This is a genomic window from Sporofaciens sp. SGI.106 (assembly GCF_050314255.1).
Classification (GTDB): domain Bacteria; phylum Bacillota; class Clostridia; order Lachnospirales; family Lachnospiraceae; genus Claveliimonas.
Window position 1 is genome coordinate 1 of record NZ_JBNPMZ010000015.1, and the last position, 57671, is coordinate 57671.

57 protein-coding genes, 2 pseudogenes, 2 riboswitches and 1 other annotated feature (1 of these 62 running past the window's edge) are annotated in these 57671 nt (G+C 44.3%); of the genes and pseudogenes, 47 read left to right on the forward strand and 12 right to left on the reverse strand.

Going from position 1 to position 57671, the window contains the following annotated elements; genetic code table 11:
* Positions 1–132: 132 nt before the first annotated feature.
* The 10 genes and pseudogenes from ACQRCC_RS10985 (at position 133) to ACQRCC_RS11030 (ending at position 4798) form a co-directional block, all read left to right on the forward strand.
* The gene (locus tag ACQRCC_RS10985) at positions 133–585 is read left to right on the forward strand and encodes a YaiI/YqxD family protein (RefSeq protein ID WP_427850820.1); all 453 of its coding nucleotides are present in this window, start codon (positions 133–135) and stop codon (positions 583–585) included.
* A gap of 130 nt (positions 586–715) precedes the next feature.
* Positions 716–1552 (forward strand): AIM24 family protein, encoded by an 837-nt coding sequence (locus ACQRCC_RS10990; protein WP_427850821.1) that lies wholly within the window; start codon positions 716–718, stop codon positions 1550–1552.
* Positions 1553–1578: 26 nt separating this feature from the next.
* The gene (locus tag ACQRCC_RS10995) at positions 1579–1764 is read left to right on the forward strand and encodes a DUF6440 family protein (protein WP_297872880.1); all 186 of its coding nucleotides are present in this window, start codon (positions 1579–1581) and stop codon (positions 1762–1764) included.
* A 59-nt stretch (positions 1765–1823) separates the two neighbouring features.
* Positions 1824–1979 carry a hypothetical protein gene (locus ACQRCC_RS11000; protein WP_427850822.1) on the forward strand — a complete coding sequence of 52 codons (156 nt, stop codon included), beginning with the start codon at positions 1824–1826 and terminating at the stop codon, positions 1977–1979.
* A 293-nt stretch (positions 1980–2272) separates the two neighbouring features.
* Positions 2273–2464 (forward strand): hypothetical protein, encoded by a 192-nt coding sequence (locus tag ACQRCC_RS11005; RefSeq protein ID WP_427850823.1) that lies wholly within the window; start codon positions 2273–2275, stop codon positions 2462–2464.
* Between the two features lie 356 nt (positions 2465–2820).
* Positions 2821–3236, forward strand: a pseudogene (locus tag ACQRCC_RS11010) (transposase); the annotation flags it as partial.
* Between the two features lie 313 nt (positions 3237–3549).
* Entirely contained in the window at positions 3550–3870 is a 321-nt protein-coding gene (locus ACQRCC_RS11015) for a type II toxin-antitoxin system RelB/DinJ family antitoxin (protein ID WP_427850824.1), read from the forward strand.
* A 55-nt stretch (positions 3871–3925) separates the two neighbouring features.
* Positions 3926–4213, forward strand: coding sequence for a type II toxin-antitoxin system RelE/ParE family toxin (locus ACQRCC_RS11020; RefSeq protein WP_427850884.1), 288 nt, complete (start codon positions 3926–3928; stop codon positions 4211–4213).
* A 9-nt stretch (positions 4214–4222) separates the two neighbouring features.
* A pseudogene (locus ACQRCC_RS11025) lies at positions 4223–4577 on the forward strand (DUF188 domain-containing protein); the annotation flags it as partial.
* Complete coding sequence (locus ACQRCC_RS11030) at positions 4574–4798, forward strand: hypothetical protein (RefSeq protein WP_427850825.1); 225 nt, start codon at positions 4574–4576, stop codon at positions 4796–4798. The pseudogene ACQRCC_RS11025 and the gene ACQRCC_RS11030, both read left to right, overlap by 4 nt.
* Here the strand turns inward: ACQRCC_RS11030 and ACQRCC_RS11035 are convergent.
* Positions 4776–5561 (reverse strand): EAL domain-containing protein, encoded by a 786-nt coding sequence (locus ACQRCC_RS11035; protein ID WP_427850826.1) that lies wholly within the window; start codon positions 5559–5561, stop codon positions 4776–4778. The two genes, ACQRCC_RS11030 and ACQRCC_RS11035, sit on opposite strands and share 23 nt — an antisense overlap.
* 369 nt (positions 5562–5930) lie before the next feature.
* Here ACQRCC_RS11035 and ACQRCC_RS11040 point away from each other — a divergent pair, with 369 nt between their 5' ends.
* Entirely contained in the window at positions 5931–8360 is a 2430-nt protein-coding gene (locus ACQRCC_RS11040; protein WP_427850827.1) for a choice-of-anchor I family protein, read from the forward strand.
* Positions 8361–8417: 57 nt separating this feature from the next.
* On the opposite strand, the gene thiC is transcribed toward ACQRCC_RS11040, so the two are convergent.
* Entirely contained in the window at positions 8418–9728 is a 1311-nt protein-coding gene (thiC, locus tag ACQRCC_RS11045; protein ID WP_427850828.1) for a phosphomethylpyrimidine synthase ThiC, read from the reverse strand.
* Between the two features lie 196 nt (positions 9729–9924).
* Positions 9925–10034: riboswitch (TPP riboswitch) on the reverse strand.
* Between the two features lie 169 nt (positions 10035–10203).
* On the opposite strand from thiC, the gene ACQRCC_RS11050 reads away from it, so the two are divergent.
* Genes ACQRCC_RS11050 through ACQRCC_RS11065 form a run of 4 tightly spaced genes read left to right on the forward strand, consistent with a single transcriptional unit; the run spans position 10204 to position 13210 of the window.
* Complete coding sequence (locus ACQRCC_RS11050) at positions 10204–10776, forward strand: 2-oxoacid:acceptor oxidoreductase family protein (protein ID WP_427850829.1); 573 nt, start codon at positions 10204–10206, stop codon at positions 10774–10776.
* Entirely contained in the window at positions 10776–11078 is a 303-nt protein-coding gene (locus ACQRCC_RS11055; protein WP_427850830.1) for a 4Fe-4S binding protein, read from the forward strand. The genes ACQRCC_RS11050 and ACQRCC_RS11055 overlap by 1 nt, the downstream gene beginning before the upstream one ends.
* 1 nt (position 11079) lies before the next feature.
* Positions 11080–12261, forward strand: a complete 1182-nt coding sequence (porA, locus tag ACQRCC_RS11060) for a pyruvate ferredoxin oxidoreductase (RefSeq protein ID WP_427850831.1) — start codon at positions 11080–11082, stop codon at positions 12259–12261.
* A gap of 16 nt (positions 12262–12277) precedes the next feature.
* On the forward strand, positions 12278–13210 hold the full coding sequence (locus ACQRCC_RS11065; protein WP_427850832.1) for a thiamine pyrophosphate-dependent enzyme: 933 nt from the start codon (positions 12278–12280) through the stop codon (positions 13208–13210).
* Positions 13211–13490: 280 nt separating this feature from the next.
* Here the strand turns inward: ACQRCC_RS11065 and ACQRCC_RS11070 are convergent, their stop codons facing one another.
* Entirely contained in the window at positions 13491–13823 is a 333-nt protein-coding gene (locus ACQRCC_RS11070; protein ID WP_427850833.1) for a sporulation initiation factor Spo0A C-terminal domain-containing protein, read from the reverse strand.
* Positions 13824–14010: 187 nt separating this feature from the next.
* On the opposite strand from ACQRCC_RS11070, the gene ACQRCC_RS11075 reads away from it, so the two are divergent.
* The 5 genes from ACQRCC_RS11075 to ACQRCC_RS11095 all read left to right on the forward strand — a co-directional run bounded on the left by ACQRCC_RS11075 (position 14011) and on the right by ACQRCC_RS11095 (position 21448).
* Entirely contained in the window at positions 14011–14409 is a 399-nt protein-coding gene (locus ACQRCC_RS11075; RefSeq protein WP_427850834.1) for a GH25 family lysozyme, read from the forward strand.
* A 66-nt stretch (positions 14410–14475) separates the two neighbouring features.
* A complete protein-coding gene (locus tag ACQRCC_RS11080; RefSeq protein ID WP_427850835.1) occupies positions 14476–15171 on the forward strand; it encodes a response regulator transcription factor in 696 nt (231 codons plus the stop codon).
* A 12-nt stretch (positions 15172–15183) separates the two neighbouring features.
* The gene (locus tag ACQRCC_RS11085; protein ID WP_427850836.1) at positions 15184–17772 is read left to right on the forward strand and encodes a sensor histidine kinase; all 2589 of its coding nucleotides are present in this window, start codon (positions 15184–15186) and stop codon (positions 17770–17772) included.
* Positions 17773–17860: 88 nt separating this feature from the next.
* Positions 17861–18997 carry a class I SAM-dependent methyltransferase gene (locus ACQRCC_RS11090; RefSeq protein WP_427850837.1) on the forward strand — a complete coding sequence of 379 codons (1137 nt, stop codon included), beginning with the start codon at positions 17861–17863 and terminating at the stop codon, positions 18995–18997.
* Between the two features lie 18 nt (positions 18998–19015).
* Complete coding sequence (locus ACQRCC_RS11095; protein ID WP_427850838.1) at positions 19016–21448, forward strand: hypothetical protein; 2433 nt, start codon at positions 19016–19018, stop codon at positions 21446–21448.
* A 123-nt stretch (positions 21449–21571) separates the two neighbouring features.
* Here ACQRCC_RS11095 and ACQRCC_RS11100 read toward each other — a convergent pair whose 3' ends face one another.
* The 3 genes from ACQRCC_RS11100 to ACQRCC_RS11110 all read right to left on the reverse strand — a co-directional run bounded on the left by ACQRCC_RS11100 (position 21572) and on the right by ACQRCC_RS11110 (position 24321).
* A complete protein-coding gene (locus ACQRCC_RS11100; RefSeq protein WP_427850839.1) occupies positions 21572–22066 on the reverse strand; it encodes a QueT transporter family protein in 495 nt (164 codons plus the stop codon).
* 642 nt (positions 22067–22708) lie between these two features.
* On the reverse strand, positions 22709–23770 hold the full coding sequence (locus tag ACQRCC_RS11105) for a uroporphyrinogen decarboxylase family protein (RefSeq protein ID WP_427850840.1): 1062 nt from the start codon (positions 23768–23770) through the stop codon (positions 22709–22711).
* Between the two features lie 200 nt (positions 23771–23970).
* Positions 23971–24321, reverse strand: coding sequence for a YmaF family protein (locus tag ACQRCC_RS11110; protein WP_427850841.1), 351 nt, complete (start codon positions 24319–24321; stop codon positions 23971–23973).
* A 116-nt stretch (positions 24322–24437) separates the two neighbouring features.
* Between ACQRCC_RS11110 and ACQRCC_RS11115 the strand changes: the two genes are divergently transcribed.
* Positions 24438–24569, forward strand: coding sequence for a hypothetical protein (locus ACQRCC_RS11115; protein ID WP_427850842.1), 132 nt, complete (start codon positions 24438–24440; stop codon positions 24567–24569).
* Positions 24570–24578: 9 nt separating this feature from the next.
* Here the strand turns inward: ACQRCC_RS11115 and ACQRCC_RS11120 are convergent, their stop codons facing one another.
* Positions 24579–25055 (reverse strand): N-acetyltransferase family protein, encoded by a 477-nt coding sequence (locus ACQRCC_RS11120; protein WP_427850843.1) that lies wholly within the window; start codon positions 25053–25055, stop codon positions 24579–24581.
* Positions 25056–25242: 187 nt separating this feature from the next.
* A riboswitch (TPP riboswitch) is annotated at positions 25243–25353 on the forward strand.
* A 173-nt stretch (positions 25354–25526) separates the two neighbouring features.
* Between ACQRCC_RS11120 and thiM the strand changes: the two genes are divergently transcribed.
* From thiM to ACQRCC_RS11165, 9 genes are all read left to right on the forward strand, one after another.
* Positions 25527–26348, forward strand: a complete 822-nt coding sequence (gene thiM / locus ACQRCC_RS11125) for a hydroxyethylthiazole kinase (protein WP_427850844.1) — start codon at positions 25527–25529, stop codon at positions 26346–26348.
* Complete coding sequence (gene thiE, locus ACQRCC_RS11130) at positions 26335–26973, forward strand: thiamine phosphate synthase (RefSeq protein ID WP_427850845.1); 639 nt, start codon at positions 26335–26337, stop codon at positions 26971–26973. The genes thiM and thiE overlap by 14 nt, the downstream gene beginning before the upstream one ends.
* Positions 26973–27632, forward strand: coding sequence for an HAD family hydrolase (locus tag ACQRCC_RS11135; RefSeq protein WP_427850846.1), 660 nt, complete (start codon positions 26973–26975; stop codon positions 27630–27632). Before thiE ends, ACQRCC_RS11135 begins: the two co-directional genes overlap by 1 nt.
* A gap of 41 nt (positions 27633–27673) precedes the next feature.
* Positions 27674–28456, forward strand: coding sequence for a bifunctional hydroxymethylpyrimidine kinase/phosphomethylpyrimidine kinase (gene thiD / locus ACQRCC_RS11140; protein WP_427850847.1), 783 nt, complete (start codon positions 27674–27676; stop codon positions 28454–28456).
* A gap of 107 nt (positions 28457–28563) precedes the next feature.
* On the forward strand, positions 28564–29955 hold the full coding sequence (gene asnS, locus ACQRCC_RS11145) for an asparagine--tRNA ligase (protein ID WP_427850848.1): 1392 nt from the start codon (positions 28564–28566) through the stop codon (positions 29953–29955).
* 220 nt (positions 29956–30175) lie between these two features.
* Entirely contained in the window at positions 30176–30865 is a 690-nt protein-coding gene (gene vanR, locus ACQRCC_RS11150; RefSeq protein ID WP_427850849.1) for a VanR-ABDEGLN family response regulator transcription factor, read from the forward strand.
* Positions 30855–32093 (forward strand): sensor histidine kinase, encoded by a 1239-nt coding sequence (locus ACQRCC_RS11155; protein WP_427850850.1) that lies wholly within the window; start codon positions 30855–30857, stop codon positions 32091–32093. The genes vanR and ACQRCC_RS11155 overlap by 11 nt, the downstream gene beginning before the upstream one ends.
* Entirely contained in the window at positions 31999–33060 is a 1062-nt protein-coding gene (locus tag ACQRCC_RS11160; protein WP_427850851.1) for a metallophosphoesterase family protein, read from the forward strand. Before ACQRCC_RS11155 ends, ACQRCC_RS11160 begins: the two co-directional genes overlap by 95 nt.
* Entirely contained in the window at positions 33057–34616 is a 1560-nt protein-coding gene (locus tag ACQRCC_RS11165) for an ATP-binding protein (protein ID WP_427850852.1), read from the forward strand. The genes ACQRCC_RS11160 and ACQRCC_RS11165 overlap by 4 nt, the downstream gene beginning before the upstream one ends.
* Before the next feature lie 84 nt (positions 34617–34700).
* Here the strand turns inward: ACQRCC_RS11165 and ACQRCC_RS11170 are convergent, their stop codons facing one another.
* The 4 genes from ACQRCC_RS11170 to murC form a co-directional block, all read right to left on the reverse strand.
* Positions 34701–35885: a ribose-phosphate pyrophosphokinase gene (locus ACQRCC_RS11170; RefSeq protein WP_427850853.1), complete on the reverse strand. Its 1185-nt coding sequence runs from the start codon at positions 35883–35885 to the stop codon at positions 34701–34703.
* A 23-nt stretch (positions 35886–35908) separates the two neighbouring features.
* On the reverse strand, positions 35909–36898 hold the full coding sequence (locus ACQRCC_RS11175; RefSeq protein WP_427850854.1) for an ATP-binding protein: 990 nt from the start codon (positions 36896–36898) through the stop codon (positions 35909–35911).
* A 45-nt stretch (positions 36899–36943) separates the two neighbouring features.
* Positions 36944–37996 (reverse strand): DnaD domain protein, encoded by a 1053-nt coding sequence (locus ACQRCC_RS11180; RefSeq protein ID WP_427850885.1) that lies wholly within the window; start codon positions 37994–37996, stop codon positions 36944–36946.
* Between the two features lie 405 nt (positions 37997–38401).
* Positions 38402–39781 (reverse strand): UDP-N-acetylmuramate--L-alanine ligase, encoded by a 1380-nt coding sequence (gene murC, locus ACQRCC_RS11185; protein ID WP_427850855.1) that lies wholly within the window; start codon positions 39779–39781, stop codon positions 38402–38404.
* 219 nt (positions 39782–40000) lie between these two features.
* On the opposite strand from murC, the gene ACQRCC_RS11190 reads away from it, so the two are divergent.
* The 3 genes from ACQRCC_RS11190 to spoVG are packed head-to-tail and all read left to right on the forward strand — an operon-like array spanning position 40001 to position 42708.
* Complete coding sequence (locus tag ACQRCC_RS11190) at positions 40001–41275, forward strand: glucose-1-phosphate adenylyltransferase (protein ID WP_427850856.1); 1275 nt, start codon at positions 40001–40003, stop codon at positions 41273–41275.
* A complete protein-coding gene (gene glgD, locus ACQRCC_RS11195; RefSeq protein WP_427850857.1) occupies positions 41272–42390 on the forward strand; it encodes a glucose-1-phosphate adenylyltransferase subunit GlgD in 1119 nt (372 codons plus the stop codon). The genes ACQRCC_RS11190 and glgD overlap by 4 nt, the downstream gene beginning before the upstream one ends.
* A 30-nt stretch (positions 42391–42420) precedes the next feature.
* Complete coding sequence (gene spoVG, locus ACQRCC_RS11200) at positions 42421–42708, forward strand: septation regulator SpoVG (RefSeq protein WP_427850858.1); 288 nt, start codon at positions 42421–42423, stop codon at positions 42706–42708.
* A gap of 458 nt (positions 42709–43166) precedes the next feature.
* Here the strand turns inward: spoVG and ACQRCC_RS11205 are convergent, their stop codons facing one another.
* Entirely contained in the window at positions 43167–43916 is a 750-nt protein-coding gene (locus ACQRCC_RS11205) for an RluA family pseudouridine synthase (RefSeq protein WP_427850859.1), read from the reverse strand.
* A gap of 319 nt (positions 43917–44235) precedes the next feature.
* Here ACQRCC_RS11205 and ACQRCC_RS11210 point away from each other — a divergent pair, with 319 nt between their 5' ends.
* The 14 genes from ACQRCC_RS11210 to ftsH all read left to right on the forward strand — a co-directional run.
* Positions 44236–45201, forward strand: coding sequence for a calcium/sodium antiporter (locus ACQRCC_RS11210; protein ID WP_427850860.1), 966 nt, complete (start codon positions 44236–44238; stop codon positions 45199–45201).
* 86 nt (positions 45202–45287) lie between these two features.
* Positions 45288–45500, forward strand: a binding site (T-box leader).
* A 130-nt stretch (positions 45501–45630) separates the two neighbouring features.
* Positions 45631–47070, forward strand: coding sequence for a proline--tRNA ligase (gene proS / locus ACQRCC_RS11215; RefSeq protein ID WP_427850861.1), 1440 nt, complete (start codon positions 45631–45633; stop codon positions 47068–47070).
* Positions 47070–48419 carry a CCA tRNA nucleotidyltransferase gene (locus ACQRCC_RS11220; RefSeq protein WP_427850862.1) on the forward strand — a complete coding sequence of 450 codons (1350 nt, stop codon included), beginning with the start codon at positions 47070–47072 and terminating at the stop codon, positions 48417–48419. The genes proS and ACQRCC_RS11220 overlap by 1 nt, the downstream gene beginning before the upstream one ends.
* A gap of 72 nt (positions 48420–48491) precedes the next feature.
* Positions 48492–49478, forward strand: coding sequence for a CotS family spore coat protein (locus ACQRCC_RS11225; protein ID WP_427850863.1), 987 nt, complete (start codon positions 48492–48494; stop codon positions 49476–49478).
* Positions 49479–49560: 82 nt separating this feature from the next.
* Positions 49561–51297, forward strand: a complete 1737-nt coding sequence (locus tag ACQRCC_RS11230; protein ID WP_427850864.1) for a phospho-sugar mutase — start codon at positions 49561–49563, stop codon at positions 51295–51297.
* A 202-nt stretch (positions 51298–51499) separates the two neighbouring features.
* Positions 51500–51775 carry an HU family DNA-binding protein gene (locus ACQRCC_RS11235; RefSeq protein WP_427850865.1) on the forward strand — a complete coding sequence of 92 codons (276 nt, stop codon included), beginning with the start codon at positions 51500–51502 and terminating at the stop codon, positions 51773–51775.
* An 80-nt stretch (positions 51776–51855) separates the two neighbouring features.
* Positions 51856–52095, forward strand: a complete 240-nt coding sequence (locus ACQRCC_RS11240; RefSeq protein ID WP_427850866.1) for an RNA-binding S4 domain-containing protein — start codon at positions 51856–51858, stop codon at positions 52093–52095.
* 60 nt (positions 52096–52155) lie between these two features.
* Entirely contained in the window at positions 52156–52440 is a 285-nt protein-coding gene (gene yabP, locus ACQRCC_RS11245; RefSeq protein WP_427850867.1) for a sporulation protein YabP, read from the forward strand.
* A gap of 4 nt (positions 52441–52444) precedes the next feature.
* Positions 52445–52777, forward strand: coding sequence for a spore cortex biosynthesis protein YabQ (yabQ, locus tag ACQRCC_RS11250; protein ID WP_427850868.1), 333 nt, complete (start codon positions 52445–52447; stop codon positions 52775–52777).
* A 108-nt stretch (positions 52778–52885) separates the two neighbouring features.
* A complete protein-coding gene (locus ACQRCC_RS11255) occupies positions 52886–53209 on the forward strand; it encodes an FtsB family cell division protein (protein WP_427850869.1) in 324 nt (107 codons plus the stop codon).
* A 135-nt stretch (positions 53210–53344) separates the two neighbouring features.
* Complete coding sequence (locus ACQRCC_RS11260) at positions 53345–54697, forward strand: SpoIIE family protein phosphatase (RefSeq protein ID WP_427850886.1); 1353 nt, start codon at positions 53345–53347, stop codon at positions 54695–54697.
* Between the two features lie 100 nt (positions 54698–54797).
* A complete protein-coding gene (gene tilS, locus ACQRCC_RS11265) occupies positions 54798–56186 on the forward strand; it encodes a tRNA lysidine(34) synthetase TilS (RefSeq protein ID WP_427850870.1) in 1389 nt (462 codons plus the stop codon).
* Complete coding sequence (hpt, locus tag ACQRCC_RS11270) at positions 56179–56709, forward strand: hypoxanthine phosphoribosyltransferase (protein WP_427850871.1); 531 nt, start codon at positions 56179–56181, stop codon at positions 56707–56709. Before tilS ends, hpt begins: the two co-directional genes overlap by 8 nt.
* Before the next feature lie 15 nt (positions 56710–56724).
* Positions 56725–57671 carry the 5' portion of an ATP-dependent zinc metalloprotease FtsH gene (gene ftsH, locus ACQRCC_RS11275; protein ID WP_427850872.1) on the forward strand. The gene runs 910 nt beyond the window's last position, so the window shows 947 of its 1857 coding nt (coding positions 1–947); the start codon lies at positions 56725–56727; its stop codon lies beyond the right edge, outside the window.

Genomic DNA, 57671 nt, shown 5'->3' on the forward strand with positions numbered 1-57671 from the left:
AATAATTAAAAATAATCAATGTTTGCGGTGACGTTGTGATATTTTCACTCAATTGGATTCCAAAATAATAAGCAAAAAAACCCATTCAGGCATGATTTGGGAAAGTTATGATCTGATGAAAGGAAAGAAAAAATGAGGATACTGGTAGATGCGGATGCCTGCCCTGTGGTGTCAATCGTAGAAAAAACAGCAAAGAAATATGAGATTCCGGTTGTTCTCTTGTGTGATACAAACCATGTTTTATATTCGGATTACAGCGAGGTGATCACAGTGGGAGCCGGTACTGATGCAGTAGATTTTAAATTGGTCAGTCTATGTCAGAAGGGAGACATTGTTGTGACACAGGATTATGGTGTGGCCGCAATGATCCTGGGAAAAGGTGCCTATGGTATCCATCAGAGCGGTAAATGGTATACAAATGAAAATATCGATCAGATGTTGATGGAACGTCATCTGGCGAAGAAAGCAAGAAACGCAAAGAAAAAGCATCATTTGAAAGGACCGTCAAAACGGACGGAGGAAGATGGTAAACGGTTTGAAGAATCGCTGAAAAAGCTAATAGCTAAATTAATCCCGCAAAATTAGTGAAATACGGGCTCCTATTTCTATATATGGACGGTGTATTTATTTGGGTGTGGAAAATATAATTGTCTTATAGAACAGTATTATTCATTTGTATTATCAGATGGGTGTGAAAAGAGAGGAGAAAACAATTATGAGAATTGTAAATCTTGAAAATGATAACAGAAAATTTATTAAGTCAGTGGATAATTTCCATGTGCTGGAATATGTACAGGATGCCAGTGTATCTCCAATGAATGCAATCGATGAATATTTTATGAGTAAGATGAATGTCAGAAGAAGACAGGTCGTGATTGATATCAGTAAAGATCATTCGGCAGTCATTCAGGTAGGTTCGATGCAATGGATGGGAGGAAGTGTTAAGGCAACATCCGGTGTAAAAGGAATAGGAGATCTTTTTGGTAAAGCATTAAAAGGTGCTGTTACAAAAGAGTCTGCTGTGAAACCGGAATATGTTGGAGAAGGATGCCTGGTATTGGAGCCTACATATAAATATATTATTCTTCAGGATGTGTCGAAATGGGGAGCAGTTGGAATGACCATTGAAGATGGAATGTTCCTTGCCTGTGATGCCCGTGTGAAAAGAAATGTCATTGCCAGGAAAAATGCTTCTTCTGCTGTATTAGGTGGAGAAGGGCTGTTCAATATGAGCCTCCAGGGAACAGGTGTGGTTGCGCTGGAATGTAATGTTCCGGAGAATGAACTGATAGAGGTCGAGCTGGAAAATGACGAGCTGAAAATTGATGGAAATCTGGCAGTATGCTGGTCATCCAACCTTGATTTTACTGTTGAGAGGACGACAAAGACACTGGTAGGATCTGCAGTCAGTGGAGAAGGACTTGTAAATGTGTATCGTGGAACAGGAAGAGTTCTGATGAGTCCTGTTGCGCCGACTTCTTCTCTGTTTGAATCGACAAATACGATCAGTGCAAAGGCCGCAGCGAAAAACAGTAACACATTAGGAAAATAAATCAAGATTTATAGGAGAATTGAAATATGGCAAAAAAAGAAGAAAGATTTGAGGTTGTCTTTGCTGATGGTTCTCAGTTAAAAGATGCGGGTATTCGTCAGATTTTAGTAGACCATGAAACTGGCGTGAACTATTTGATTTGGAAATCAGGATATGCAGGCAGTATTACTCCATTACTTGACTCCGAAGGAAAAGTTGTAATTACCAAATAATTTTCAGATTATAAACCTCATAAACTCAGAATCCAAAAATTTTAGAGGTGGTATATGATTTGGAAAAAGAAAAAAGGGAAGCAATTGATTCTGGTAACAGGGCATTGAAAAGCCTCAGGAATGCACAGGACAACCTGAACAGTGCAAAAAACTGGGGGCTCTGGGATATGTTTGGAGGGAGATTTACTAGATACTCTTCTTTAAATTTCCTTTAGGTGCATTCCCGGAATCCCTTGTATTTCCGCGGCTTTCCGCTTTTTTTCAAAAGGGGGCGGACCTGAACCAATCTGATCAGGAGCCTTACACACTGTAACAAAAGCAACAAAAGCCAAAATTCATGTAGAAAAACTAAACATGGAAATTTCATACCACATATGGTAACATATTTGTGAATATATTTCTAAGCACACAAATCATCCATAATAGTTTTTAAAAATATTATAAATTCAAAATAACAAAAGATTTATCGTTATTTTGGGCATTATAGAGAAGGATTGGAGGACCTATCATGAAAGAAAAGGAAGAAACAAAAAGAATGCTTTCGGATGAAGAATTGACCGGGGTTAGTGGTGGTCAAGAAGAAGTAGGATGGGTTTGCCCACAATGTGGCAAAGAGTATACAATTTACAACCCGTGTGGTACTTTTCCGAGTCAATGGAATTGCCCGAATTGCGGCTATCTTAATGAACCAGCAGGCTAATTTCAGAGGGACCAGGAACACTTGTATTTCGCAAGCAGGGAAATCACAAATTGACTCATCTGTATTAATAGGAATATAATATCAATAGAAAAGGACTACCGATAGACGGTTGACCTAGGAATATGATTAACTAAAAAGTAATCGCAACTTTGGACCGGGCGGTTACTTTTTTGCGTTAATCAATCCTATAATTAATCCAAGATTATTCACGGCACAGCCGTGTGAGTGGCTGAAAGCCACATAGTTACTGTATTTTAACTGAATATTGTAGATACCTTATCATTGGAAAGCAATAGACAGATTAAAATAAATTTTGATGGAGGAGATTTATCCTCCGATGCAGGCTTACTTCTCATCAAAGAATTCGTAAGCAAACCCTGAATGATTATTCGGAAATCCGTATTCTGCTTCGCGGTGACAGCGGTTTTGCTACGTCAGACCTTTATAAACGGTGTGAGGAAAATGGCACAAACTATGTGATTCGACTGAAGGAGAATGGAATCCTCCGTGAAAAAGCATCCCACCTTGTGGATGAGCTTGATGAGATCACCCCAAATAACAAAGTCGATTATGCGGTAGTTTATGGTGAATTCATATACAAAGCAGGTTCATGCTCTTGCATATAACATATTTAAAACTGCTGAAGATTGCTGTAAAAGTAGTTCGTTCAGCAAGATACATCACATTCAAGCTGTGTAGCAGCTGCCCTTATAAGAATGAATTCTATGTGACACTTTCAAATATCAGTAGGCTGAATGTTCAGCTGGAATAGCAACTATTAACGAACCTTGACAGCTTAACAACTGTTCTGAAACTCTGTTATAGGGATTTTATACCCTTTTGACGGGTTAATTGAATGATGTTATGGCTACAAGTATCTATTTTCAAATTCATGATGCAGTTATCAGTTCAGATATTGTTCCGTGAATAATTCAGAATTGTTTATCCCGGCAAACAGCATCTGATCTTCCAATCGCACACTTGGAATATAAGCAATCAAGCATATGATGAAAAACGGATGTAATGACATTGTGTTTACACGACGTGGGCATTGTGTTATGATTAAGAAAAAGGAGGTATGTCTGATGGATACAAAGTTAAATGTTGCAACAGCACCAAAGGATTCGACTTTCCAGGTGAGAATCAATTCAGAAATAAAGAAAACCGTTGAAGATATTTATGCAAAAACCGGAATGACGTTGACAGATGCATTTAATACATTTATTCAGCAATCTCTTAATGTTGAAGGTTTACCTTTTATTGTAACGAAGAACAGTAAAGAAGCACTAAAAGAACAGTCAATTGCAATGCTTATGCTTGATTTAAAACGAGCAGAAGAAAGAGCAGAGATTGAAGGCTGGATAGATGCAGATGATTTGGAAAAAGAATTGGGGGTACTTGATTGAAAAGATAAAATATACTCCTGATGCAGCGGATAAGCTGCGAGAGCTTAAATAGGTAATTACACAGCAATATGGTACAAATAGGGCAAAAGAAATAATCAAAATAATAACAGAAGCTATAAGAGGTCTCTTTGAGAATGAAAAGAAAGGACCGGAAGTATCACAGATGTTTGATGTTGTTACAGATTATAGATACTTATTTGTGTCTAAGAATTATGTGTTTTATCGTATCGAAGATGAATATATTCGAATAATCAATCTTTATCATGAAAGAGAGGATTTTATGTGGCAGTTGTTCGGTATTGATACCACTCCACAAGAAACGATTGATTATTGGGATGAGTAGAACGCTTTTGTTGTTCTCTTGTGTGATACAAACCATGTTTTATATTCGGATTACAGCGAGGTGATCACAGTGGGAGCCGGTACTGATGCAGTAGATTTTAAATTGGTCAGTCTATGTCAGAAGGGAGACATTGTTGTGACACAGGATTATGGTGTGGCCGCAATGATCCTGGGAAAAAGGTGCTTATGGTATCCATCAGAGTGGTAAATGGTATACAAATGAAAATATCGATCAGATGTTGATGGAACGTCATCTGGCGAAGAAAGCAAGAAACGCAAAGAAAAAGCATCATTTGAAAGGACCGTCAAAACGGTCGGAGGAAGATGATAAACGGTTTGAAGAATCGCTGAAAAAGCTAATATGAGAATTGTAAATCTTGAAAATGATAACAGAAAATTTATTAAGTCAGTGGATAATTTCCATGTGCTGGAATATGTACAGGATGCCAGTGTATCTCCAATGAATGCAATCGATGAGTATTTCATGAGTAAGATGAATGTCAGAAGAAGACAGGTCGTGATTGATATCGGTAAAGATCATTCGGCAGTCATTCAGGCAGGTTCTATGCATTATTCTCACGGATAATATCTTTGAGCGATTGCGGAATTTTCTGAAGTGCCTTTGTTGGTTTTCCCAGAAAATATCCCTGCCCGTAATCAACGCCAAGCCTTATGAGGGCAGTAAGTTCTTCTTTCGTTTCAATTCCTTCTGCAATCAGGGAAATATTTTCGCTGTGGCAGAATTTGACAAGCCCCTCCACATAAGAATTTTTCACACAATCCTTGTCTATATCGGTTATGAGCGACATATCGATTTTTACGTATTTCGGATGCAGGAAAAAGATGCGGTTAAAATGTGCGTGTCCTTTTCCGAAATCATCAATTGCAATCTCATAATTCTGCTTTTCATAATGGTTTACCGTCTTTTGAAATAGAGTAATTTCCTTAATATCCGTTCTCTCACATACTTCAAAAACGATATTCTCTGGTGAAATATCATAACGTTTCAGATAATCAAACGTCATTCCCGCCTTAAAACGTTCATCACGAAAAATATTCGGATCAACATTTAAAAACAGCTTTTTCTTTCCTATATCATTCCGTGCCCCTTTTAAAGCCTTTTTTCTGCAAATATATTCCAGATTCCAAAGATATTGAAATTCTTCCGCATAGGTAAACATTTCTTCCACATTAAAAGAACAGTTTTCCAGCGAAATGCGCGAAAGTGCTTCATATCCTAGAAGTTCTCCTGATTTCAAAGATACAATTGGCTGATATACCGGATACACTTTTTTCTTTTCAATGATTTGTTCCATCTGCTTCTTAAGTATAATACAATCTTCTGACATTTCTCTTCTTATCTAAGCTCCCTATAAAGTCTCCCAAAAATCCCGGATATCCCATAAAACCAAATGCCCGGATTTATGCACGTATTATAACAAGTGTATGTAAAGAATGATTGCACCAGTTTGTAAAATTCCTGAAAAAAGTTGGCAATCCTTTGATGTAGCTTTTTTGGTGTATGGGTTTTTCTTACAGATTTTACAGTGATTTTACATGGATGTGATATTAGAATTAACATAGCATTCCTATAATTATTAATGTCTATAGGTATGCATGGAATCGAACTGGCGTCCCTCCAGTTCTGTCTGTGTGACTTTAGTCCATCTCTTTACCGAGAATGTATTACAGAATAAACTTGAATTGGAGGAATGTAAATGAAACGATTAACAAGAGTTATGTTGGCGTTTGTTCTGATGCTTTCAATGGGTTCAACCGTGTTTGCTCAGGAAGGTGAGGCATTTCAGAATGAGAGCGACAGCACAGAGATCGTCTCTGCACAGCCAATCATTGAACAGATTTATGGAGGGGGAGGTAAAGGAGAGACACCTATTGCTAACAGCTTCATTGAACTGTACAATCCTTCTGATGCAGAGGTAGACCTGAAAGAATACACACTGTCAGATGGCACAAATACATTGCCGTTAAGTGGTATAATTTCTGCAAAGGGATCTTATCTTATCATTGGTGCAGCCGAGGAAACAACAGATGATTTCCTTACCTATGACTTGCCGCAGGCAGACTTGACTTGTGACTGGACAATCAATAACAAAAGTTACACCATCAGCCTGTTAAAGGGCAGCGAAGAGGTTGACACTGTGACAGCTGGCAACAGTCCTGAAACAAAGATTTCCAAACAGAAATCACTTAAGAGAACGAATCACGCAGATTTCGGACTTGTTGTATGGGAAAAAACTTCTGTGACAGTCGATGATGCATACGTAATGGCCAATGCGCCGAGAAACAGTAAGGGTGACTATGGCAAGGTTCATACCATTGAAGCTGAACCTGGTGAACCCGGTGAACCTGTTTATACTCCGGTAGTAACTGGCGATACCCGTGTGAAGGGATATTACGATTCTACAGGTTCCCTTCAGCTGGAGCTTGCAGGCCGTCATAACTCCGGGGCAATGAACGAAGATGGCGGCAGCCTTGAAATCGTAACCTACAATCCGGTAAATGGTTATGCCTATGCAGTAAGCGGTGTTAAGGGCAAGCTGATTGCCGTTGACTTGAATGGCAAACTGGACGGTGATGAGGTGGTAAGTCTTGCAGGTACAGAATATGATGTAAAGGCGCTGGTAGACGGATTTGCGTATGGGGATATGACTTCTGTAACAGTTTCTCCTGATGGAAGTAAACTTGCAGCTGCAATCCAGGCAGAGAATTATGCAGACAATGGTGTAGTTGCTCTGTTCGCTTGCAATACTGATGGTTCTCTGGAACTTCTCTCTACTGTTGCTGTGGGCGTGCAGCCGGATATGCTGACATTTACAAGCAATGGCACGATTTTGACGGCAGATGAAGGTGAGCCGAGAGAAGGTACTAATGCTGTGGATCCGAAAGGTTCTGTAACAATTATTACAATTGACAGTGCGAACAACATGAACGCAAAATCAGCATACTTTGACAATTTCGACGCAAAGAGGGAAGAACTTACATCCGCCGGTGTGCTTGTCCAGAAAGATAAGCAGCCTTCTACCGATTTTGAGCCTGAATATATCGCAGTAGCAGGAAATACAGCCTATGTTTCTTTGCAGGAGGCAAATGCTGTAGCAGTACTGGATATCGCTTCCGGAGAATTTACAAACGTATATCCGCTGGGATTCCAGAACTATGGTACGACAAAGGTGGATCTTGAAAAAAATGGCACAATTGAACTGAAAAACTATGAAAATGTCTATGGAATCAAGATGCCTGACGGGATATCAGTTGCTGAAATAGATGGTAAAACATATTTGTTTACAGCTAACGAGGGGGACAGCCGTGCTGACTGGCCAGGTTTTGACAATGAATATGAAAACAAAACCTCACCGACAGGCAACGTTACTTTGGATTCTAAGGTTGTCTGGTTCAACGCAACCATGTGGGACGGGCTGGACAATGAGAAAGCTTATGTATTCGGAGGACGATCATTTTCAATATATGAGGCAACTGCCGGCGGCTTAAACCTTGTGTTTGACAGCGGCAGCGAGTTTGAACAGGTAACTGCTGAGAAATTACCGGATTACTTCAATGCTTCCAACGATAAGATAAGTCTGGACAACCGCTCCGGCAAAAAAGGCCCGGAACCGGAGAGCGTGGTTACCGGCACGGTGGATGGAAAGACATATGCCTTTATTGCTATTGAAAGAATCGGCGGCGTGATGGTATATGACATTACTGACCCTGCAAATGCAAAATTTGCAAATTACATCAATTCCCGTGAATTTGATGAGGCAATCAAGGGTGATGTTTCCCCCGAAGGACTGTGCTTTGTGTCTGCATCAGACAGTAAATCGGGCAATGCACTTCTTCTTACTGCCTGCGAGGTATCCGGTACACTGGCCGTGTATGAATGCAGGTACAATGGGGCGTACACACCATCTGAGGAACCTGGGGATTCGGAGGTTGAAATAGCAAAGCAACAAACAACTGACCCGACTAATCCGCCAAAGTCGAGTAAAAACAATTCGAACACAGGCGCATCGACCAGTCCTCGAACCGGTGACAACAGCAACCTGCTTCTCTGGGCCGCACTGTTGCTTGTGAGCATTTTCGGCGTAGCCGGGGCTACGTTTTACGACAGAAAGAAAAAAATCAGATAAAACTTAACAGGGACAGGTTCCGTGACTCGTTAGAGTCGAGGAACCTGTCCCCGCTGACTACTCATCAAAAATACTTACGATTTCTCCGTCAAGAATACGGTTGGTGTTCTTGACTGCACAGAAGTTACCGCACATACTGCAGGTATCTTCTTTTTCAGGTTTTGCCTCAGCGCGGTAGCGGCGTGCTTTTTCCGGATCCATGCTGAGGTTGAACATTTCTTCCCAGTCCAGACGTTTTCTTGCCTCGCTCATCTTGTAATCCCAGTCGGCAGCCCCCGGAATTCCTTTGGCAATATCAGCTGCGTGTGCTGCAATCTTAGCGGCAACGATTCCTTCCTTCACATCTGCGGCATTTGGGAGACGCAGGTGTTCAGCCGGTGTTACATAACATAAGAATGCTGCGCCGGAAGCTGCGGCGATTGCGCCTCCGATGGCGGATGTAATGTGATCATATCCCGGAGCTACATCGGTTACCAGAGGTCCGAGAACGTAGAATGGTGCGCCATGGCAGAGCGTTTTCTGGATTTCCATATTTGCAGCGATCTGATTCATCGGCATATGTCCCGGCCCTTCGATCATAACCTGAACATCTTTTGCCCAGGCGCGTTTGGTCAGTTCTCCCAGTGTGATCAGCTCTTCAATCTGAGCAGTATCCGTAGCATCTGCGATGCATCCCGGACGACAGGCATCTCCAAGGCTCATGGTAATATCGTATTCACGGCAGATATCAAGAATCTCGTCATAGTGCTCATAGAACGGATTTTCCTCTCCGGTCATCTCCATCCATGCAAACATGATGGAACCACCGCGGGATACAATGTTCATAAGACGTTTATTCTGTTTGAAACGAGCGGCAGTTGCCCGATTCATACCACAGTGAATGGTCATGAAATCCACACCGTCTTCAGCATGCATTCTGACGATATCAAGCCATTCCTGAGCGGTGATCTGACCCAGTGGTTTGTGATAGTAAACAACGGCGTCGTAAATCGGAACGGTACCGATCATTGCCGGACAGTCCTGGGTGAGTTTGCGACGGAAGGTTCTGGTGTCGCCATAGGAACTCAGGTCCATAATGGCCTCTGCGCCCATTTCAACGGCAGAACGTACCTTTTCATATTCCATATCTACATCTTTCCAGTCACGGGAGACTCCTAAGTTGACATTGATCTTGGTTGTTAACTTAGCGCCTACTCCGCTTGGACTTAAAGATGTGTGGTTCTTGTTGCATGGGATGATGATTTCTCCTTTTGCAATCGCTTTGCGCAGTTCTTCTGCGTCCCAGTGTTCTTTTTCCGCAACGATTTTCATCTGCGGTGTGATGATACCCTGGCGGGCAGCATCCATTTGTGTGGTGTAACCAGACATAATCTTTTCCTCCTAAACAAAGTTTCTGAATGCAATGCGGCAGTGATGCCGCCATTCGTTTTATACCGCGGCAGAAGGTGGTGCTCCCAATCTGTCGCCGGGGTGAGTTGCTTTCAAGATTTGATCACCGCCTAAAGAGGCGGGAATCATCTCCCATCTGATATAAAAAGCGGTATGCAAAGGGAGCATACCGCAATCAATACAGACCTTATGTTCCCTACGTTGGCATTACCCAAATCAGGTTAATGGGTTAAAGCGGACTAGCTTACTCTCAGCCTGCTTCGGCAGGCACCCCTTTTACGTTTTTTATTATAACGCTATTTTTCTGATGATACAATATGAAAATCAGGAAATAAATCAGGAAAATAAGAAAGAAAATAAGAAAGAAAATAAATTTCTGCATGGACAATTTTAGCAGATTAAAGTACAATAGTGACTAAATTCACTTACTAATAGGAAGAAAGGAAGAAGAAAGATGAGTAATCTTACAGAAATCAGATGGCATGGACGCGGTGGACAGGGTGCTAAGACAGCTGCTCTTCTGCTGGCAGATGTGGCATTTCAGACCGGTAAATATGTGCAGGGATTTCCGGAGTATGGTCCGGAGCGTATGGGTGCGCCGATTACTGCCTATAACAGAATCAGTGACACACCGATTCGTGCACATTCCAATATTTATGATCCGCAGTATGTAGTAGTTGTAGATGAGTCTCTTCTGGAGGCGGTAGACGTGACCAGCGGATTAAAGAAGGATGGAGCGATTCTGGTGAACACAGAGCGCCCGAAGGAAGAGATTATTCCACATTTAAAAGGATATGAAGGAAAGGTTTATACCATTGATGCCCGTAAGGTGTCCATGGCAACAATCGGAAAATATTTTCCCAATACACCGCTGTTGGCAGCAATTGTAAAAGTGGCGGGAATTATGGATGAAGAGACATTTTTAAAAGAGATGCGTGCATCATTTTCTCATAAATTTGCCAGCAAGCCGGAAGTAATTGATGGTAATATGAAGGCACTTGAGATGGCACTTAAGGAGGTACAGTAATGGCTACAGATATCACAAAATTAGGTGTGAAAGCAGGCTGGAAGGATCTGACAGAAGGTATGGTGATTGCCGGAGCAGGAACTTCTAAAGATTTTAACACCGGTGAATGGTCTACCAATAAGCCGGTATTTATTGAGGATAAATGTAAACAGTGTCTGCTCTGTGTTCCGGTATGTCCGGACAGTTCTATCCCTGTAAAGGATATGAAGAGAGGGGCATTTGACTATGATCACTGCAAGGGATGCGGCATCTGCGTAAAAGCATGTCCGTTCGGAGCAATCACAATGGAAGGGGTGAAGTAAGATGGCAAAGAGAGACAGATTATCAGGAAATGAGGCGGTGGCAATCGCCCTCAGACAGATCAATCCGGATGTATTTCCGGCATTTCCGATTACACCATCCACAGAAATCCCTCAGTATTTTGCTTCTTTCGTGGCAAATGGACAGGTGGATACAGAGTTTATCCCGGTGGAGAGTGAGCACAGTTCTATGAGTGCGGCTATCGGAGCTTCCGCGGCAGGTGCACGAAGCCTGACAGCAACCTCTTCCTGCGGTCTTGCTTATATGTGGGAAGAATTATATATTGCGGCATCTAATCGTCTGCCACTTGCACTTGCACTGGTAAACCGTGCACTGTCCGGGCCGATTAATATAAATTGTGATCATTCCGACAGTATGGGAGCAAGAGATGCCGGATGGATTCAGATGTATGCAGAGAACAATCAGGAAGCATATGACAATATGGTACAGGCTTTCCGGATTTCTGAGCATAAGGATGTAAGACTTCCGATTATGATCTGTCAGGATGGTTTCATTACCAGTCATGCGGTTGAGAATATAGAGCTTCTGGAAGATGAAGATGTGAAGAATTTTGTCGGAGAATATAAGCCGGAAAATTATCTGCTGAATCCGGAGTGTCCAATGGCAGTTGGCCCGTATTCCATTACAGATTATTATATGGAGGCAAAAAGAAATCAGGCAGAAGGCATGAAGAATGTAAGCCGGGTAGTAAAGGAAGTGGCAGACGAATTCGCCGCATTATCCGGAAGACAGTATGGTCTGTTTGAGGAATATTGTCTGGATGACGCTGAGGTGGCAGTGGTAATGATCGGTTCTGCAGCAGGAACTACCAAGGATGCCATCGATAAGATGCGTGCTGACGGAGAGAAGGTTGGTCTTCTGAAGATTCGTCTCTATCGTCCGTTCCCGGCAGAAGAGATTGCAGAAGCGCTGAAAAATGTAAAGGCTGTTGCGATTATGGACAGAGCAGAAGGATATACCAACCACGGCGGTCCTCTGGGAGCCGATGTAATGGCAGCACTGTTCCGTGCTCGTTCACAGGCGCTTGCAGTAAACTATATCTATGGTCTTGGCGGACGTGACGTTCGTGTAGAAGACATGGAAGGCATATTTAATACCCTGAAACAGATGGTTGAGACAGGTGACGCAGGTGAGACTTACCGTTATCTGGGAATTAGAGAATAAGGGGGAGACGAAGAAGATGAGCTATAATTTTAAAGAGACGATGAATAAGCCGGAACGTCTTGCTCCGGGCCATAGAATGTGTGCCGGATGCGGAGGTACCATTGCAGTTAGAAATGTACTTCGCGGACTTCATGAAGGAGATAAGGCGGTAATCGGAAATGCAACCGGATGTCTGGAGGTATCCACCTTTACCTACCCGTATACTTCCTGGGAAGACAGCTATATCCACAATGCATTTGAAAATGCAGGTGCTACCTTAAGTGGTGTGGAAGGTGCATATAAGGCATTGAAAAGAAAAGGCAAACTGGACGAGACCTATAAATTCATTACTTTCGGCGGTGACGGAGGAACCTACGACATCGGATTCCAGTCCCTCTCCGGAGCAATGGAGCGTAATCATGACATGGTCTATGTCTGCTATGATAATGGAGCTTATATGAACACCGGTATCCAGCGTTCTTCCGCAACACCGATGTATGCAGATACAACCACAACACCTGTTGGAACCAAGAGCAACGGAAAACCACAGAACCGTAAGGACCTGGCTGCTATCATTGCGGCACATGATGTTCCGTATGTGGCACAGACTACATTTGTGCAGAATTTTAAAGATTTACATATCAAGGCAGAAAAAGCTATTTATACTCCGGGAGCGGCATTCCTGAATATCATGGCACCATGTCCGCGTGGATGGAGATATAATACTCCGGACATTATGGAAATCTGCAAGCTGGGTGTAGAGACCTGTTACTGGCCGCTGTTCGAAGTGGTAGAAGGAAAATGGATCCTGAACTATGAGCCGAAGAAAAAGCTTCCGATTGAAGACTTCTTAAGACCACAGGGCAGATTCAAACATTTATTTAAGAAAGAAAATGAATATCTTCTGGAAGAGTTCCAGAAGGAAGTAGACAGAAGATGGGAAGAGCTGCAGTTCAGATGTTCAAGATAATGAAAATAATATAGTAGAAAGAAGAACCCCTCGCATTGGCTGGATGCGAGGGGTTCTTGTCTTTATTGTTATCTAAAAGGAATGAGAGTAAAGTGCGACACCGGGGAGTCTGGCTCCCCAGCGTGTGTACTTTAATGAGGGGGGAGATAGTTGAGCTCTATCAACTATCTGATTATAGTATATGAGATAAATGTGTCTAAAATATGTTGAAACTCTAAAAGAAAACGAAAATTTCTTAACCAAAGCTTAAGAAAATAAGAACTTTTTCTTTTGGTGGGTGTTAAACCGAAGATTCCTGGCGCAAATGGTTCACAATAATATCCAGGAATTCGCCGGTAGTAGGCTTGGATAATAGTGGATATAAAGAAATTTCATTTAACAGTGCTCGGTTACCGCGTTCCCAACATACAGTAATTACTGTTCGTAAATCCCGTTCTACACTACTGACACTTGCCTGGCAGATGTGAGCAATTTGGGGATATAGGAGTTTGCTGATTCCCAGGAGGTAATCTTCATCTTCCAGGCACAATTTTACTGCAAGTAGTAAATAGCGGTATCCGCGATAAGTAGCACCGATTCCAAGAGAGCGAATTAGATGTTGTACCTCGTTCATATTATCAGGGCTCCTTTCTTTTGTGATAGAGTACCTATAAATATCATAATCGCAAAGGAGAATAAAAGAAAGTTTTCGATAATATTCGACAAAAAACATCAAAATCAGACATAATCACATTTAGCCCGCACCATCATATATTAATTATAAGAAGTAAAAGTTCTGAATTGAAAAGTGGAGAATGGATATGGCGGTTATTCGTGTGAATGAAGAGTGGGGGAATGTTGACTGGAATAGGATGAAGGAAACTGCTACGGACTATGTCATGTTGAGAGCAGGTTATGGAGGGGGTGTGATAGATGTTCAGTTTCGGAAAAACGCTCAGAGTTGCAATGACATGGGAATTCCATTTGGCGTATACTGGCTTTCTTATGCGCTGACACCGAAAATGGCAGAGGAGGAAGCACGGCATTGCATGGAAACGATTGAAGAGTATAGAGTGTGCGGTCCGGTACAGATGGAATTTGATGAATCTTCTGCCCGGTATGTAAGGTCAAAAGGGGTTGTGGTGACCCCGGAATTCGTAGTATCTCTGAAAAAGTCATTTCAAAGAAAGGTACAGGAGACGGGATTAAAAAAATCTTAAGAAATTCCCTTGATAGACCTTAAAAATTCCCTGCTATTCTTGTATAGTAAGAGGGAGGTGATGAAAATGTCCAGAATACTGGTATGTGATGATGATAAAGAAATCGTAGAGGCAATTGATATTTATCTTACGCAGGAGGGATATGAGGTACTGAAGGCCTATGACGGTCAGGAGGCACTGAAAGTGCTGCGGGATGAGAAGGTAGATTTACTTGTGATTGATGTAATGATGCCGAGGCTGGATGGAATCAGAGCTACCCTTAAGATCAGGGAGGCTAACAATATGCCGATTATCATTTTATCTGCAAAATCAGAGGATGCAGACAAGATCCTCGGATTGAATGTGGGAGCAGATGATTACGTGACCAAACCATTCAATCCGCTGGAGCTTGTGGCCAGAGTGAAATCTCAGCTGCGCAGGTACACACAGCTTGGAAGTACGGTAGACCATGGAGGACAGGCTGTGTACGAGACAGGAGGACTGGCAATCAATGATGATCTGAAAGAGGTTACGGTAGATGGTGAGACCGTGAAGCTGACCCCGATCGAATATAATATTTTATTACTTTTAGTGAAGAATCAGGGAAAAGTATTCTCTATCGACCAGATTTATGAAAATATCTGGAATGAAGAGGCTATCGGAGCAGATAATACGGTGGCGGTACATATTCGCCATATCAGGGAGAAGATTGAGATCAATCCCAAAGAGCCCCGGTATCTCAAGGTCGTCTGGGGAGTCGGCTATAAGGTGGAGAAACTTTAGAAGGGAGTTTCTATGAAGAAGTGGTATCAATCCGGAATTACCAAAACAGTTTTGATTGCACTGGCACATGTAACGGCGATCATCATGGCCATCAGCCTGTTGTGGATTTCTGCTTATCCGGCGCTGGCGCGGAATGCATTATCCTCCGCTTCGGTAAAAAATTATGCAGATTCCGGAGAATTTACAAAAGAGGTTTATGATGAAAGTGCTCAGATTCTCACCAATGTCCGGGCAAAGAGCCAGATGGAAACAGATGGAAAATATGATGGCGGGAAAATAGTAGATATTAAAACTTATTATGACAGCGGAAAGATTGCCAATAAGAATGAAAATGGTATTGCTTACCATCTTGAAGATCTGGTGAAGTGGGAGGATGCATCCCATAATGATGAAATAAACAGCGGTGAGTACGGTACAGATATGAGAGATCCCATTATCGTATGCCGCAAAACAGACCGTACTTATGAGTATTTGTATTACAGTGAGATGAAAGCGCAGGTAGATGCCGGCGAACTGGCTTTTGTGCTGAACAGCGAGAACTGGACTGCAGATGATATTATGAGCCAGCTGCGGAATGGGGAATTCTATCGCGGGGAGACTACAGAAGGTTTTAGTGCTATCCAGGATGGAGAGGGACGTGTAAAGTATGTGGACTGCTGGACCTATGATGGCTATTGGATTGAAGAGATGTATGCTCCCATCGATGCAGAGAATCTGTTGGAAATCGTAAATACAAATCCGAAGTGGAACGGAAAGCTGGAACAGGCATTTAGTATGATCAATTATACAATCAATTCACTGTGGGATATGGTGAATAGCTATGAAAGCAATCTGAACCGCTGGAATGAAGGAGATACGAATCTGCTCTATCTTTATGCGGATAAGGAATCCAAAAAGATTTACACCAATCATGGAGCGTATGCAGAATATGAAAATCTGGAAGAAAGCCTTGCTGCTATTCAGAAAATGGGAAAACATCTGGAAGTGACACCGAAGCTGAAAGATTTTAATTCTGATATGAAGGGAATCTCAGCGTCAACCTGGAAGGATCATGTAAAAAATGAGGGGCCATCTGAGAACTTTGTCTTTGCGGTGGGTGTGGATACCACATTTCCGGTTCAGGATGAATTCTGTGTGCAGAATATGGCTTTTGAAAAATACGCTCCACAGATTCGGATGCTGGTTCAGGGCGGAATGGCCTCTTTTCTTCTGTTTTTGACAGTGTTGGTATGGCTGACGATAACAGCGGGAAGAAATGGCAGAGACGACGAGCTGCATCTGATATGGTTTGATCACTGGAAGACTGAGATATCTGCAGCACTTGTTGTGGGAGTGTGGCTGACAGGAATTTACCTTCTGGCCAGTCTGTGGCCATCCTTTAGTGTATCCTCTGATTATGAATACAATTCTGCAGGTCAGTTTGTGTTCTGCGAAGTGCCGGAGATGGTGATTGCAGGAATCGTTGCAGTTATTTCCTGTGCGGCATTTCTGATTGGATGGCTCAGCCTTGTGCGGAGAATTAAGGCTAAGACTCTGTGGAAAGACAGCCTCCTCAGATGGATTTTGCATCTGTGTGGGCAGGTTATTCATAATATTCGCCATTTGTGGCGGACAATCCTTGTGTTCTGCGGATTTATTCTGCTTCACTGGTTTGCACTTGGCAGCAGTTCCGGGGGAATTGTTATGCTGATGTTTGCGTCAGAAGCTCTGGCATGCGTTTACGTGGCAAGGAGAGCTTTGGGAAGACAGCGTATCCACGATGGTCTGAATCGAATCGCAGATGGTGAAGTGGATTATCAGATTCCGCTTCAGGGTCTTTACGGGGAACAGCTTGAGATCGCGGAGCGGATCAACACCATCGGGGAAGGCCTGGACGCTGCGGTGGAAAAAAGTATGAAGAGTGAGCGCCTTAAGACAGATCTGATCACCAACGTGTCTCATGATATTAAAACGCCGCTTACATCTATCATTAATTATATTGATCTTTTAAAACGGGAGAATTTTACCGATCCGAAAATACTGGGGTATCTGGATGTGCTGGAAGCAAAGGCACAACGTCTTAAGACACTGACAGAAGATGTGGTGGAGGCATCCAAGGTAAGCTCTGGAAACATTTCCCTGGAATATATGAATATTAATCTGGTGGAAATGATACAGCAGACCAGCGGAGAATTTGAGGAGAAGTTCCGGAAACGGAATCTGAAAGAAATTTTAAGTCTCCCGGAGAAAGAGGCTGTAATCCGCGTGGATGGACGTCGGATGTGGCGGGTACTGGAAAATATTTACAACAATGCGGCGAAATACGCCATGGAAGGAACCCGCGTGTATGGAAATCTGTCTGTTACAGATAAGGAAGTCATCTTTTCTTTGAAAAATATATCGGAGCAGCCATTGAACATTGATGCGGATGAATTGACAGAGCGTTTCATCCGGGGAGATATTTCCAGAAGTACAGAAGGAAGCGGCCTTGGACTTTCCATTGCCAAGAGTCTGACGGAGATGCAGGGAGGAGCATTCGAACTGTATCTGGACGGAGACCTGTTCAAGGTAACGATCCGCTTCCCGAAAGCAGAGTCTGGAGTAAAGGAACAGGAAGAGTAAAAGGAAAACGAGATAACGGCAGGCGGGGATTATTCTCCGCCTGCTTTTGTTTCTTTACGAACCTGAAATCTTGCGCTATAATATGCCTATGGAAAAGATAAGAACATTATTAAATGAAAATCTGAATATAGAGTTTATATCGGCAGTCCTTAGCAATCCACGTGTGAAAGGCGGTGTCACCAAAGTGAAAGTGCGTCCTCTTATGAAGAAGGATACACTTTTCTTTCAAATAGAGACTTTCCGTAATAACCAGGCATTCCATCAGAATCTTGATCCCAAAGAAGCGTGTGAGGAAATACTTCGTCTCATGGAGGAGTTAAAACAGATGCAGTTAGAGACGAAAAAGAATCTGTATACTGTACTGGTGAGTAAGAAGGGAACGGTAACCATTAAGAAAAAGGCACAGACAGGTTGTGTGAAAGAGGTGGATCTGTCCCACAACCGGAAGAAGAGATATCTTCTGGAGGAGGGAATGCAGGTGCCATTTCTTCAGGATCTGGGAGTTATGACGAAGGAAGGCAAGATTGTACATTCCCGCTTTGATAAGTTCCGTCAGATCAACCGTTTCCTGGAATTCATTGAGGATATCCTTCCGGAGCTTGAAAAAGACAGGGAGATTACCATTCTGGATTTCGGATGCGGCAAATCTTATCTGACATTTGCCATGTATTATTATCTTCATGAGCTTAAGGGGTATGATATCCGTATTATTGGTCTGGATCTGAAAGCAGATGTAATTCGGCACTGTAATGAGCTCAGTGAAAAATACGGGTATGAGAAGTTGAAGTTTTTAGAGGGAAATATTGCCGATTACACAGGAGTGGATGAGGTGGATATGGTGGTTACACTTCATGCCTGCGATACGGCTACTGATTTTGCACTTGCCAAGGCGGTGGGATGGAATGCGAAAGTCATTCTTTCCGTGCCTTGCTGTCAGCATGAGGTAAACGGTCAGATTGCCAGTGAGGTCTTAAAGCCGGTGATGAAATACGGGCTGATCAAAGAGCGTTTTGCTGCACTTGTGACGGATGCTCTGCGGGCGGAATATCTGGAAAGGGAGGGGTATGATGCCCAGATCCTGGAATTCATTGATATGGAACATACACCGAAAAATATTTTGATTCGTGCCGTGAAGACAGGACGCAAAGGAAATAATAGCAATGAGATCAGTGCCTGCGAGCAGGCCCTTCATATCTCACCCATGCTTGGAAAACTGCTTAAGTAAGAGGGAGTAAATATATAGATGAAGAAACGATTAATAGAAGCCGGCATTCTGACGGCAGTATTCATTGTTGCAGTGGCAATATTCAGTTATCTGACTAACCGCGGCAACGATGATATGACTGCGGATATGGGCGGGGCAACCCTGCCCAGAGTTTATTTCTCCACAGATGGTTTTGGGGTGAATCCGCTGAATGCGTACAGCCAGAAAATGGACATCCCCACCATGAGAGATACCATTACACCCGTGGTAAATCAGCAGTTGGAGATGAATGTGGAAGCATTTGAAAATAAAATAAGTTCCGTGGATTACACGGTCTATACCATAGATGGTGAGGAAAAATTGCTGGAGGGTACCACAAAGAAGGTGAACGAAAAGACCATCGTTTCCTTCGATGAAAATGTTTTTACAGAAGAAAGAGTGCTGGAGCTTGCCCTTACGGTGGATGAGCAAAAAATCTATTATTACACCAGAGTTGTGGATTCAACAGGATTTAACCTGCCTCAGTGTCTGGATTACGTATATAATTTTCATGAAAATGCGCTGAAGAAGGCGGAAAATACCGGAGTTGGCGCTGCGATTGAGCCTTCCGGAGAGGGAGATAATACCACTTTCCAACATGTGACGATTCATTCTGATTATGACCATGTGACATGGGGCGAACTGTCGCCGATGGTTGTGGGAAAAGAAAGATGGAAGATCGTAGAGACGAATCCTACATATACTTCGATTCTTCTGGAATATGAGGTGAGCTGTAAAGGAGAGGAAAACGAACTGGATACCTATATGGTAAAGGAGTTTTTCCGGGTTCGCCTGTCTGCCGGTAATATGTATCTGCTGAACTATGACCGGACTATGGAGCAGATTTTTGACGGAAGTCAGCAGGTATTAAGTGAAAAAGGAATCTTGTTGGGAATCGCTCCTTACGATGTTCCATATATGATAAATGATGACGGAACCATCGTGTCATTCGTTCAGGCGAATGAGTTGTGGAATTATAACAGTAATACGGATGAACTGTCTCTGCTGTTCAGCTTCCGCAGTGTGGAGAATACAGATGTACGTAATATCATCGGAGATCATGAGATAAAGATTCTTGCTGTAGACGAGAAGGGAAATACAACTTTTGCAGTTTACGGTTACATGAACCGGGGAGCTCATGAAGGACAGGTCGGTGCGGCTATTTACTATTACAATATTGAAACGAATAATATTGATGAAAAGATATTTATCCCCAGTGATAAATCAGCAGCGCTTGCCCGGGAGGAGCTTGGAAAACTGGTGTATTACAGCGTGGAACAGAATCTGCTCCATGTATTGGTAGATGGAACTCTGTATGAGATTGACATGGAGAAGGATAAGAAAACAGAACTGGTAAACAATCTGGAAGAAGACCAGTATGTAGTGTCTGATGACGGACAGCTGCTTGCCTATGAGAATGGTGAGGGCGATGAGAAAGACGGAAGTGTAACCGTAGAGAATCTTCAGACAGGAAAGAAATATCTGGTAGAAGCCGGTGAAGGCGAGACTATCCGTCCTTTGGGATTTGTTAACAGTGATTTTGTATCCGGTATTGCACGGACAGAGGATGCGGGGCAGACTATTTCCGGCGGAAACGTTCTTCCCATGTATCGAATAGAGATAAGAAGCTCCGATAATAAAGTAATCAAAACATATGAGTCTGCGGAAGCATATATTCTGGATGTGGAAATATCTGATGGCATGCTTACCCTGAACCGGGCAGTGAAAAACGGAAATATTTATACCAGCATTAATGCGGATTATATTACAAATAACGAGGAGAAAAAGGAAAGCAATATTTCTTTGGATTCTTATATAACAGATCTGAAAGAAACACAGATGCGGCTGACTTTTGCCGATGGTGTTCAGAATCAGGAAGTAAAAATACTGAGACCGAAGATGGTAATGTCTGATAAACCGGCATTGGAAGAATTCAGCAATGGAAATGACCTGGAGCGATATTATGTATATGGTCTGGGTTGTTTGCAGGGAATTTACAAAAAAGCGGGTTATGCAGTACAGGCGGCAGAGAATGTAAGTGGAGTAGTGGTGACCTCCAGCCAGGAGTATGTGTGGGAGCGTGGAAATCGCAGCCTGGAATATTACATATCCGGACAGGATGAATTAATTCTTTCCATGCGGGAGCAGCTGGTGGCAGGAAAATCTGCCATGGAGCTTGCAGGTGAAATATCAGACGGCAAAGCTTTGGAACTCACCGGATGTACCACGAATGAGATTCTGTATCTCATTAATAAGAACACACCGGTCATTGGAATGATAGATGGAACCAATGCAGTCATTCTGACCGGTTACGATAAGAGTAATGTAATGTACATGGAAGTAAGTACAGGAAATATACTGTCGGTACCATATGAGCAGATGGATGCCATGCTGGCAGGGACAGGAAGAGCATTTATCGGATATATCAGATAGGATAAGAGCCCTGCCTATTTAGGCAACGCATAAAAAACCCGTGTATCAGAGAAAAATTTTCTCCGGTGCACGGGGTTTTTTACATTATGAAGTTTTTTGATATTAAATGAATTGATATAAAATTTATACAGAAGCAGTTTTAAAAATCAAACCTCTGTAGCGATTCAGTGCAAAATAAATGATCATGCCCAGAACACCGCAGGAAATAACCTCACCAATACCGACGGTCAGCATCATAAACGGAATCGGAAGTGTCACGCCATATCCAAAGCGGAGCACGAATGGAACGATTACTGTATTTGCTGCAATAGGAGGAAGCGGAGCAACGAATTTATTCTGGCCGCGGAGCATATATGTGCCGAACGCACCGATTAAAGTTGCAATACTTCCGAAAACAATGTCCGGCAGAATAGCACCGCCAAGAATGTTTCCAATCAGACATCCGATGAACAATCCAGGGATAGCAGCGGGTGTAAATAATGGTAAAATCGTAAGGGCTTCTGAGATACGAACCTGTACCTCTCCAAATGAAAATGGTGCAAAAATATAAGTGAGCACCACGTAGATGGCAGCAATCATTGCCGCCTGGGTCAGAAATGTTACTTTGTTCTCTTTCATATTTTGTTCTCCTTTAGTTTTGTTTTACGTGTGGAAGGTCTCGAACACACGGCACATTTAACGGCGGTGACCGCCGGAAAGCCCGAAAAGACCTTATTTTTTGCCTTAGCATGCAAAGCAGGCTGCCGGTGGCAGGCTGCGTGTAGTGGGCTTTGCAACGATTAGGAGTATAGCATAGACGGAGGGGAAAAGCAAGGAAAGTACAAAAAAAGTACCAAATTTGCGTCGAAACCCCATCGGTTTTTGATTTTGGGCACCGTGCAGCGAAGAAAACAGGGAAATTGCCATCGAATTTGAAGAAAGTGCAAAACGAAAGGTAAAATTGGAGACTCCTTTACCATTGAAATAGTGGAAACGTGAAATGGATGGCAAATTTGGAGGCTTCTTTGCCATTGGATTAGTAAAATTGCGGAGTGGAAGGCAAATTCGCAGTTATTATTACCATTGGAATAGTGAGATTGAGAAATGAATGGTAATGTTAATGAATTTTGTGCCATCAGATCAGCAGGAAAGCCGAAACGAAAGGTAACTCAGCTTTTTGAGAGATTTGTTTTCAGAAAAGAAGCCATTGCTTTTGTAACTGGAGCACATTAGAATGCGCATATTCATTTATTTGCAATGGCTTCTTATATCAGCCGGGTTTTATTCCCAGTTTGAAGGCTGTACCGGGTATTTTGCACATTGTCTTGCTGCCCGCATATAGGCGTCAATGTTTTCCAATGGAGCCTGTACCGGAATGTCACATCCCGGGGCAATGGTAAAGCCACGCGGATTATCCCAGCACTTTGCGAAACAATCTTTTACCGCCTGTTCTATAGAAGCAGGAGTTCCTTCCAGAATTTCAATTGGTGATACATTTCCCATAATGGATAATTGGTCGCCAACAGTTTCTTTTGCGTAGACAATATCTACGGCACTGTCAATGCTGATTCCCCGAATTTTCATTTCTGTAAAGCATTCCAGAAGTTTCGAAGTGTCTCCACAGATATGAAAGCCAGCACCGCGGCAACCCCATTCTTTCCATTTATCCATAACCTTTATATAGTAAGGCGTGACAAATTCGCGGAACTGTTTTGGCGATACGAGAGAAGCAGTTGGTTCGGCTAAACCAATACCAATCTGGTTTTCTACGAATTTGCGGCCCACTTCGATGGTGGCATCGGCAGCAAAATCAAGAAGCTTATGCAGCCCTTCCGGGTCTTTGCGCATTGCTTTTAATACAGTCGTGGTTCCGGCAAGGTTGGCAGCGGTTGTAAATGGTCCCATAAAGCCAACGCCGGTAAAGATTTCATCATTGAGTTCATCCTGAATGATGCGTACTGCATCAAAAGCAACCTGTGCATTTTTATCATTTTCAAAGCGGAGATTATTGAGATCAAGTTGATCAACATCAGCAATATTATGCAGAACCGCATTTTTTACCATTGGAATACCGGTGGGGTCATAGGTAGATTCTGCACCGAACGCGAGAGGGATACCGTCGATCCTGTAATTCACGCTCAATCCGTCCTGACCAAAGCGTTTATAACTTTCAATGAGCCAGTGTGCACGTGATTTTGCTTCCGTAAAAGCTTCATCATAAGTGGCACCGAAGTTCATTCCGATATATGGGGAGAAAAGTTTGATTGGCATACGGTCTACCGGTTTGCCGGCAAATAATGCAAATGCCCGTTCTTTGGGTGTCATCTGGTCGTCTTTATGCATAGTAACATGCCTCCTTTTTCCTGTTATTTCAAGTACACCTTCTAAGATAAATATACTTCCCGGAGAGGGGAGAATCAATGATGTGCGGTAAAGTTATATATTGAAAAAAGATATATAAAAAGAATATTTATTGATAAAAATTATAAAAACCGCCCTTGTACTTTGGCGGGTAAGGGCGGTTGAAGGATTTGATTATGAAACTATTTGCATTTAAAGTCTATCGGGCTGTCAATAAGTGTAGCGGCCTGAAATTCATGTCTGTGGTTATCCTCTTCTTCGGTAAAATCCTTAATGAAATGAACGTGTTTTCCATTTCCTACATCAATTGCACCGGAAGTTTTTCCGCAGAATTCATGGAAATGTTTATCGGAAAAGTCGGTATGAAATTTCACTTCATGGAAATGATCATGTTTATCTTTGCAGTACATAGCTTCACCGGTTACTGTGCAGAATCTGTGATTGTGGCAGTCACCATTTTCGTTGAAAATACGTGTGCTTCCGGTGAGTTCATGAACATGTTTTTGCTCTTTGTGACAATTATAATTATACATTTTAAAAATTCCTTTTTCTTTTATGATATGACAATAGCTGTGGTATGTGAAAAAGAAGATTTTCTCATGGCATAAAAATGTTCTTTCGGCGGTATCCTAATACGGGGTGATCAATTATGAGAGACAAGCAGGAAAAAAAGGACCTGGAACGGTTCAACAGCATTACCCAAAAGGTAAAGCCGGAGAACCAGAACCAGTATCACAATGTAAGAAAAGAAGCTGTGGATGCGAAGAGAAGACAAGTGTAAGGAGTCAGCCTACCGGGCTAACTTATGCAGCGTTTCGCCGGCAGCCCGGTAGAGCGTCCACTCATCCATTGGTTTGGCATCCAGAGAAAGGTAAAAATCAATGCTGGGCTGATTCCAGTCAAGACAGGACCATTCCAGTCTTCCGCATCCTCTTTCGACAGCAATACGTGCCAGCTCCTTCAAAAGAGCTTTTCCGTACCCCTTTCCCCGGTATTCCGGCTTTACATATAAGTCCTCCAGGTAAATCCCGGCACGACCTAAAAACGTAGAAAAATTGTGGAAAAAGAGGGCAAAACCTACTTCTTTTCCTTCTTCTAACGCAAAAAGAACCTCCGCAGCTTTTTTGTCAAAAAGCCATTCTTTCAGCAGTTCTTCGGTTGCCACGACTTCGTCAAGCATGTTCTCATAAGTGGCCAGTTCCTTTATAAAATTCAGAATAATTCCGGTATCCTGTTCATTAGCGTATCTGAAAGTTGTTTTTTGCATAATGTACTCCTTTTTATTAATGTATAAAATGATTTTCAATGAGTTTATTATAGTGGGTTTTGGGGCAAATGTCTATGGGATAGTGGGATAGGGGACGGTTCTTTGTCCTAAAGCCAGGACAAAGAACCGTCCCCTATCCCACATCTTTTCCTTGCAAATTGTCGAAGGAGTAGTATAATCGAATATAACAAAGCAAACGGGGAGCTTGCAGCAGCAGGCTGAGAGGAGGCTGACACTGTCTCGACCCATTAACCTGATTTGGATAATGCCAACGTAGGAATATAGCGAATGTGCAGTGTGAGCAGATGTACCTACAGTAGGTGTATCTGCTTTATTTTTCAAGACTCGCTTGCGAGTCTTGGCGCGGGATTCGGGCCTGCAAAGCAGGCATACTACTAATCCGAATCCCTGCGCATCTTCGCGAAGCGCATATCAGACGGGTACAAACAGAGCATGAAGGAGGATAATAAGATGCTTGGAACATGTATTGAAAATGTAAGAAAAACGGTGCCGTTGGTACATAATATTACAAATTATGTAACGGTAAATGATGTGGCAAATGTGCTGCTGGCATGCGGAGGAAGCCCAATCATGTCAGATGAGCCGGAGGATGTGGCAGATATCACTGCTATTTGCGGCGGATTGAATATTAACATCGGAACATTGAATCAGAGAAGTATTGAGGCAATGTTTGTTGCAGGCAGAAAGGCAAATGAGCTGAATCATCAGCTGCTTTTGGATCCGGTAGGAGCGGGAGCAAGCGCCCTTCGTACCAATACGGCAGTGAAGCTGATGAAAGAGCTTAGATTTGATGTGATCCGTGGAAATATTTCCGAAATCAAAACGCTGGCGCAGGGCAGCGGAACTACCAAGGGTGTGGATGCTGATGTGGCAGACGCGGTTACGGAAGAAACTCTGGACGAGGCTGTGGCATTTGTAAAGAAATTTTCAGAGAAGACCGGAAGTATTGTTGCAATCACGGGAGCCATTGACCTTGTGGCAGATAAGGACACCTGTTATGTGATTCGAAACGGTCGTCCGGAGATGGGAAAGATCACGGGAACAGGATGTCAGCTGTCCGGTATGATGACAGCATTTCTCGTTGCAAATCCGGAAAATAAGCTGGAGGCAGCGGCGGCAGCAGTCTGCACGATGGGCCTGGCAGGAGAGATAGGATGGAGCAGGATGCAGGAAGGTGATGGAAATTCCACCTACCGCAACCGGATTATTGATGCAATTTACAATATGGACAAGGAGACATTAGAAAAAGGAGCAAAATATGAAGTGCGATAAAGAAAGTTTACTTCTGTATGCGGTGACAGACAGAAGCTGGCTGAATGGGCAGACGCTGTACGAACAGGTAGAACAGGCGCTGGAGGGCGGCGCTACCTTTGTGCAGCTTCGGGAAAAAGAACTGGATGAAGAACATTTTCTGGAAGAAGCCAGGGAGATCAAAGAACTTTGCAGAAAATACAATGTACCTTTTGTAATTAATGATAACGTGGACATTGCTCTTGCTATGGACGCAGACGGTGTACATGTGGGGCAGAGCGATATGGAAGCAGGGGATGTCCGGGCAAAGCTGGGTCCTGATAAGATCATCGGAGTATCTGCGCAGACGGTGGAGCAGGCGCTTCTGGCACAGAGTCACGGCGCGGATTATCTCGGTGTGGGTGCCGTATTTCCTACAGGTTCCAAGGCGGATGCAAGTGAGGTGAGCCATGACACCCTGAGGGAAATCTGTGAGGCCGTGGATATTCCGGTTATAGCAATCGGCGGTATTGGTAAGAATAATGTAAAAGAGCTCTCCGGCAGCGGAATCTGCGGAATTGCGGTGATCAGTGCCATTTTTGCACAGAAAGATATTAAGACAGCCACAGAAGAATTAAAAGAAGCTGTCAGAGAAACGGTGATGTAATGATTAAGGGAGCAATTTTTGATGTAGACGGAACTCTTCTGGATTCTATGTGTATCTGGCTGGATGCCGGGGAGCGGTATCTGAGAAAATGTGGACTGGAGCCGGAAGAAGGCCTGGGAGAAAAAATATTTACCATGACCCTGGAAGAAGGAGCGGCTTATGTGAAAAAGGGCTATCACCTTTCCCAGAGCGAGGATGAAATCGTGAGCGGAGTCCTGGAAATTGTGAGAGAATTCTATTATGAAGAAGCGCCGCTGAAAGAGGGGGCAAAAGCATTTTTGCAGGCTTTGCAGGAACATGACATTCCTATGGTGGTTGCGACATCCGGGAATCAGGAGCTGGTAGAGGCGGCATTTACAAGGCTGGGTATTCTGGATTATTTCGATCGGATTTTCACCTGTACGGAAGTGGGAGTGGGTAAACGTTATCCGGACATTTACCGGTGTGCTGCACAATATATGGAAACCAGACCGGAAGAGACTTATGTGTTCGAGGATGTACTTCATGCTGTCAGAAGTGCGGGCTCAGCGGGATTCCGGACGGTGGGCATATATGATGCGTCCAGCGATAAAGAGCAGGAAGAGATCCGAAAGAGCGCCGATATTTATCTGGGAGACCTGACAGATTTTTCAAAGTTCTGGGAGTATGCAGAAAAATAGATCCGAGAGTGGGTATCGAATAAGAAGAGAGGAATGACGATATGAAAACAGCGTTAACAATTGCAGGAAGCGATTCAAGCGGAGGTGCCGGAATTCAGGCGGATATTAAAACGATGATGGCAAATGGAGTTTATGCCATGAGTGCCATTACGGCTCTGACAGCGCAGAATACCATGGGAGTAACCGATATCATGGAGGTGACGCCGGAGTTCCTGGAAGCTCAGCTGGATGCGGTATTTACCGATATTTTTCCGGATGCGGTGAAGATCGGAATGGTGTCTGCCAGTCCTCTGATTCTGAAGATTGCAGAGAAACTGAAGGAGTATGGGGCAAAAAACATTGTGGTGGATCCGGTGATGGTTGCAACCAGCGGATCAAAATTAATCAGTGATGAGGCGATTGCCACATTAAAAGAAAATCTTTTTCCACTGGCGAAGGTACTGACCCCTAATATTCCGGAGGCAGAGGTTTTATCCGGAATGGAAGTCAAATCAGAAGCAGATATGATTTCTGCGGCAAAGCAGATAAGTGACTCCTGGCATTGTGCGGTACTCTTAAAAGGCGGACATCAGCTGAATGATGCCAATGATCTTTTGTATCATGACGGGAATTACAGGTGGTTTTACGGAAGACGTATTGATAATCCGAATACTCATGGGACCGGTTGTACTCTGTCAAGTGCTATTGCGTCAAATCTTGCCAGGGGCTGTGACCTGGAAGAGTCGGTGGAACGTGCCAAGGCATATATTTCCGGCGCACTGGAAGCGATGCTGGACCTTGGAAAGGGAAGCGGACCTATGAATCACGGATTTGCTCTCGAATAAGAATGAGATAGATATAGATATAGATATGGAATACAGTCTTGCCTTTAAAAAAATAGAAAAGTGTGTTAAGATAAGCATAGCAATTTTAACAAAAGGAGTTTTTTGGTATGGACTTGATTACAATCAGAGAATTATACAAGAACAGAGAAGCGTATCTGGATCAGAAGATTACGATAGGGGGATGGGTACGCAGTATTCGTGATTCAAAAACATTTGGATTTATTGTTGTAAATGACGGAACCTTTTTTGAACCTCTGCAGGTAGTATACCATGATAAGATGGAAAACTTTGCAGAGATTTCCAAACTGAATGTAGGAGCTGCCATCATCGTGACAGGAACGCTGGTCGCAACTCCGCAGGCGAAGCAGCCGTTTGAGATTCAGGCAGATGAAGTAGAGGTAGAGGGCGCATCTGCACCGGATTATCCGCTTCAGAAGAAACGTCACAGTTTCGAATATCTGAGAACAATTGCTCACCTGAGACCGAGAACCAATACTTTCCAGGCAGTGTTCCGCGTGAGATCCCTGACTGCATTTGCCATTCACAAATTCTTCCAGGAGAGAGGATTCGTGTATGTACACACACCGCTGATCACCGGAAGTGACTGTGAGGGTGCGGGAGAGATGTTCCGCGTAACAACACTGGATATGGAAAATGTGCCGAAGAACCCGGATGGAAGTGTGGACTATACACAGGATTTCTTTAACAAAGAGACAAGCCTTACCGTGAGCGGTCAGTTGAACGCGGAGACCTATGCACAGGCATTCCGTAATATTTACACCTTTGGACCGACCTTCCGTGCGGAAAATTCCAATACGACCCGCCATGCGGCAGAATTCTGGATGATTGAGCCGGAGATCGCATTTGCAGATCTGGAAGACGATATGATGCTGGCAGAGGACATGCTGAAGTACATTATTAATTACGTGCTGGAGGAAGCACCGGAGGAAATGAATTTCTTCAACTCCTTTGTGGACAAGGGACTTCTGGACCGCCTTCACAATGTAGTATCCAATGAATTTGCCAGAGTAACCTACACAGAGGCAATCGACATTCTGGAAAAGAATAATGATAAATTTGAATTTAAGGTATCCTGGGGCGTGGACCTTCAGACGGAGCATGAGCGTTATCTGACAGAAGAAGTATTTAAGCGTCCGGTATTTGTAACGGATTATCCGAAGGATATTAAGGCATTTTATATGAAAATGAATCCGGATAACAAGACGGTTGCCGCAGTAGACTGTCTGGTTCCGGGAATCGGAGAAATCATCGGCGGAAGCCAGAGGGAAGATGATTATGAGAAGCTGGCAGCACGTATGAAAGAGCTGGGAATGAAGGAAGAAGACTATGGCTTCTACATGGATCTGCGCAAATACGGCTCAACCCGCCATGCAGGATTCGGACTCGGCTTCGAGCGGTGCATCATGTACCTGACCGGTATGAGCAATATCCGTGACGTAGTTCCGTTCCCGAGAACAGTAAATAACTGCGAGTTTTAGTCCACAGTTCAGCCATGCACTGACAAAAAATCAGAGTGCGCAAGCTTGCTTGCAGAAAGCTGATTTTTTTGTCAGTATATGGCGCTCTGCCATAAGCGAGAGCCTTAGCTGCATAAGCAGCGGGAAAGACTGCGAAGCAGTCGGGTCGAGCTTTCATGGCTGAACTGTGTAAATATATCTCTGTCGCAAGCTTGCTTGCGACGGACGGAGAGGAAAGAGTATGAATATTTTAGTTGTAGATGATGAAAGAGAGATTGCGGATGTCGTTGAGCTGTATCTTCAGAATGACCAGTATACAGTATATAAGTTTTATACCGGTCAGGATGCACTGGACTGCATCAATGAAAAGAAGATAGATCTTGCGATTTTGGATGTGATGCTTCCGGATATTGACGGGTTCCAGATCCTGAAAAAGATCCGGGAGAAGTACACATTTCCGGTCATTATGCTGACGGCAAAAACAGAATATATCGATAAGATTACAGGCCTGACACTGGGGGCGGACGACTATATTCCGAAGCCATTTAATCCGCTGGAGCTGATTGCCAGAGTGAAGGCGCAGCTTCGCAGATACACCCAGTATAATGATGGAGGAAAGGATGCCGGAGATGTGATTGATTTCGGCGGACTGTTCCTGAACCGTACTTCTCACGAATGCATTTACAATGAGGTGCCGCTTACCCTGACACCGATTGAATTTGAGATTCTGTGGCTCCTGTGTGAGAACAGGGGAAAGGTCATAAGCTCCGAGGAGCTTTTTGAAAAAGTGTGGCATGAGAAGTATTATAAAAACAGTAACAATACAGTTATGGTGCATATCCGGCATCTTCGGGAGAAGATGAGTGCACCGACGGGAACTTCTGACTTTATCAAAACAGTATGGGGAGTAGGGTATAAGGTTGAAGAATAATTATCGGAAATTAAAATTTAGTATTTTATTGCAGACAGTGCTGGTAACAGCACTGACTGTATTAGTGGGCGGCTTTCTTCTGAACTATGTCATAGACGGTATTTACAACGACACATTTGCCAGTGTGTTTGTAAAGGTGCTTATGGCATTCCGGATCGAGGAGAAGACCGCCATTGATTTATATTGGAAATTAATCGGAGATAACAAGCTGTTCTTTATGATAGTAGGTTTTCTTCTGCTTTTTGCGCTGTTTTTTTATGTGGCACTTTCCAAAATGATGAAGTATCTGGACCAGATCGGGGATGGTATTGAAAATATTCTTTCCGAGTCAACAGAACCTATTCATCTGATTACGGAACTGAAGCCTATCGAGATTCGCCTGAATGAGATCAAGGCAACTCTTAAGAGACAGGAACTGGAAGCCATAGAGAGCGAAAAGAAGAAAAATGATCTGGTACTGTTCCTGGCCCACGATCTGAAAACGCCTCTGACTTCGGTAGTGGCCTACCTGACCATGCTGGAAAGTCATCCGGACATGCCGGTGGAGGAAAGGGCAAAGTATACACATATTTCTCTGGAGAAAGCGATTCGCCTTGGCAAGCTGATTAATGAGTTTTTTGATATTACCAAGTTCAACCTGGAAGACATTGAACTGGAGCCGGTCGATCTGAATCTGACCATGATGCTGGAACAGATCGCGGATGAATTGTATGGTGTGCTTCAGGAAAAGCACCTGTCCTGTGAACTGGAGACAGAGGAGGATCTGGAAGTACGCGGAGATCCGGATAAACTGGCCAGGGTCTTTGACAACATTCTGCGAAATGCGGTTGCCTACTGCTATCCGGAGACAAAGATCCAAATTGAGGCGAGAAAGAAAAATGATGATATAGAAATCATTTTCTCCAATGAGGGAAATAAAATTCCGGGGGCTATGCTGCAGACGATTTTTGAGAAATTTTATCGCCTGGACGATTCCAGATCCAGTGAAACGGGAGGGGCAGGTCTTGGACTTGCTATTGCCAAAGAAATTGTAGAATTACATGGCGGGCGGATTATGGCAAAGAGTGATGATAAGAGGACCAGATTTATCGTCACACTGCCGTCAAAACAGAAACAGGAAAAAGGAGAAGAGCATGAAATTCATACACATCGCAGACGTACATCTGGGGGCAGAGCCGGACGCAGGAGGTTCATACAGCGCAGGCAGAGCGGCGGAAATATGGAATAGCTTCCGTCAGTTGATAGAAGTGTGCCGGAGAGAAAAAACAGAGCTTCTTCTGATTGCCGGGGATTTGTTCCACCGGCAGCCGCTTCTGAGAGAGCTGAAGGAAGTGGATTATTTATTTTCCACAATACCGGAAACACAGGTGGTACTTATTGCCGGAAACCATGACTATCTAAAGAAGAATTCATATTATCGGACATTTTGCTGGAGCAGCAATGTGCACATGATCTTAAGTGAGGAACTGACCTGTGTGGAATTGCCGGAGATTCAGACGGCAGTGTATGGGTTAAGTTATGCTGCCCGTGAAATCAGGGAACCTCTCTATGATGCCGAACCGGAGAAAACGAACATGCCATATCGTATCCTTCTGGCTCATGGAGGAGATGAAGCTCACATCCCGTTTCGAAGAAATGTATTGGAAGGAAAGGGATATGATTATGTTGCGCTGGGACATATCCATAAGTCGGGTGAATTGATTCCGGGGCGGATGGCATATGCAGGGGCACTGGAGCCGATCGATAAGAATGATACAGGTTCCCATGGATATATGAAGGGCAATCTGGATAAAAACGGATGCAGGGCAGTATTTGTTCCTTTTGCAATGAGAGAATACGTTCATCTGGAGCTGAATGTGACGCGGGATATGACAGGATTTGCCCTGCGGACTCTGCTTCATCAGGAAATGGAGAAGCAGGGCGTCGGCCATATTTACAAGATAATTTTAAAAGGATACCGGGATCCGGAAGTGGACTTTGATTTTCAGACGATGGATATATATGGAAATATTGTGGAAGTGGCAGACGAGACCAGGCCTGCTTATGATTTTGATAAGCTTCGCAGAAAAAATGGGGATAACCTCATTGGCAGATATATAGAAAGCTTTGCAGAAAGTATGGATGACGAAGTCGAGTACGAGGCACTCTGTGAAGGAGTATGCGCATTACTGGAGACAAGAAGGGGGCAGGCATGAAGATTCGGGAGCTTGAAATAAAGAATTTTGGGAAACTGCATGAGAAAAAAGTGGTTCCCGGTGAAGGTGTTCACCTGATTTATGGTGAAAATGAGTCCGGAAAGACTACTCTTCATACGTTTATCAGGGCAATGCTTTTTGGATTGGAGCGCGGAAGAGGGCGGGCGGCATTGAATGACACGTTCAGTCGGTATGAGCCGTGGGAAAATCCCAATTACTATGCGGGAGCAATGACCTTTGAGTGTGGAGGGAAGACTTTCCGCCTGGAACGGAATTTTGATAAATATTCCAAGAAAGCAGTTCTGTTCTGTGAAGATGATGGAGAGGAGCTCTCTGTAGAGGATGGGGATCTGGAGATGATCCTGATGGGACTTACCGCTTCGAATTATGAAGATACACTTTTTATCGGTCAGCTTCATGCAAAGACCAGTCAGGCACTTGCATCTGAGCTTAAGAATTATGCAACAAACTATTATGTGGCAGGAGACAGTGAACTGGACCTTGCGGGAGCTCTGGACAGACTTCGGACAAAGAAGAAAGAAGTGGATCGTGAAATCAGGGAAAAGCTTCAGGAAAAACAGAAGAAGAGGGAGCGGATCGAACAGGAGGCTTCCTATGTATGGAGAGATATTCATGTTCTGGAGACGGAACTTGAGGATGTAAAAGACGAGCTTTTGAAACGGAGAGAGCGGGAGCAGGAGAAATCAAAAACAGAGAATAAAGGGATAATCGATGAACTTCGGCCTCCCAAGTGGAGAATTCATCCGATAGAGATTCTGATAATCGTAGCGGGTATCATAGCAGCATTTGTTCTCATCTCACGTCCGTGGAATTTTCTCTTATCCATTATAATTGGGCTTGCAGGCGGCATCTATATATGGAATCGTCTGAAAGATGGAAAACGAAAACAGAAAACAGAGCCGGAAATTATGCTGGAGGAGATATCCTCGGAAGAAGAGCTTGCATCCATTGAGAAACTGACCTGGGAGCAGGAGCATCTGGAAGGAGATCTGAAAGAAAAGAGGGTTCAATATGATAATCTTCGGGAAGAGCTGGAAGATATGAACGAACTGGGAGAAGATTTTGCAAAGTATGACCGCAGACGTGCAGCACTGACACTTGCAGAAAAGCGCCTTGAAGAAATTTCACGGGATATGCGGGGCCAGATGAGCAGTGATTTAAACCATCTGGCATCTGAAATAATATCAGAGCTTACGGATGGAAAATACACCCGTCTTTATGTGGATGAAGAACTGCATATGAGTGTAGTGACAGAGGGCAGACGGGTGCCCATGGAGCAGGTAAGCCAGGGGACGCTGGAACAGATATATTTTGCGTTCCGGATGGCAGTAAGCAGTCTGCTGCATGAAGAGGAATACCCGGTCATTCTGGACGATACATTCGTGTTTTATGACGAGCCCCGTCTGAAGAGAACCCTTAAGTGGCTCGCCGATCACAAACAGCAGGTAATCATTTTTACATGCCAGAAGAGAGAAGAGGAATTACTGAGAGAACTCGGAATCCCATATACAAAAACCGAATTCATCTCCATCTGATATAGGGGATGGCCGGAAACAAAAGAGTATCCCGTGAAGGATCATGTACTGAAAAAGTACCGAATCCACGGGATACTCTTATTTTTAGATTTCCTCGCCCCGGCGGTATTTCTCAAGTACATTCTGAATACGTTCACTTGGATCCAGAATACTGCTGATAGAGCCGTCGTGGTTCAGTGTATCAATAACCAGAGCAATATACTTGCTCATGTCACAGTTAATATAATATGGACGTGACAGGAGCTCCGGTGTCTGATAAATCAGGTTTGTAGTGAGGATTCCGTCGATCAGACCTTCCTCGTAAGCCTTGTCAAATTTCTCAAGACCATTGGTGAAGAGACCGAAGGTAGCGGCGGCAAAGATACGTTTTGCTTTTCGCTGTTTTAACTGTCCTGCAACATCCAGGATACTGTCACCGGAAGAAATCATATCGTCCAGGATGATAACGTCCTTGCCTTCTACAGAAGAGCCAAGGAATTCATGGGCGATAATCGGATTGCGACCGTTTACAATTTTGGTGTAATCACGCCGTTTGTAGAACATACCCATATCCAGATTCAGCACGCTTGCAAGGTAAATGGCACGTTCTGTAGCACCTTCATCCGGGCTGATTGCCATCATGTGATCGCTGTCAATCTGTAAATCCTTAAATTTGCGGAGAAGTCCTTTTACAAATTGATAGGTTGGGCGGATAGTCTCAAATCCATTTAACGGGATTGCATTCTGCACACGCGGGTCATGAGCGTCGAAAGTAATGATATTATCCACACCCATGCGAACCAGTTCCTGAAGTGCAAGTGCACAGTCCAGAGATTCTCTGCCGCTTCTCTTGTGCTGGCGGCTTTCATAGAGGAATGGCATAATTACATTAATGCGTCGTCCTTTTCCCCCGACAGCAGCGATGATTCGTTTCAGATTCTGATAGTGATCATCCGGAGACATATGGTTTTTCTGACCTGTGAGAGAATAGGTAAGGCTGTAATTACATACATCGACCATCAGATAAAGGTCTTTTCCACGAACAGATTCCGAGATAATTCCTTTTGCTTCTCCGGAACCGAAGCGTGGTACTTTGGCATCAATCAGGTAGGAATCACGTTCATAGCCGTTGAAGACAACATCATCTTTGTGCTGGTGTCCGTCTTCACGGCGCCATTTTACAATATAGTCATTGACTTTTTGTCCCATTTCCTGGCAGCCGTCCAGGGCAATAATTCCAAGAGCTCCTACAGGGATGTTTTCTAGATTACGTTCGTTTCGGCGTAACATGGTTGAGAGTACCTCCTAGTTAATCAGTTTTTATTCATTAGTTTTTTTTGAATTCTTATATCGTCTCCAGTCAGCCTGAGTACAGTATAGGCACTGGTGATTCTTGAAAATACCCGTTCAGAATACAGGTTCTTCAGGTCATCCAGACTCAGATTTGTTGAAATCATAGTGGATTTCCTGCGGAGAATCCGTTCGTTCAGACAGATGAAAAGCTGTGATGAGGTAAATGAGTTGGAAAATTCTGTTCCAAGGTCATCAATAATAAGCAAATCACAGTTATAAATATGTTCTTCATCCATTTGAGCATCCTCGTCTTTATCAAAACGGTTCTTAGCAAATATATCAAAAAGTTGGGACGCCGTAAAGTAAATTACGGAAAAAGATTGTTCAATCAGCTCTTTTGCGATGCAGTGTGAGAGAAATGTCTTTCCTACACCGGTGTCTCCGTAAAGCAGGATATTGTGAAATTCCGAGGAGAAATCATCCACAAAATCACGGCATGTAGAGAGCGCTGTTTTCATCGCATCAAGAGAAGAACGTCCCGTCAGAGGATCAATATGATTTGGAGAATAGTATTCCAATGAACAGGTGTCAAAATTCTCTTTTTGTAAAATTTCCTGCAGATTAGACTGGGTATAAAGGAAATCAATAATGGCTTTTTTAAAACAATGACATTTCTGGTTTCCGATATAACCGGTGTCCCGGCAGTCCGGACAAGTATAATGAAGTTCCAGATAATTCTGCGGATAACCGGCAGAAGTAAGGAGCTCATTTTTTTCCCGGAACAGCTGGTGAAGCTGTTCTTTCAGGGCAGCCAGTGCATTTTCATCTCCATCGAGAAGTTTCCGCGCCTGTATCAGGCTCAGTTCCGAAATCCGGTGATCTATCTCCCTGAGTGCAGGAAGATTGGCATAGACCTCCTCAAAGCGCTGGCGCAGACGGTTTTCATTATCCAGTTGTCGCTGCTCATACTGACGCATGAGACAATCATATTGAGAATTGGTAAGTGCCATCTTATTCTCCCTCTCCAGGCATTGGCACGGCAATGCAGAGCCAGCCTATTGTGTTTTAATTAATCTTCGGGTCAGCTCATCCATATCCTGATAAGTACGGCCCTCGAAGTTATTGAATTTATTTTTTGAAGAATTACGGGTAAAAGTCTGTGAAGTGCCATTGTTCTGGCGCCGTGCGGCAGACTCCTGCTTTTTATTTTCTTTTTCTTTAAGATAAGCTTCATCTAAAGCCTGAACATCTTTCAGATTGTGAACACCCTTTTCCATCCATTTCTTTAAAATAGATTCGGTATATTCAAAGCTTGGCTGATGAATTGCATTCATCGTACGGTCACAGGCTTCCAGAATCAGTTCCAGTGCCAGGCCGTATTCATCATTCCACCGACGGATATATTCTGTCTCAGAAGCAGCAGGAGCCCGTCCCTTAATTCCATAAGCATTCAAAATAGAGTAGCAGTTTTTATTATACAGAACAGAATGATTCTTTGCCTGTTCCGTTGTAGTAATATTCTGGTCGTGCCAGGAAAGAGCTACTTTTTTAATATAATGGATGCTCTTATGGCCGTTCTCTACACAGTATTCGATCAGATAATCGATCAGATCTGAGGACATACCCAGCGTTGTGAAAAAATATGTAATCGTTTCAGCTTCAGTAGAGCTTAAGGTTTTTCCCAGATACTGTTCGGCAATAAAAAGGATCTGTTTTAATTCTTTGCGTTTTTTCGCGGACAGCGGAGCCGGTGAAGCAGAAGCTGTCGGTTCAGAAGATACCGGTTCGGAAGCTGCCGGTTCAGGAGTTGCGGCGGCAGTCCCGGTCTCCGTTTGTTTTCGGCTCTGAAGCTGACTTAAGTCACAGTCCAGAAGACCTTCTTTTTGCCAGTATTTTAAAGCGCGCAGAACATCCTTTTCTGTATCATCCAGGATGTCGGCAATTTTAGAAATGCTTAATTCCATGGAGGGATTGTTCATATAGCGTAAAAGAAGGAGATATACTTTTACGTATTCTCCATTGGCTTTCGGCATATAGGTGTCTATAAATTCATTTTCTAACAGGGTCGTATTGCCCTGAACGTGTGTTGTTAAAGTAAGTTTTGTCATGTCTCTCCACTCCAGGTTGATTTCAATAGTTTCTACGTCTCTACGCTCCGAACGCCACTTCGAGAGCTTTGCTCTCTCAGTGTTCGTTGCACTCACGCTCTCTGCAATCGTCGCGCTCCGAACGCCACTTCGAGAGCTTTGCTCTCTCAGTGTTCGTTGCACTCACGCTCTCTCCAATCGTCGCGCTCCGAACGCCACTTCGAGAGCTTTGCTCTCTCAGTGTTCGTTGCACTCACATGTCTTCCGCTCGGAATCCAATTGTCTGCGAGCAGCCAATGGCTTCCCATCGGAAGACGCGTTCGTCGCTATGCGTTCATCATATCACAGGGGAGGTGATAGACAAAGAAATTTCTGGTGGAAAAACAAGGTTTTTTGTTGATAAATTTGTGTTGAAATTGTGGATAACTAGCCTTTGAGGAGGTCTTCTCCAATGTTTACAACGTCTCCGGCTCCCATAGTTATCAACACGTCACCTTTTTGACAGTGCTCTAAAAAGTAGTTTTCTATTTCCTCAAAGGATGGAAGGTAAATTGCGTCGCATCCTTTTTCTTTCAGCGCGTCGGCAAGCTGGGCGGAGGACACCCCTAAAGTATCAGTTTCGCGGGCAGCGTAAATGTCTGCCAGCACCAGGTGATCCGCATGGGTCAGGGCGTCTGCAAATTCGTCAAACAGAGCCTTGGTACGGGAATAAGTATGAGGCTGGAATACGCACCACAGTTCCCGGTGCGGGTAGTGGGCGGCAGCGGTAAGGGTAGCCCTGATCTCTGTCGGGTGATGAGCATAGTCATCAATGATGATGAAGCCGTTGCGCTCACCCTTGTATTCAAAACGACGGTTCGTTCCATGGAAGGACAGGAGTCCTGCCTGTACGGAAGAAACAGGGATATCTAATAAATCAGCGGATGCGGCTGCAGCCAGCGCATTGGAGATATTGTGGTCTCCGGTTACGGATAACTGAATATGACCCCAGAATTCTCCGTGTTTTATTACATCAAAGGAAGCATTGCCGGACTCATCGTGTGCGATGTTTGCAGCACGGTAATCGGAAGCTTCACTGATTCCGAAAGTCACGATGCGACACTTCAGTCCGGAAGTGATTTCATCAAGATCCGGAATATCTGTGTTAATGACCAGCATACCATCGGATGGCAGAAGCTCTGCAAATTTCCGGAAGGAGTGGCGGATATCGTCCAGGTCCTTGAAGAAGTCCAGATGGTCTGCATCAATATTGAGGATTACAGCAAGCTTCGGGAAGAAGTGCAGGAAACTGTTGGTGTACTCACATGCTTCCGTCAGGAAAATTTCGGAACCGCCTACCCGGATATTTCCTCCGATCGCCTTCAGGATTCCGCCTACGGAAATGGTTGGGTCCTGTTCATCGGCAAGAAGAATATGGGAGAGCATGGAAGTCGTTGTTGTCTTTCCATGGGTTCCGGAGACGGCCACTGGCATCTCGTAATTGGTCATCATCTGGCCAAGAAGCTCCGCACGGCTCAGCATAGGGATTCCCCGGCGCTTTGCTTCCGCAAATTCCTCATTATCTTCATGGATCGCTGCCGTGTATACTACGACATCTATTCCATCTATAATATTGGAAGCTTTCTGCGGATAGAAAATGGATGCACCCATGTTTTCCAGATGATCAGTCAGTGCAGATTCTTTTGCGTCAGAACCGGAAATGGTAAATCCCTCCTTTAAGAGGACTTCAGCCAGACCGCTCATGCTGATTCCACCGATTCCGATAAAGTGTACGTGGATTGGATTTTCAAAATTAATTTTATACATAAGATAACACCTTTCTGAAAAAATTTTAAAAAGTTATCATATTTTCTTTTGTTCATCTATATTATTATAAACATATATGTAAAAAAAGAAAAGTCGGAATTTGTTGTTATATTTCCACAAAAAGAGGATTAAAAAGATATTTTATTTGTAAAATTTGTTCACTATCGGATAGATATATGATATAATATAAACACTAGATTACTGAGAAGGGGTGATGACATGATAAAGAAAGAGATGATAGCGATGTTACTGGCAGGAGGACAAGGCAGCAGACTTGGAGTTCTCACTGCGAAGGTGGCAAAGCCGGCCGTTGCTTTCGGGGGAAAATACAGAATTATCGATTTTCCGCTCAGCAACTGTATTAACTCGGGAATTGATACGGTGGGCGTTCTGACACAATATCAGCCGCTCAGGCTGAATACACATATTGGAATCGGTATTCCGTGGGATCTGGACCGTAATATCGGAGGTGTATCCATCTTACCTCCGTATGAAAAGAGCAGGGGAAGCGAGTGGTATACCGGTACTGCGAATGCGATTTATCAGAATCTGGATTATATGGAGACCTTTAATCCGGATTATGTATTAATACTTTCCGGAGACCACATCTACAAGATGGATTATGAGGTAATGTTGGACTACCATAAGGAAAATAATGCCGACGTTACCATAGCTGCGATGCCGGTCCCGATAGAGGAGGCAAGCCGTTTCGGTATTGTAATTACGGATGATAACGGAAGGATAACAGAGTTCCAGGAGAAACCGCCGGTTCCGAAGAGCAACCTTGCTTCGATGGGAATATATATTTTCAGCTGGCCGGTGCTCAAAGAGGCATTGCTGAAATTGAGTGATGTTCCCGGATGTGACTTCGGTAAGCACATTATTCCGTACTGCCATGAGCAGAATCAGCGTCTGTTTGCATATGAATACAACGGATACTGGAAGGATGTAGGTACACTCGGTTCTTACTGGGAAGCGAACATGGAACTGATCGATATTATTCCTGAGTTCAATTTATATGAGGAATTCTGGAAAATATATACTAACAGCGACATTATTCCTCCGCAATATATCTCTGACAAATCGGTAATTGAGAGAAGTATTATCGGAGACGGAGCAGAGATTTACGGAGAAGTACATAACTGTGTGATCGGATCAGGAGTAAGCATCGGTGAGGGAGCAGTGGTGCGTGACTCTATTATTATGAAAGATGTTGAGATCGGAAATGGCTGCATTATTGATAAGGCAATCATCGCGGAAAATGTAACTCTTGGCGCGAATGTTACGCTGGGAACCGGCGCGGATGTGCCAAACAGGATGAAGCCGGATATTTATTCCTTCGGACTTGTGACAATAGGAGAGAATTCTGTCATACCGGAAGGAGTTCAGATTGGAAAGAATACTGCCGTTAGCGGTGTGACATCCCGGGAGGATTACCCGAATGGAATACTGGAAAGCGGAGAGACATTGATAAAGGCAGGTGAACGAGTATGAGAGCAGTAGGACTTATTTTGGCGGGTGGCAACAGCAATAAGATGAAGGAACTTACGCATAAGAGAGCAGTGGCGGCAATGCCGGTGGCAGGAAGCTACAGAGCCATTGACTTTGCGTTGAGCAATATGTCCAATTCCCATATCCAGAAAGTAGCAGTGCTGACTCAGTACAATGCCCGTTCCCTGAATGAGCACCTGAATTCTTCCAAGTGGTGGGATTTCGGAAGAAAACAGGGTGGTCTGTATGTATTTACGCCGACCATCACTTATGATAACGGATACTGGTACAGAGGAACGGCAGATGCCATATACCAGAATCTGGATTTTCTGAAAAGATGTCATGAGCCTTATGTGATCATCACATCAGGCGATGCAGTTTATAAAATGGATTACAACAAGGTACTGGAGTACCATATTGAAAAGAAAGCAGATATTACGGTGGTGTGCCGGGATCTGGATCCGTATGAGGATGCAAGCAGATTCGGTACAGTGAAGATGAACGAGGATATGCGGATCCTGGAGTTTGAGGAAAAACCGATGGTGGCAACATCCAACACCATTTCCACCGGCATTTATGTAATCAGGAGACGCCAGCTGATCGATCTGATCGAGCATTGTGCAGAAGAAGACAGGTATGATTTTGTAACTGATATCTTAATCCGTTACAGGAATTTGAAGAAGATATACGGTTATAAGATAAAGGACTACTGGAGCAATATCGCTACGGTGGATGCGTATTACAGAACCAACATGGATTTTCTGAAACCGGAAGTAAGGAATTATTTCTTCAAGGGACATCCGAGTATTTACTCAAAGGTAAGTGATCTGCCTCCGGCAAAATATAATCCGGGCGCAGTTGTAAAGAACAGCCTTATTGCAAGTGGAAGTATTATTAACGGAACCGTGGAGAATTCTATTCTGTTTAAGAAAACCTTCGTGGGCAATAATTGTGTGATTAAGAATTCTATTATTCTGAACGATGTCTACATAGGGGACAATGCATACATAGAAAATTGCATTGTGGAGAGTCGTGATACGATCAGGGCAAATACGCGCCACGTAGGAGAGAACGGTATAAAAATAGTGGTCGAGAAAAACGAGAGGTATGCACAATAAAGGGTGCAGTAAAGAAAGGGGCTTAAGCGAATGCAGATTACAGATGTACGCGTGCGTAAAGTGGCAAAAGAAGGAAAATTAAAGGCGGTTGTGTCCATTACTATGGATGAAGAGTTTGTAGTACATGACATTAAGGTCATAGAAGGGGAAAAAGGACTATTCATCGCAATGCCGAGTAAAAAGGCATTGGATGGAGAATATCGTGATATTGCACATCCGATTAATTCCGACACGCGGGAACGTATTCAGAATGTGATTCTTAAGAAATACGAAGAAGCACTGAAAGAAGGAACGGCTGCAGATCTGGCAGAGGCATAGAAGTGGCAGTTAATTGAGAGAAGAAGGGGCATATCATAACGGATTAGCCGGTTGTGATATGCTCCCCTTATTTTTTTATTATTTACGCGGGAAAATACCCTTTTTCTAATTCTCCACATAGTTTTTTCGAAAGTCTACGCGGGAAAATACCCTTTTACTAATTCGACACGTAGTTTTTTCGAAAGTCTACGCGGGAAAATACCCTTTTACTAATTCGACACGTAGTTTTTTTGAAAGTCTACGCGGGAATCAGCATTTTTACTAATTCGCCACGTAGAGAATGCTTAAAACTACGTGTCAGATAAAAGAAAATGGGATTTTCCACGTAAGGAACTCCTAAACATACGTGTTGGATGTAAAAAAAGTAATTTTCCCACGTAAAAGGGGCGCTACTCCATAGATGACTACTCATCTATTTTGTAACAGCCCCCTTTTATGCGACAATGTGCAATCTATTCTTATATTTCGAATTCCATCACTTCCCCGGTCTTCGGATGCCGGAAGCTAAGTTTGTAAGCAATGAGCATCAGCGTTTTATGATCGTCTTCCGGTCGGGAGGCGGGATTATATTTGGTGTCGCCGACAATGGGACATCCCATATTTGCAAGCTGTACCCGAATCTGGTGATGGCGTCCGGTGTCCAGAATGACTTCCAGCCAGGTGTCGTCATTAGTGTCGTCTTTGGGACCATGAACGGTACAGGCATGGATGGAGTTCATATGATTTTGAAGCTCCGCGGATGCCGGACGGTAGTGAAGACGGGCGGATTTTGCGCCCGGAGTATCCTTGCTGCAGATGCGGGAAGTGTTGGTGCGGCCATCCTTTACCATATAATCCTCGAGAGTGCCTTCCGGTGCGGCAGGCTTTCCGTGTACCAGGGCAAGATAGTGCTTGCCAAAGCCTTCCTGCTGAAGTTGATGGTTCAGAGATCTGGCAGCGGCAGGTGTCCTGGCAAAAACAAGGATCCCGGCTACAGGCTGATCCAACCGGTGGATGACAGCCAGATATGGCGGCTTATTTCCGAAAGAAGCTTTGCTTTCGGAACTGGATTTGTTTTTGGAACGGGCCTGTTCGGCCAGATGACAGAGCAGTATATGCTCCAGGTCAGGCGTGCCGGGACGACGGCTCTGGGTGGCCAGTCCGTGGGGCTTCTGACACACAATTATTTCTTTGTCTTCATATAAAATATGAGGTGTCTTTGATTTCATAAAATCTCCTTGACTTCTATCTTTTTCACAATTATTATTGTAACGTATGTAATGTAATTACTGGATTTTAGGATGTTGGGGTCAAAAGCCCTGGGCTATGATACCTACGGATTGTTCCGTGCTTTGCACTCCCACAATCCTGCCCGACATTCGCATATCGCGGGATTATTATCCCACTTTTATGCTCATATCGGGGGCGGGTCCCAAGGACTTTCACCCGCTTATGAGCAAGCTCATGTGGGCTTAGCCCTTTTGACCCTGGTATCATTATATTTAACCACAGGAAACAAATAAGTGTCAATGGAAAGAGGATGGAGATATGGATTATCTGTTGCTGTTTTTGGGATTTGTATTATTAATTAAGGGAGCCGACTTCTTTGTTGACGGAAGCTCCAGTGTGGCAAAAATCCTGAAAGTGCCTTCAATTATCATAGGACTTACGGTAGTGGCATTTGGAACCAGCCTTCCGGAGCTTTCGGTCAGTGTGACTGCGGCTTTGAGTGGCAAGAATGATCTGGCAGTCAGTAATGTGCTGGGTTCCAATATGTTCAACCTGCTGGTGGTGCTGGGCTGCTGTGCGCTGGTGAATCCGGTGCAGGCACAATGGTCTCTTTTGAAAAAGGAATTTCCATTTTCTATTTTCATTACCGTGATCCTGCTCCTGTTGGATTCTGACTTTTCGATCATGAAGGTAATAAATGGTACGGAAAGTTTCTGTCTGGGCAGGGCAGCAGGAATTTTATTTTTGATTTTATTTGCTATCTTCCTGTATGCGTCGGTAAAGACAGCGCTTCGAGCCAGGGAAGAGATGCAGGAAACGGAAGAAGAGTATAAGGTAATGAGTCCGGTGAAGAGTGCGCTGTATATCGTGGGGGGAATTGCAGGAATCGCTTTGGGAGGCGATCTGGTAGTAGACAGCGCTTCGTCCATTGCTGCGACTTTTGGACTGAGTCAGACCTTTATCGGTCTTACCATAGTTGCTCTGGGAACATCACTTCCGGAACTGGTGACTTCGGTTGTGGCGGCAGGAAAAGGGGAGAATGACCTGGCTGTAGGTAATGTAGTCGGTTCCAATATCTTCAATATTCTCCTGATTCTGGGTGTGTCTTCGACGATCACACCGATTACTCTGGAGGTGACAGCGGTATATGACACACTGATTTTAATTGCCGCAAGCAGTATTGTCTATGTGGCAGCTATCAGTAAACGCGAGATCCGCAAGGGAGAAGGAGCACTGTTCCTGCTGTCCTATCTGATGTTCTTTATATATATTTTGATACGCTAGTATACTAACCCTTGACAAATATTGGGATTTCAAGTAGAATGGCAGTTAACCGAATAACCCGCCGGCAATGATGGTTGCAGAACGCGGGTCTGGCGATGAAAGGGAATAGTAGTTGCATCGGATATTCCACAGAGAGAGAGTCCGCAGGCTGAGAGATTCTTGTATGGATGTGCAGTGAACCTACCCTGGAGCCTCTTTGCGAAAGTGAAGCGTAGCACTGGCGTTAACGGTGATGAGAGAGAACTGCGAGAGGGTCGCAGTTAACTAGGGTGGTACCGCCGAGTTTTTCGGTCCCTTTTTTAGGGAGCGAAGAGCCCGGCGTTTTTTGTTCTGTAAGAAAATGTTTTTCATAGAACATATGAGGCACAAAACTCCCGGCAAATAATCGTGGGGCAAGGGCCCTGCCAGAAAAGAAAAGGAGAAAAGAACATGGCAAAGGAAAAATTAGTCAAAAATATCACACCACGTGATGAAAACTTTGCACAGTGGTATACGGATGTTGTCCGTGAAGCAAAGCTGTGTGATTACTCAAGCGTAAAAGGATGTCTGAATTATCTTCCGAATGGATATGCAATCTGGGAACTGATTCAGGCTGACCTGGACAGACGTTTTAAAGAAACAGGCGTCGAGAACGTATATCTGCCGACACTGATTCCGGAATCTCTTCTTGAGAAAGAAGCAGATCATATCGAAGGATTTGCTCCGGAAGTTGCATGGGTAACTCACGGTGGTATGGAGAGATTACAGGAAAGAATGTGTATCCGTCCTACATCAGAGACTTTGTTCTGTGACTTGTGGTCTAAGACGGTTCGTTCATACAGAGACCTGCCGAAAGTATGGAACCAGTGGAATTCCGTACTTCGCTGGGAGAAGACAACAAGACCATTCCTTCGTTCCAGAGAATTCCTGTGGCAGGAAGGTCATACACTGCATGCAACCTATGAAGAGGCAGAAGAAAGAACGATCCAGATGTGGCATGTATATGAGGACTGCTACAGAGAGACACTGGCTATGCCTTTCGTATCAGGAAGAAAAGCTGAGCATGAGAAATTTGCAGGTGCGCAGGATACTTACACCATCGAGGCACTGATGCATGATGGTAAGGCACTTCAGTCTGCAACCAGCCATTTCTTCGGAAATGGATTCCCGGATGCATTTGGTATTCAGTATATTGATAAGAACAACCAGCCTCACAGCTGTTATGAGACATCATGGGGATGGTCAACCAGAAGTATCGGTGGACTGATCATGGTTCACGGTGATGACGACGGTCTGGTACTGCCTCCGCATGTTGCACCTGTAGAATGCCGCATTATCCCGATCGCACAGCATAAAGAAGGCGTGCTCGACAGAGCATTTGCACTTCTGGATGAGCTTAAAAAAGCAGGATACAGAGTGAAAATCGATGATTCTGATAAGAGCCCGGGATGGAAATTCTCCGAGCAGGAGATCCTTGGTATTCCTACCCGTATCGAGATCGGACCGAAGGATATTGAGAACAATCAGGTTATTGTTGTGCGTCGTGATAATCGTGAGAAGATCGTGGTATCTCTGGATGAGATCGCAACAAAGCTTCGTGATATCCTGGAGACAATCCAGCAGGATATGTACAACAGAGCAGAAGAGTTCCTGAATAATCATATTGATACAGCGGTTACTATGGATGAAATGGTTGAGAAGTTCAAAGCAAACCGTGGATTTGTAAAAGCATGCTGGTGTGGAGATCCGGAATGCGAAGGTGAAGTAAAATACGTGACAGGCGGTGCTGCAACCAGATGTCTGATCGAGGATGAAGAGATGATTTCCGACAAGTGTATCTGGTGTGGAAAACCGGCTAAGCACATGGCATACTGGGGTAAATCATACTAATGCAGATTCAGCTGCCGGAAAAAGTAAACAGAATTATTCAGACTCTGCAGGATCACGGTTACGAGGCCTATGCGGTGGGCGGATGTGTCCGGGATTCCATACTGGGAAGAAGCCCGGAGGACTGGGATATTACCACGTCAGCTATGCCGCAGGAGACAAAGGCGCTGTTTTCCAGAACCTTTGATACCGGAATCGAACATGGTACAGTTACAGTGCTCCTGGACGGAGAAGGATTCGAGGTAACGACCTACCGGGTGGACGGCGAATATGAAGACAGCCGCCATCCGAAGGAAGTGACCTTTACCAGAAGCCTGAAGGAAGATCTGCTTCGCCGGGATTTTACCATTAACGCTATGGCGTATAATGAAAAAGACGGGCTTGTAGATATTTTCGGAGGAATAGAAGATCTGAAGGCGGGAGTCATCCGCTGTGTCGGATGTGCGACAGAGCGCTTCTCGGAAGATGCGCTTCGGATTTTGAGGGGTGTGCGTTTTGCCGCCCAGCTCGGTTTTTCTATTGAGGAAGAGACCAGAGAGGGGATGCGAAGACTCGCACCTACTCTTCAGAATATCAGTGCCGAGCGGATTCAGACGGAGCTTGTGAAGATGCTGGTATCACCGAGACCGGATCTGCTCAGAGAAGCTTATAACCTTGGAGTTACAAAGGAATTTCTTCCGGAATTTGATCGCCTGATGGAAACAGAGCAGGAAACCCCGCATCATATTTACAGCGTAGGAGAGCATACACTTCATGCTCTCATGCAGATTCGTCCGGATAAGGTGCTTCGGCTTACCATGCTGCTCCACGATATGGGCAAACCTGATCTGAAAACCATGGATGAAGAGGGCGTTGCGCATTTTAAAAAGCATGCCATAAGGAGTGAAGAGATTGCAAAATCAGTGCTCCGAAGGCTGAAATTTGATAATGACACCCTGCATAAAGTGACGAAATTAGTATATTATCACGATTATCGTATGCCGGCGACTCCGGTAAATGTCCGCCGGGCGATGAATCGGATCGGTGAAGAATTGTTTCCGCTGTATCTGGAAGTGCGAAGAGCAGATATGCTGGCACAGAGTATGTATCGACGGGAAGAAAAGCTTCAGAATATCGAGGATGTCCGCATTATATATGAGGATATCTTAAGACAGAATCAGTGTGTTTCTCTGAGGGATCTTGCTGTCACGGGAAGAGATCTGATCGAGGACGGCATGAAACCGGGAAAAGAGATGGGAGAAGTTCTTCACTGGCTTCTGGAACAGGTTCTGGATAACCCGGAACTGAATGAAAAAGAAAACCTTCTCCGCCTTGCGCGGGAATGGAAGGAGTTTCGTCTCCTTCCAAGATGAAAAGAAGCATAAATTCCCCTGCACCCACATACATTGAAAAGAACATGTAAGTGTAAGGTGCAGGGGATGAATATGCAGGATTATGAATTAAAGATACTGGAAGAGTATCAGATCAATGTGAAAAGCACCCGGAAAACCAGGGGTGCATTTTTTTGTGATACGGAAGAGGGATTGTTGCTGCTTCGGGAAGCGGGTATGTCGAAGAAACGAATCCCTGCTCTTTATAAATTGTATGCACATTTGCAGGGGCAGGGCTATGAGCGGGTAGATCAGTTTCTGCCAAACCGGGAGGGAGAATACGTCAGTGTCTCGGAAGAAGGGGTTCCCTATGTGCTGAAATACTGGTTCCGGGGACGGGAGTGTGATATCCGTAAGAGCCGGGAACTTCAGGAAAGTGCGAAGAATCTTGCAGGGCTTCATCAGAAAATGAAGCTGGAGCTGGAGGAATATGTGCCGGATGCCGTTCATCTGCGGGATGAGTACACCAGCCATAACCGGGAACTCAAGAAAGTGCGCCGCTATATACGTTCGAGAACAGCAAAGGGAGAATTTGAATTAGCCTTTCTTCAATGTTTTGACAGCATGTATGAGTGGGCGGATGCGTCTCTGACAAGGATAGCAGATTCCGGTTATGAGGAACTTTATGCACGAAGCCTGAAAGAAAACTGTCTTACCCATGGGGATTACAACTATCATAACATACTGGTGACACCGGATGGACTGGCGACCACGAACTTCGAACATTTCCGGCGGGGGATCCAGGCGGAGGATCTGTATTATTTCCTGCGAAAAGCAATGGAAAAGCACGAGTGGAATGTAAAGCTGGGAGACTGTATCCTGAATGCCTATTGTGCGGTCCGTCCTTTATCGGATGAAGAAATGGAATATCTGATGCTGAGATTTGCCTATCCGGAGAAATTCTGGAAAATTGCAGATTCGTATTATCGTTCCAATAAGGCATGGATACCGGTAAAAAATGTAGAAAAATTAAAGGTATCCATTATGCAGACGGAGGAAAAAAGATACTTTCTCGAGCAGATATTTGCTTTTCATTTGTAGGGGAGTGGTGTATAATATATACTAATCAGAGGCTTCAAGTGTGTTGGATACACAGCCCGGAATATACAGGAGGTAGTTTAGAATGGAATATCGTGAAATGTACGAGGAATGGCTGTCCAATCCTTACTTTGATGCAGATACAAAAGCAGAGCTGCAGGCAATCAAAGAGGATGACAATGAAATTAAAGAACGGTTTTACAAAGATCTGGAGTTTGGTACAGCCGGTCTGAGAGGAATTATCGGGGCAGGAACTAATCGTCTGAACATCTATACGGTTCGCAAGGCGACACAGGGACTTGCCAACTACATTATGAAGAAGGGAATGCAGGATAAGGGTGTTGCGATCGCTTACGATTCCCGCCGTATGTCTCCGGAATTTGCAGATGAGGCTGCACTCTGCCTTGGAGCAAATGGAATCAAAGCATATGTTTTTGATGCGCTCCGTCCGACACCGGAACTGTCATTTGCAGTTCGCAAGCTGGGATGTATTGCAGGTATCAATATTACAGCAAGCCATAATCCGCCGGAATATAATGGATATAAAGTATACTGGGAAGATGGCGCACAGATCACACCTCCTCATGATAAAGGAATCATGGATGAAGTGAAGGCAGTAACGGATTATAATACAGTTAAGACTATGAGTCTTGAGGATGCCAAAGCAGCAGGTGTGTACATATCCATCGGAGCAGATATTGATGACAGTTATATTGCAGAGCTGAAGAAACAGGTGATTCATCAGGATGCCATTGATGCAGTTGGAAAAGAACTGAAGATCGTGTACAGTCCGCTGCATGGAACCGGTAATATTCCTGCAAGACGTGTGCTGAAGGAACTGGGCTTTGAGAATGTATATGTTGTAAAAGAGCAGGAACTTCCGGATGGAGAGTTCCCTACCGTTTCCTATCCGAACCCGGAGGCGGCAGAAGCATTTACGCTGGGACTTAAGCTGGCAAAAGAAGTGGATGCAGACCTGGTTCTGGCAACAGACCCGGATGCAGACCGTCTTGGTGTGTATGTTAAAGATGCAAAATCAGGTGAATATAAAGTGCTGACCGGTAATATGTCCGGATGTCTGCTGGCAGATTATGAGATCGGACAGCGCCTGGCAAGAGACGGCAAACTTCCGGAGGATGGATATCTGATTAAGACAATCGTTACATCCAACCTGGCAGATGCTATCGCAAAAGGATATGGCGTGGGACTCATTGAGGTTCTGACCGGATTCAAGTTTATCGGACAGCAGATCCTTGGCTTTGAGACAAGCGGTAAGGGACAGTACCTCTTCGGATTTGAGGAAAGCTACGGATGCCTGATCGGAACTCATGCAAGAGATAAGGATGCAATCGTTGCAACTATGGCACTGTGTGAAGCTGCTGCATATTATAAGACCCAGGGTAAGACCCTTTGGGATGCAATGGTAGACATGTATGATAAATACGGATATTACAAAGATGATATCCAGTCTATCACTCTGAAAGGAATCGAAGGACTTCAGAAGATTCAGGAAATCCTGGAGACCCTGCGCAAGAACCCACCGACAGAGGTTGGCGGATATAAAGTGCTGAAAGCAAGAGATTACCAGGCTAATACCATCAAAGATCTGGAGACAGGAGAAGTAACAGAGACCGGTCTGCCGAATTCCAATGTTCTGTACTATGAGTTGACAGACGATGCATGGCTTTGCGTAAGACCATCAGGAACAGAGCCGAAGGTAAAATTCTATTACGGAATCAAAGGAACATCTCTGGCAGATGCAGATGAAAAATCAGAAAAACTTGGCAAAGAAGTTCTTGCCATGATTGACAAAATGTTATAACAGGCGTCGAACTGTGTGACGTGGTGGAAAAACGCCGAAAATCCCTTGAAAATACAGGGATTTTCGGCGTTATGCTTGACAAACGGTGTGAAACTATGTATAAATTATATGGAGACGCACTATGCGTAAAGCCCAACAGAAAGGGCTTTTGGTAATTTTTGTAGAAGAAGGTTCTGACATAGAACAAGAGGAGGAGAAACCCATGAATAAAACAGAGTTAATAGCTGCAGTTGCTGAGCAGGCAGAGCTGTCTAAGAAAGATTCTGAGAAAGCTTTAAAGGCATTCGTTGATGTTATTACTGAAGAACTGAAAAAGGGCGATAAGGTGCAGATCGTAGGCTTCGGAACATTTGAAGTAAGTGAGAGAGCTGCAAGAGAAGGAAGAAATCCGCAGACAGGAGAGACAATGCAGATCGAAGCATGTAAAGCACCAAGATTCAAAGCAGGAAAAGCTTTAAAGGATGCAATTAACGGTTAAGAGTTTTGTTAAAAATTCAGATGTGCAGATGAGAAATAGATTGCGTGAAAGCGCAATCTATTTTTACTGGGAGGAAGAACATGAGGTTGGACAAATTTTTGAAGGTGTCCCGTCTGATCAAGCGGCGGACAGTGGCGAACGAGGCCTGTGATGCAGGGCGCGTTCTGGTAAATGGCACGGTCGCCAAGGCGTCAGTAAAAGTGAAAACAGGAGATATCATTGAGATACAGTTTGGAACAAAAACGGTTAAGGTTGAAGTTCTCGATATCCGCGATACCACGAAGAAAGAAGAGGCAAAAGAACTTTTTCGGTATTTGTAGGATGTGTCATAATTGCAGACAACCCCACATATAATTATGAAAAAAGGGTTGTGATGGCGTATGGAAGAAAAACAGGTGTCAAAGGCACATAAATTGGTGGTCAATAATCGAAGAACGAGCCTGGTGACAGGTGTTTTAGACGTATTATCTTTTGATTTGAATGAAATTCTCCTGGAAACAGAACAGGGTATGATGATGGTAAAAGGGTCTGATCTGCATGTGAATCGTCTGAGCCTGGAAAAAGGAGAGGTAGATCTGGCTGGAAATATTGACAGTATCGCTTATTCCGATGCCAAGGTACAGGGAAAACAGGGCGATAATTTTCTGAGCAGATTGTTCCGGTGACGAGATGAAAGGAATCGGAAGTGAAGGTATTGCCTTTCTGCAGGCCCTTTTGGCAGGGATGATCGTATATAGCGTCTATCTGTGCGTGCGAAAGCTGCGCCGGGTAATACGCCATAGCCTGACAGCTGTTGCAATCGAGGATGCGCTGTTCTGGCTGGCAACTGCAATTTATCTGTTTGTGCAGATTTACTATACAAGCAATGGTAGTATAAGATGGTATTTTGTACTAGGTGTTGTATTGGGGGCGGAAATTGTCTTCGCTCTTCAGCGGCGTGTGGAGAAGATTGTTGAAAAAAATGTACGGAAGAGGGGAGATAAATTCCGTCAAAAGTATTGAATTTAACTGAAAAAACAGATAAGATGTTATAAGAGCGGACGCAGAAAATATGCTGTGATCCGGATTATTAGTCAAAATATATTGACGGTCAGGGTGAGTATAATAAAAATGAGTGGAATTAAGCAGAAGAGAAAGGCAAACCGGCAGCAGAAGCGGTTAAGCCGACATAAGAGGAGTATCCTCTGTATCAGCAGTGTTATCATACTTCTGGTAGCGGTGGTTTCCGTAAGCGGTGTTGCGCTGCAGACGAAAAACAAAGCATACATAGCACAGGAACAGGAGCTTCAGGAGCAGATTGATGAAGAAAAAGCCAGAGCTCAGGAGATTGAAGAGCTGGAGCAGTATGTGGGTACGGACGAGTATGTAGAGCAGACTGCGAAGGATAAACTGGGACTGGTTCACGAGGGTGAGATCATATTTAAAGCAAAGTAGAACACAAAAGAGATTGCGTAATCGCGCAATCTCTTTTTTTTACTCTATAGAAAACGTTCTATATAACAGAAAGGGGCAGAGGCAGTGGAGAACATAAAAGAACGGGAAGTATTTGCCAATCCATATGTGGTTCAGATGGACAGGTTTGCAGCTTCCCTCAGACATCTTTCGGAAAAATTCCTTCATTTGGAAGATTATAAGGGGAGTTTTACCAGAGATGAGGTGGAGGAAATGTTTCTGCGGGTTTCGGAAAAGGTCTGCTCAAAATGTGAGAGGAAGCAGTGGTGCCTGGTGGAAGACAGAGTACACACCAGCCAGATGGTATATGAGATTCTGTGCACAATTGAGGAATATGGTGCAGAACTGAATATAGAAACGAAGCGTCGCCTTCAGAAAAAATGTCTGATGGCGCCGAGGTTTTTAAGAGAGATGCTGGAAGTATTTGAAAATGCAAAGCAAAGGCTGTTGTGGAACAATCAGATCGTACAGAACCGGCAGGGATGTGCGGTGCAGCTGAATTCATTTGCAAATGTGATCCAGAATACAGTGAGAGAGATCGATGCGGGGATTTTTGAGGACGAGCATCTGGAGAAACGGATCAAAAACAGGCTGAAACGCATGGGGGCCAAGATGATCAGCAGTGTGTTTCTGCTGACCAGACAGGGGTGTTATGAAATCCATCTGACTTTAAAGGCAGCGAAAGGGCAGTGCCTGCAGACAAAGGAAATCGCCGGAGCCATCTCAGAATGTGTGGGAAGAACAATGGTGCCGGAGCAGGGAGAGCGGATGGTAGTAGGCGAAGAATACTGCACTGTGGTATGGGTAGAGGGACCCAGATTCCACACATTGCAGGGAGTGGCAAGAATCGGAAAAGGCTGTGACAGCATATCCGGAGATACATTTTTAATGAAGAACCTTCCGGGAGGAAAGCAGGGAGTGGTACTTTCGGATGGAATGGGGTCCGGAGAGACGGCATTTCGGGAAAGCGCTATGGTAGTGGAGATGATGGAAGAATTGCTGATGTCCGGATTTCCGGCGGATACGGCGGTACAATTGATGAACACGGCGCTGGTAACCGGGCGGGAAGAGGTGCGTTTCTCTACGATAGATATGTGCCTTTTTGATCTCTATCAGGGAGAGTGTGAATTTGTAAAGGCGGGCGCATCCTCTACGTTTATCCGGCATGATGGAAAAACGGAGAGAATCACTTCGGACACACTGCCGATAGGAGTGCTGCCGGATATTTCCCTGAAACGGGTGACAAAAGAACTCTCAGACGGAGATTTTGTAGTTTTGATGACGGATGGTGTGCTGGACGCCCTTCCGGCAGGGGAACAGGAGGCTCTGATGGGGGCTTTTATAGGAGGAAATAATATCAATAATCCTGGAGAACTGGCGCATCATATTTTAGGACAGGTGCTGGAGTGGACAGGAGAACCGCCAATGGACGATATGACAGTGATTGCTGTGGGGATATGGCGCATTTGAAAGGGGATTTGAAAAGGGATAATCCGGGACTTGCTTTTTGAAAGAAATTTTTATATAGTGATGTTGAAAGCGTTCTGAAGTCTCCGGAGGAAAATAGCGAATGTATGAAAAAATAAAGGCTTATGTCCGGAAATGGGGCATGCTGGAAAAATCAGATATTGTAATTGCAGGCATATCGGGAGGTCCGGACTCCATATGCCTTCTTTGCGTACTTATGGAACTGAGCAGAGAAATGGGCTTTCGGATTGCAGCAGTCCATGTGAATCACGGGCTGCGGGGAGCGGAAGCTGATGCGGACGAAGCATATGTGAGCCGTTTCTGTAAAGAGAGGAAGATTCCTCTTATGGTCCGCCATGCAGACGTAAGGAAGATTGCGGCCGAGCGGAAAATTTCCGGTGAGGAGGCGGGACGCGAGGTCAGAAGAGAGGCGTATGAGGAGGCTGTGAGAAAATACCGGGGAACCCGGATCGCACTGGCACATCATATGAATGATAATGCGGAGACGCTTCTTTTAAATATGGCCCGGGGAACCGGAGTCCGGGGGATGGCAGGCATCCGCCCGGTAAACGGCATGTATATCCGCCCGCTTCTGTGCGTGAAGCGACGTGAAATTGAGCAGTATCTGGAAGAAAAAGACATAGATTATTGTATAGACCGGACAAATATGGAGGATATTTATACAAGGAACCGTATTCGGAATCATATCATTCCCTGTCTGGAAGAGCAGATCAATTCCCGTGCGGTGGAACACCTGGAGGAACTTGCAGAACAGATGGGAGAACTCAGCGATTATGTGGAACGACAGGCGCTAAGAGCATATGAAAGATGTGTACGGCAGGTGGAAGCTTCCGGGGAAGAAATTTCCGGAAGAGAAGAAGCTGTGCTGGATGTGGAGAGGTTCCTGGAAGAAGATCCGGCCATCCGGCCGTATTTGGTGCGCAGGCTTCTGGCATATGCCGCAAAGCGGGAGAAGGATATAGAATCAGTTCATGTGAGAAGCGTAGAAGCATTGGCCAAAATGCAGAGTGGAAGGAAAATATCTCTGCCCTATGGCCTGTGTGCTGAAAGGCGTTACGGAGAAATATATATATACCGGGAGCAAAAAGAAGAGAATCCGTCCCGTACAGGATGGAGCAGGGGAGATGTGAGCTTTCGGGTATTTCCATGTGAGAAAATGCCCGATTCATTTCCGCAAAACCCCTACACGAAATGGTTTGATTATGATATAATAAAAAATAGCGTTGTAATCAGGACCCGGCAGCCCGGGGACTATATAACCATAGATACTCAGGGAAATACCCAGAAGATTAAGAAGTATTTTATAAATGAAAAGATACCGAATCAGGACAGGGATCATATCCTGCTTGTGGCTGACGGCAGCCATATTATGTGGATCGTGGGATACCGTCAGGATAAGAGTTATCAGGTATCGGAACAGACCAGAAGAATACTGGAGATTAGAATAAACGGAGGAAAAGAACATGTCTGAGACAATAAGAGTATTGGTTCCGGAAGAAAAAGTGGCTGAAAGAATTCGTGAGCTTGGAGCGCAGATCAGCAGAGATTATGAAGGACGGCAGATACATATGATCTGCGTGCTGAAGGGAGGCGCGTGGTTCATGTGCGAACTGGGTAAGAGAATTACCGTTCCGGTAACGATGGATTTCATGAGCGTCAGCAGTTATGGAGATGGAACAAAATCAAGCGGTGTGGTAAAGATCGTGAAGGATCTGGACGAATCCCTGGATGGCAAGGATGTGCTGATCGTAGAAGATATCATTGATTCAGGACGCACACTTTCCTATTTGTTGAAAGTTCTGAAAGACCGTAACCCTAAGAGTATCCGTCTGTGCACACTTCTGGATAAGCCGGACCGGCGTGTGGTAAAGGATGTGAATGTAGATTATCTGGGATTTGACATTCCGGATGAATTTGTTGTGGGATATGGCCTGGATTATGCGCAGAAATATAGAAATCTACCATACATCGGTGTTGTAGAAGGTGTGGAGTAGAAAGGGGAAGACAGAGTGAATAATAAGCGAAACCGTGGAATGAGCGGTCTGACGCTGATGGTATTTATTGTAATACTGTTTGCGGCCCTCATGTTTACCAACAGTCAGATAGATCAGAAAGAGCGGGAGATGACGTATCAGGAGTTCACAGAATATGTGGAGAACGATCAGGTATCTGCCGTGGCGATTACACAGAATAAGAATGTACCTACCGGACGCCTGGACGTAAAACTGCAGGTGAAGGATTCAGAGGATCCGGTACTGAAGGTGCTCTATGTATCCGATGTAAATGAGATTCAGACCTATCTTCAGAAGGAAAAAGTGGATTATGCGATGACAGATGTGCCGCAGGAGAGCTGGTTTGCGACGACCATCGTCCCGACTCTTCTCATGCTGGGCGGCATTCTTCTCCTTTTCATGTTTATGAACCGTCAGGGCGGCGGAGCGAATGCGAAAGCGATGAATTTTGGCAAGAGCCGCGCAAAGATGACGACAGAACAGGATCATAAGGTGACATTTGCACAGGTGGCAGGTCTGAAAGAGGAGAAAGAAGAACTGGAGGAGATCGTAGATTTCCTGAAATCTCCGAAAAAATATATTCAGGTGGGCGCAAGAATTCCGAAGGGAGTATTGCTGGTAGGCCCTCCGGGAACCGGTAAAACACTGCTTGCGAAGGCGGTAGCCGGTGAGGCGGGAGTGCCTTTCTTCACCATTTCCGGTTCTGATTTTGTGGAAATGTTCGTAGGTGTAGGAGCTTCCCGTGTCCGCGATCTGTTCGAGGAAGCGAAGAAGAATGCACCATGTATTATTTTTATCGATGAGATTGATGCGGTTGCCAGAAGACGTGGTACCGGTATGGGCGGCGGCCACGACGAACGTGAGCAGACACTGAATCAGCTTCTGGTTGAGATGGATGGTTTTGGAGTCAATGAAGGAATCATCGTCATGTCCGCGACAAACCG

Excerpts from the sequence above, each read along its gene's own strand:
- ACQRCC_RS11065 (WP_427850832.1), top strand. The coding sequence starts at position 12,278 with ATGAGCTATAATTTTAAAGAGACGATGAATAAGCCGGAACGTCTTGCT.
- vanR (WP_427850849.1), top strand. The coding sequence starts at position 30,176 with ATGAATATTTTAGTTGTAGATGATGAAAGAGAGATTGCGGATGTCGTT.
- ACQRCC_RS10990 (WP_427850821.1), top strand. The coding sequence starts at position 716 with ATGAGAATTGTAAATCTTGAAAATGATAACAGAAAATTTATTAAGTCA.
- thiM (WP_427850844.1), top strand. The coding sequence starts at position 25,527 with ATGCTTGGAACATGTATTGAAAATGTAAGAAAAACGGTGCCGTTGGTA.
- yabP (WP_427850867.1), top strand. The coding sequence starts at position 52,156 with ATGGAAGAAAAACAGGTGTCAAAGGCACATAAATTGGTGGTCAATAAT.
- ACQRCC_RS11055 (WP_427850830.1), top strand. The coding sequence starts at position 10,776 with ATGGCTACAGATATCACAAAATTAGGTGTGAAAGCAGGCTGGAAGGAT.
- ACQRCC_RS11105 (WP_427850840.1), bottom strand. The coding sequence starts at position 23,770 with ATGCATAAAGACGACCAGATGACACCCAAAGAACGGGCATTTGCATTA.
- ACQRCC_RS11220 (WP_427850862.1), top strand. The coding sequence starts at position 47,070 with ATGCAGATTCAGCTGCCGGAAAAAGTAAACAGAATTATTCAGACTCTG.
- thiE (WP_427850845.1), top strand. The coding sequence starts at position 26,335 with ATGAAGTGCGATAAAGAAAGTTTACTTCTGTATGCGGTGACAGACAGA.
- murC (WP_427850855.1), bottom strand. The coding sequence starts at position 39,781 with ATGTATAAAATTAATTTTGAAAATCCAATCCACGTACACTTTATCGGA.
- ACQRCC_RS11225 (WP_427850863.1), top strand. The coding sequence starts at position 48,492 with ATGCAGGATTATGAATTAAAGATACTGGAAGAGTATCAGATCAATGTG.
- porA (WP_427850831.1), top strand. The coding sequence starts at position 11,080 with ATGGCAAAGAGAGACAGATTATCAGGAAATGAGGCGGTGGCAATCGCC.
- thiD (WP_427850847.1), top strand. The coding sequence starts at position 27,674 with ATGAAAACAGCGTTAACAATTGCAGGAAGCGATTCAAGCGGAGGTGCC.
- ACQRCC_RS11210 (WP_427850860.1), top strand. The coding sequence starts at position 44,236 with ATGGATTATCTGTTGCTGTTTTTGGGATTTGTATTATTAATTAAGGGA.
- ACQRCC_RS11135 (WP_427850846.1), top strand. The coding sequence starts at position 26,973 with ATGATTAAGGGAGCAATTTTTGATGTAGACGGAACTCTTCTGGATTCT.
- ACQRCC_RS11095 (WP_427850838.1), top strand. The coding sequence starts at position 19,016 with ATGAAGAAACGATTAATAGAAGCCGGCATTCTGACGGCAGTATTCATT.
- thiC (WP_427850828.1), bottom strand. The coding sequence starts at position 9,728 with ATGTCTGGTTACACCACACAAATGGATGCTGCCCGCCAGGGTATCATC.
- ACQRCC_RS11015 (WP_427850824.1), top strand. The coding sequence starts at position 3,550 with ATGGATACAAAGTTAAATGTTGCAACAGCACCAAAGGATTCGACTTTC.
- ACQRCC_RS11040 (WP_427850827.1), top strand. The coding sequence starts at position 5,931 with ATGAAACGATTAACAAGAGTTATGTTGGCGTTTGTTCTGATGCTTTCA.
- ACQRCC_RS11110 (WP_427850841.1), bottom strand. The coding sequence starts at position 24,321 with ATGTATAATTATAATTGTCACAAAGAGCAAAAACATGTTCATGAACTC.
- ACQRCC_RS11255 (WP_427850869.1), top strand. The coding sequence starts at position 52,886 with ATGAGTGGAATTAAGCAGAAGAGAAAGGCAAACCGGCAGCAGAAGCGG.
- ACQRCC_RS11170 (WP_427850853.1), bottom strand. The coding sequence starts at position 35,885 with ATGTTACGCCGAAACGAACGTAATCTAGAAAACATCCCTGTAGGAGCT.
- proS (WP_427850861.1), top strand. The coding sequence starts at position 45,631 with ATGGCAAAGGAAAAATTAGTCAAAAATATCACACCACGTGATGAAAAC.
- ACQRCC_RS11115 (WP_427850842.1), top strand. The coding sequence starts at position 24,438 with ATGAGAGACAAGCAGGAAAAAAAGGACCTGGAACGGTTCAACAGCATT.
- ACQRCC_RS11205 (WP_427850859.1), bottom strand. The coding sequence starts at position 43,916 with ATGAAATCAAAGACACCTCATATTTTATATGAAGACAAAGAAATAATT.
- ACQRCC_RS11080 (WP_427850835.1), top strand. The coding sequence starts at position 14,476 with ATGTCCAGAATACTGGTATGTGATGATGATAAAGAAATCGTAGAGGCA.
- ACQRCC_RS11190 (WP_427850856.1), top strand. The coding sequence starts at position 40,001 with ATGATAAAGAAAGAGATGATAGCGATGTTACTGGCAGGAGGACAAGGC.
- ACQRCC_RS11005 (WP_427850823.1), top strand. The coding sequence starts at position 2,273 with ATGAAAGAAAAGGAAGAAACAAAAAGAATGCTTTCGGATGAAGAATTG.
- ACQRCC_RS11090 (WP_427850837.1), top strand. The coding sequence starts at position 17,861 with ATGGAAAAGATAAGAACATTATTAAATGAAAATCTGAATATAGAGTTT.
- ACQRCC_RS11030 (WP_427850825.1), top strand. The coding sequence starts at position 4,574 with ATGAGAATTGTAAATCTTGAAAATGATAACAGAAAATTTATTAAGTCA.
- ACQRCC_RS11175 (WP_427850854.1), bottom strand. The coding sequence starts at position 36,898 with ATGGCACTTACCAATTCTCAATATGATTGTCTCATGCGTCAGTATGAG.
- ACQRCC_RS11075 (WP_427850834.1), top strand. The coding sequence starts at position 14,011 with ATGGCGGTTATTCGTGTGAATGAAGAGTGGGGGAATGTTGACTGGAAT.
- ACQRCC_RS11180 (WP_427850885.1), bottom strand. The coding sequence starts at position 37,996 with ATGACAAAACTTACTTTAACAACACACGTTCAGGGCAATACGACCCTG.
- ACQRCC_RS11260 (WP_427850886.1), top strand. The coding sequence starts at position 53,345 with ATGGACAGGTTTGCAGCTTCCCTCAGACATCTTTCGGAAAAATTCCTT.
- ACQRCC_RS11120 (WP_427850843.1), bottom strand. The coding sequence starts at position 25,055 with ATGCAAAAAACAACTTTCAGATACGCTAATGAACAGGATACCGGAATT.
- ACQRCC_RS11235 (WP_427850865.1), top strand. The coding sequence starts at position 51,500 with ATGAATAAAACAGAGTTAATAGCTGCAGTTGCTGAGCAGGCAGAGCTG.
- ACQRCC_RS11230 (WP_427850864.1), top strand. The coding sequence starts at position 49,561 with ATGGAATATCGTGAAATGTACGAGGAATGGCTGTCCAATCCTTACTTT.
- ACQRCC_RS11050 (WP_427850829.1), top strand. The coding sequence starts at position 10,204 with ATGAGTAATCTTACAGAAATCAGATGGCATGGACGCGGTGGACAGGGT.
- asnS (WP_427850848.1), top strand. The coding sequence starts at position 28,564 with ATGGACTTGATTACAATCAGAGAATTATACAAGAACAGAGAAGCGTAT.
- ACQRCC_RS11085 (WP_427850836.1), top strand. The coding sequence starts at position 15,184 with ATGAAGAAGTGGTATCAATCCGGAATTACCAAAACAGTTTTGATTGCA.
- ACQRCC_RS11165 (WP_427850852.1), top strand. The coding sequence starts at position 33,057 with ATGAAGATTCGGGAGCTTGAAATAAAGAATTTTGGGAAACTGCATGAG.
- ACQRCC_RS11100 (WP_427850839.1), bottom strand. The coding sequence starts at position 22,066 with ATGAAAGAGAACAAAGTAACATTTCTGACCCAGGCGGCAATGATTGCT.
- tilS (WP_427850870.1), top strand. The coding sequence starts at position 54,798 with ATGTATGAAAAAATAAAGGCTTATGTCCGGAAATGGGGCATGCTGGAA.
- ACQRCC_RS11070 (WP_427850833.1), bottom strand. The coding sequence starts at position 13,823 with ATGAACGAGGTACAACATCTAATTCGCTCTCTTGGAATCGGTGCTACT.
- hpt (WP_427850871.1), top strand. The coding sequence starts at position 56,179 with ATGTCTGAGACAATAAGAGTATTGGTTCCGGAAGAAAAAGTGGCTGAA.
- ACQRCC_RS10985 (WP_427850820.1), top strand. The coding sequence starts at position 133 with ATGAGGATACTGGTAGATGCGGATGCCTGCCCTGTGGTGTCAATCGTA.
- yabQ (WP_427850868.1), top strand. The coding sequence starts at position 52,445 with ATGAAAGGAATCGGAAGTGAAGGTATTGCCTTTCTGCAGGCCCTTTTG.
- glgD (WP_427850857.1), top strand. The coding sequence starts at position 41,272 with ATGAGAGCAGTAGGACTTATTTTGGCGGGTGGCAACAGCAATAAGATG.
- ACQRCC_RS11035 (WP_427850826.1), bottom strand. The coding sequence starts at position 5,561 with ATGTCAGAAGATTGTATTATACTTAAGAAGCAGATGGAACAAATCATT.
- ACQRCC_RS11160 (WP_427850851.1), top strand. The coding sequence starts at position 31,999 with ATGAAATTCATACACATCGCAGACGTACATCTGGGGGCAGAGCCGGAC.
- ACQRCC_RS10995 (WP_297872880.1), top strand. The coding sequence starts at position 1,579 with ATGGCAAAAAAAGAAGAAAGATTTGAGGTTGTCTTTGCTGATGGTTCT.
- spoVG (WP_427850858.1), top strand. The coding sequence starts at position 42,421 with ATGCAGATTACAGATGTACGCGTGCGTAAAGTGGCAAAAGAAGGAAAA.
- ACQRCC_RS11240 (WP_427850866.1), top strand. The coding sequence starts at position 51,856 with ATGAGGTTGGACAAATTTTTGAAGGTGTCCCGTCTGATCAAGCGGCGG.